Genomic DNA, 48462 nt, shown 5'->3' on the forward strand with positions numbered 1-48462 from the left:
GCGGGCGCCGCTCGTCGGTCAGCACGGCGACCCCGATCCGGTCGTCACCGACGGGGGTCACGTAGGCCTCGCTGCCGGCTGCCCAGTGCACCTCCACCATCGAGGTCCAGGGGGCGACGTCGAGGTGGCAGCGCTGACCGTAGCGGCGGTGGCCCTCGACCGGCGCGTCCAGGCCGAGCAGCCGGCGAACGGGGGAGTGCAGGCCGTCCGCGGCGATCAGGTGCCGGGTCGGCTCGCCGTCGACGAGGAGGTGGTCGCCCCGGTCCTCGACGGTGCGGACGGCGCGGGTGTCGGTCGGGACCCCCGCCCGCTCGACGGCGCTCGACAGCGCCGCGTGCAACGTCGTACGACGGACCCCGCGGCCGGGCCCGTGGCGGAACGTCGCCTCGGCCTGGCGGCGGCCGTCGAGGTAACGGATGCCGGTGATCGGGTGCCCCTCCAGGGGGACGTCGAGATCGGCGAGGGCGGCGACCGCACCCGGCATGAGGCCCTCTCCGCAGGCCTTGTCGATCACGCCGGGGCGAGGCTCGAGGACCCCGACGTCCAGGCCTGCGCGGGCGGCGTAGAGGGCGGTGGCGAGGCCCACGGGACCCCCGCCGGCCACCAGGAGGTCACGCACGGCCCGAGGCCCGGGGCAGGGTGGCGAGGGCGGCGTCCTCGGCGCGGATCCGCACGGCCAGCAGCGCGGCGTTGGCGACGGTGAAGACCCCGGCGGTGATCCACGAGGCGTGCATCAGCGGCAGGGCCACCCCCTCCAGGACGACGGCGACGTAGTTGGGGTGACGCAGGAAGCGGTAGGGCCCGCCGGTCACCGGGGCGAGGTCGGGGACCACGATCACGCGGGTGTTCCACCGCCGCCCCAGGGTCGTGATGCACCACCAGCGCAGCACCTGGGCACCCACGGCCAGCACCAACATCGACCAGGCCAGGAGCGGAGCGACGTCCGGGCGGCGCACCCAGGCTTCCACGAGCATCGCGACCAGGAACCCGGAGTGGAGCACCACCATGAACGGGTAGTGCCCCTGGCCGGTCTCACGGCCGCCGCGCTCCAGGCTCCAGGCGGCGTTGCGCTTGCTCACGACCAGCTCGGCCAGTCGCTCCAGGCCGACCAGGCCGACGACGACGGTGAAGGCGAGCAGCGTCGTCACGCCGGGACCCCGACGGTGCCCCCGGCGGTCGATGTCGCGCGGACCAGGACCAGCTCGGAGCAGAACCCGGGACCCATCGCCAGGACGATGCCGTGGCTGCCAGGCTCCGGTGGCCGGTCCCGCAACGTGTCCTCCAGGACGTGGAGGACCGAGGCCGAGGAGAGGTTGCCGATGCGGGCCAGGGAGTCCCAGGTGAGCTGGACGGCCTCGCGCGGGACCTCCAGGGCCTCCTCGAGGGCCTCGATCACCTTCGGTCCGCCCGGGTGGCACACCCACCAGCCGATGTCGGCCCGGGTGAGGTCGTGGTCGGCGAGGAAGGTGTCGACGTCCTCGCGGATGTAGCGACCCACGATCATGGGGACGTTGGCGTCGAGGACGATGCGGAGGCCACCGTCGGTGACGTCGAAGCCCATCGTGCGCTCGGAGTCGGGGTAGAGGCGGCTGCGGGTGGCGAGCACCTCGGCGGGTCCGCCGCGCTCCGTGCCGCCGCGGGCGACGACGGCCGCAGCGCCGTCGCCGAAGAGACCGCTCGAGACCAGGTTGGGCACCGACACGTCGTCGCGCTGCACCGTGAGCGAGCACAGCTCGACACACACCAGGACCGCGACCTCGTCGGGATGGCCGACCAGGTAGTCGTGCAGGCGGGCGATGCCCGCTGCTCCGGCCACGCAGCCCAGTCCCACGAGCGGGACCCGCTTGACGTCGGGCCGCAGACCGACGACGGAGGCGATGCGCGCGTCCAGGCTGGGGATCGCCAGTCCTGTGACGGTGGCGACGACGACCACGTCGACGTCGGACGGGGTGAGGTCAGCGGCCTTGAGCGCGTCGATGAGTGCCCGGGAGCCGAGCTCGACGGCGTGCTCCAGGAAGTGGTCGTTGGCCTGGCCGAACCCCTCGAGGGCGCCGTAGGCCTCCAGCGGCAGGACCAGGCTGCGTTGGCGGACCCCGGCGTTGGCGTGCAGCCGTCGGAGCAACCGCTCGTCGACGCTGCGCTTCGCGATCACCTCGACGAACGCCTCGGTGATCTCCTGCTGGGCATAGGTGTGCTCAGGCAGTGCGCCCCTGACCGCGAGGATCTCCATGCGTGCGGCTCCTTCGTCGGGGTGGGGGGGTGCCCTCGTCACGGTACCCATCAGGGCAGCAGACGCACGGCTCTGCCGTAGGCCGGGTGGTTCAGCCCGGTCTCGGGGCAGGGACCCAGCGGTCGAGCATCGCGCCGACGTCGCGCGGGTGCACCGGCTTGGAGAGGTAGTCGTCCATCCCGGCCTCGAGGCAGCGCTGTCGCTCGCCCTCGGTCACGCTCGCGGTCATGGCGATCACCGGGGTGCGTCGGGTCGTGCCCTCGCGACGACGGATCTCGCGGGTGGCGTCGTAGCCGTCCATCTCCGGCATCTGGCAGTCCATGAGCACGGCTCCGAATGCGGACCGCCCCAGCGCATCAAGCGCCTCGAGCCCGTTGCCGGCGACGTCGGTGCTGTAGCCGAGCGACTCGAGGATCCCCACCGCGACGAGCTGGTTGGTGAAGCTGTCCTCGACCACGAGCACGTGGCCCCGTGAGCCGGGAGCCGGACGGACCCTGGTCTGGGGGGCGGCCGGGCGGGGGGCATTGGTGGCGCTCAGCACCTCCTCCAACGCGGCGGCCAGCCGCACGAGGTGCACCGGCTTGGTCAGCCGGGCGCCGATCCCGACGCGCTGCCCCTCCTCGGCGGTGACGTCCGAGCCGGAGGTCAGCAACACCATGCCGGGGGCGGCAGAAGGACGTGCGGAGACGAGCGCGGCCAGCTCCAGGCCGCCCATCTCGGGCATGCACAGGTCCAGCACCACGGCGTCGTACGCCGTGCCCGCAGCCAGCGCCTCGTCCAGGCGCCGCAGCGCCGAGGCGCCGTCCTCGACGGCGTCGGTGAGCATCCCCCAGGCGCCGAGCTGGTCGCTGAGGATCAGCCGGTTGGTCTGGTTGTCGTCGACGATCAGCACCCGCTGGCCGGCCAGCTCCGTCGCGGGCGGACTGCTGGCGACGGCCTCGTGCGCCAGGGCGAGAGGCAGGGTGAACCAGAAGGTGCTGCCCTCCCCGGGGACGCTGTCGACGCCGATGGCGCCGCCCATCGCGGTCACGAGCTGGCGTGAGATCGCCAACCCCAGCCCGGTCCCGCCGTACTTGCGGGTGGTGGAGGAGTCCGCCTGGGAGAACGGGTCGAAGAGCTGGTGCTGGTCCGCCGGGTCGATGCCGACGCCTGTGTCGGTCACCTCGAAGCGCACGACCACGCCACCGTCCGTGCTGTCGTCGAGCTGGGCGCGGATGACGACCTCTCCGGACGCGGTGAACTTCACGGCGTTGGAGGCCAGGTTGAGCAGCACCTGTCGGATGCGCGACGGGTCACCGCGCAGGCCGGGGGGGAGCTCCGGCGAGGAGTAGGCGAGGAGCTCGAGGTCCTTCGCGCGAGCCGGCTCGGCCACCAGCTCGGCTGCCTCCTCGACCACCTGCACGAGGTCGAAGTCGAGCGTCTCGAGCTGCAGCTTGCCGGCCTCGACCTTGGAGAAGTCGAGGATGTCGTTGATCAGGCTCAGCAGCGCCTCGCCCGCACCCCGTACGCCCTCGGCGTACTGCCGCTGGCGCTCGTCGAGCTCCGTCGTGAGGAGCAGACCGGTGAGGCCGATGACGCCGTTCATGGGGGTGCGGATCTCGTGGCTCATGGTCGCGAGGAACGCCGACTTGGCGCGCGACCCGGCGAGCGCCGCGTCCCGGGAGACCTCCAGCTCGCTCTCGACGAGCTTGCGTGCGGAGATGTCGGCCAGCGCCACCGCGATGCCGAGGACGTCGGGATCGGCGGTCAGGTCGACGAGCCTCGCGCTGATCCAGCGCTCGGCACCCGATGCGGGGTGCACCCGCAGCTCGGCCGTCACCGGCCGTCCGGGCCTGCGCTGGGCCTCCCGGAAGACGTCGTCGAGGACCCTGAGGTCGGCAGGGTCGATCAGCTCGGTCCAGTGCAGGTCGTCGGGCACGGAGGCGAGGCCGATCAGCCGGGCCAGGTGCGGTGAGTGGCGGACGACCGCACCGTCGGCGTCCACGACCAGCACGGCGTCGGAGCTGTTGTCGGTCAGCCGCTCGTAGAGGCGGCGGTTGCGGCGGACCAGGGCGCGTGCCTGTCGCTCGGAACCGAGCAGCCGGGACGTGCGCACGAACGCCAGCGCCAGCAGCAGCACCGTGCCCGTCGCGAGCAGGGCCGGGCTGCCACCGTCGCCGCGCGCGGCACTGAGCACCTCGAGCGCCGGGGGGACGAGCAGGGGCACGATCGCGATGCCGAGCCGCCACTGGTCCCGGCCGGGCTCCTGCTCCTCCTCGTCGACGGGCGCGACGACGATGGTCGGCCGTCGGAACGCCGCCAGCGCCATCAGCAGGCCGCCCACCATCCAACCGACGTCGAGCACGGCGGAGACCAGGCCCTCGACCGGGAGGAGCAGGTAGCCGAGGTCGGAGGCCAACCAGCACGCCGCACCGACGGCGAAGGACAACCCGATCGCCGATCGCGACCGCGGCGTCAGGAGAGCACGGACGACCAGGGCCAGCAGCACCGCGTCGGCGACAGGGTAGGCCGCCCACACGACGCGGGTCGCGGCAGACACGGAGGTGTCGGCGACGATCGCGATGATCGACACGCTCCAGAAGACCAGCACGCTGACGACGACGATGGTGAGCGCATCGATGATCGCGTCCCCGTCGACGTGCCGGTCGCCGGTGCGGGTCCGGACCAGGGTGATGACGAAGAGCGCGGCACCCAGGCCGGCATAGCTCGCGAGGTAGGGGATGTCGGCGATCGAGACGTCGGGCTCCGTGCCGGACCAGGTGATGGCCAACCAGACCAGGTCGCCGATCGCCGACAGCGTCAGGCCGGTGGCGATCAGTGACGGGACGAGACGCTCGGCGCGGGGCGCTCGCCAGGCACCGAGCCAGGCGAGCCCGCTCGCTGCCCAGATCGCGAGCAGGTAGGTGCCGTCGCCCACCACGCCCGTGGGGACCGCGAGGTGGACGGCGACGACCAGCGCCGTCAGTGCCGCTGCCAGGGCCAGGCGTGGGTCCACCTGGAGCACCTTCACGACCGACTCGACTGCCATGTCCACCTATCGCTGCCTGGGTGCAGGGAAGGACCGCCGCCGCCGCGGGACCCCAGGAGGAATCTTGCCATGTCCGTCGGTCCGTCACGCGCGACACCGGAAGCGATGACAGGCGATCCACAGGTTCACGCTCGGCCCTGCTCAGGTCCCCCCATCAGGATCGGCTCATGACCACGACCCCAACCAGCCCGTCAGAGGACGTGCTGGCCGTACATCTCACCGAGCGGGTCGGAGATCAGCTCGATGCGCGCACCGTCGGGGTCACGGAAGTAGACCGAGACACCGCTGTGGACCTCGTGGTCGACCCCGGCCGCGGTGAGGCGGGCGACGAGCTCGTCCCAGCGGGCCGGCTCCACGGAGATGGCCAGGTGGTGCAGGCCCCCGAGCACCTCGGCGTAGGGACCGACCTCGAGCCCGGGGAAGTCGAAGAACGCCAGCAGGTTGTCGTTGCCGATGTCGAAGAAGAAGTGCGACGACCCCGGGTAGTCGCGGTTGTCGATCAGCTCGGTGAGCGGGAAGCCCAGCACGTCCTGGTAGAACCGCACCGTCGTCTCGACGTCACGGCTGATCAGTGCCGTGTGGTGCAGCCCGCGCGCAGTCGAGGCGGGCCGCGACTCCGCCGGTCGCAGGTGGGCCGTGCGGATGCGGTCGCGGGCCGCCTCGATCGCGGCGAGGTCGGGGGTGCTCTCGGTCATGGGGGTCCTCGGCTCGTGGGTGACGCGGGAAGTGACGGGGGAGGGGATCAGGCGGCGAGCGTGGCGTGCATCTCCCACACCAGGATCTCCGATGCCTCGGCCGCGGTGACGCGTTGGCCACCCGTGGCCGTGAGCCGTACGGCGTCTCCCGCGCCCAGCGCTCCGGCACCCTCGAGCGACACCGCACCGCGGCCGACGAACAGGTGGAGGAACGGCGACTCGGGCAGCTGCACGCCCTGGCCCGGCTCGAGTCGGGCGACGTGCAGGGCGGCGTACTTGTTGCGGATGCGGATCGCGGAAGCGCCCTCGTGCTTGGCCATCCCCGAGGCGACGGGCACCAGCGAGCCGCTCATCAGCTCGTGGTCGATCTCGAGCTGCTCGTAGCCGGGCACGATGCCACTCTCGTCGGGCACGACCCACATCTGCACGAAGTGCACCGGGTCGGTGTGTGTGTCGCCCCCGAGGCGCCAGGAGTCGTTCTTCTCCGAGTGCAGGATGCCGCGGCCGGCGCTCATGCGCTGGGCCAGGCCGGGGTAGATGATGCCGTGGTGGCCCGCCGAGTCCTGGTGGACCAGCGAGCCCTGCATCACCCACGTGACGATCTCCATGTCGCGGTGGGGGTGGGTGTCGAAACCGGTGCCGGCAGCGACGATGTCGTCGTTGTTGACCAGCAGCAGCCCGTGGTGGGTGTTGGCGGGGTCGTGATGCTGGCCGAAGGAGAAGGAGTGCTTCGAGTCGAGCCAGCCGTAGGTGGACGTGGCGCGGTCCTCGCTGCGGCGGACGTCGACCTGGGGGTTCCGCTCGATGGTCATGCTGGTCTCCTCACCTCGCGTGGGCCACCCGATCGGGCCATCCGTTGGGGGACGTGTCACGTTGATGATCGTGCCAACTTACGTGACATGTCAACTATTCCCGGTAGGATGGGGTCATGACCACCCAGACGGCCACACGATGGCTCAGTGACACCGAGCAGCAGACCTGGCGCCGGTGGCTGGCGCTCAACGCCCAGCTCCCGGCACTCCTGCACCGCGAGCTCCAGCGCGACTCGGAGCTCTCGTTGCCGGACTTCGACGTGCTGGTGCAGCTGACCGACGACGACCGTGGTCGCGTGCGGATCGCCCAGCTCGCCGAAGCACTGCAGTGGGAGCGTAGTCGCCTCTCGCACCACGTGACACGCATGGCGCGTCGGGGCCTGGTCGAGAAGGAGGACTGCCTCGACGACGGTCGGGGGTCGTTCGTCGTCCTCACCTCGGCCGGTAGGGCTGCCATCGAGCGCGCCGCGCCCGCCCACGTGCGCACGGTGCGCCGCGCCTTCTTCGACGCCCTGTCCGACGAGGACGTCGTGCTGCTGGGCGAGATGACCGAGAAGGTGCTGGCCCAGCTGCGCTCGTGACGAAGCGCCGGCCTCACGCCGAGGTCGGGGTGGTGAAGAAGAAGGTCGTCAGCGTGTAGCCCGCGTGGTCGAGCAGCGTGGCCAGGGCGGCGTCGGACGGCGGCTGCGTGACCACCGAGACGCGTGCGCCGCGCCGGGCCGCGGACTGCTCCACCCGGGTCAGCGCGTCGGGCGAGGTCACCGATGTCACCAGCAGCACCGGACCGCCCGGGTCGTAGACAGGGGGAGCCGGGACGAGCTGGCCCGCGGCGCCCTCGACCGAGATCGACTTGTCCTCGGAGACGACGTTGAGCCCGGTGAAGGGCTCGAGGTCACGGTGCCACCAGATCTCGGCCGGTTCCAGGCCGAGGTCGAGGGCTGCGTCGAGCCGCTCGCTCTCGAAGCCCGGCACCACGAAGCGGAGCGGCCCGAAGGCGCTCGCGTGGCGCAGCAGCGCTACGCCCTCGCTCGCCCACTGCTCGGCGGGCTCAACGACCATGTCGTCGACGAGCAGGTAGGGCCCGGGGTTCATCGCGACCAGGTAGCCGTGATCACTGCGCACGCTCAACGTGGCGGCGTCGTCGATCAGGTGCGACAGGAAGGCCCGGTGCCTCTCGGTCGCGTCGGCGGCCGCGCGCCAGAAGCGCGGGGCATGCCCCTCGAGCCGGTCCCGCCTCACGCGCGTCAGCCCGACCGCCCAGTCGAGGTCGGCCTGGGTCAGGGGACGTACGTCGGGAGCCGTCACGCGTCGACGACGAGGTCCTCGTCGGACCAGAACGCGCGCATGCTGGTGATCAGGCCGTCGCCGTCGAACGTCATGACCTCGAGGGGTGCCATCTTGAACTTCATGCCACCAGTGTCGGTCACGACCTCGAAGTGGAAGGCAGCGTGTCCCGCACAGACACGCAACGTCACGAGGTTCGTCGTCATCGCGAGACCGTCCAGGCCGGCGTAGAAGCCGCCGATCGCCTCGCGTCCCCGCAGCACCTCGCTCCCGACCGGGTCCTCGAGCGTCGCGTCGGGGGCGTAGAGCGCCACGATCTCGGTCGACGTGCCGTCTGCCACCAGGTCGAGGTAGCGCTGGACCGTCGAGCGGATGTCTGCGTTGGGGGCGACCATGGGGCAGTTCTATAACACGTTCTAGTTGGCTGTCACCCTCAGGCCAGGTCCGGGTGCGCCCGACCCGCGACCAGCGGCAGGTCGACGTACGTCCGGACCCCGGTGGGGGCGGCCACGACATAGGGGATGGAGTTGACGCAGTGCATCGCGGTCACCACGATCCCGGGGTTGCGCACGAGGCCCTCAGCGAGAGTGTCGGGCTGCCAGCCCTTGATCGTGACGAAGGTGTCGGGGTCGCCTCTCACCTCGACCTCGAAGCGCTCGCCCTCGGCACCGAAGTCCCAGGCAGGCTCGAGGTGCTGCTCACCCATCAGCCAGTTCACCGCAACGCGTACGACGACCTGGTCGCGCACGACGCCTTCCCAGACGAAGCGCTGGCCGGCGACCCGGCCCGGCTCGATGACGCCGATGGGGGAGTCGATCGGGGCGGTCGCCACGGCGAGGTCGAGGGTCGAGCGGATCTCGGCGTCGGCGGAGAAGCCGAGCACGTCGAGGCACATCTGCACCGAGCGCGCGAAGCCGGCCGACAACAGCTCCAGCATCGGTCCGGACCGCGCCTCCTCGGGGGTGCCGCCGAAGCACATGACGTGTCGCACGACGTCGGGGGCGTTGTAGGAGCGGATGTCGGAGAACTCCTCACCGCGCACGTAGGTGACGGCCGAGGACAGCGAGGAGAACATCAGCGGGTGCAGGTCGGGCACGCCGCCGGGGTTGACCCCGGTGCCGTGAAGGCTGACGCCGCCCTCGTCACAGGCTGCCTCCAGGAAGGTGCGTTGCCGCTCCCCGGGATAGATCCAGCCGACCGGGGTGACGACGTTCTTGCCCGAGCGCAGCAGCCGGATGACTTCCTTGGGGTCACCGACCAACGGCGTGTAGACGACGCAGTCGGCGTCCATGGCGAGGACCTCGTCGACGTCGTTGGTCGCGAGGACCCCGATCGGCTCTCGCCCGATGATCTCGCCCACGTCGACGCCGTTCTTCGCCTCGGAGTGGACGTAGCAACCCACGAGCTCGAGGTCGGGGTGCAGCAGGACGCCTTCGACGGCGGCCCGACCGACACCCCCGGTGGCCCACTGGATGACGCGAAGGGGCACGGGGATCTCCTAGAGCGAGGGGGATGTACGAGCGGAGCGAGTACTCCCCACGGACTGCCGAAGTCAGCTCACGTCATGACTCCCACGGGGGTGGGCGTGAAGCCCGGGAAGACCGTAGCGGTGGAGGAGCCGAAACGGGTCGAAACGATCTCGGCGAGCACGCTGCGGTAGTCGGTGGTGACGAGCAGGTCGGCGTCGTCGTCGAGCGTGAGACCGGGCCAGCGGCCGTGGAAGGCGCCGCCCCTGACTCCGCTGCCGGCGACGAACATGACGTTGCCGTAGCCATGGTCCAGCCCGTAGTTGTCGTTCTCGACCGTGCGCCGTCCGAACTCGCTGAGCACGAGCAGCGTGACCTTGGACTGCTGCGAGCCGAGGTCGTCCATGAACGCCGCGACCGACGTGGCGAGGTCGTCGGCGTTATGGAGCATCTGTCCCCACTCCAGCGTGCCGAGCCCGCTGTGCATGTCCCAGTCGCCCTGGTCGACGGTCAGCACCTGGACGCCGACGTCGCCGCGCACGACCCGGGCCACCGTGGCCAGCGCGCGACCGAGGTCGCTGTTGGGGTAGCGATCCTCGTTGTCGGCCGCGGCCTGGACGGGCCGGAAGTCGGTGATGGCCGAGAACGTCGAGCGCATAGCCTTGCCCAGGGGACCCGGGTGGGTGTCCCACAAGGTGTGCAGCGATCGCTTCCGGCCGTCCTGGGAGACCCACTCGTCGTCACCGGGGATGCGCACGTCGTCGACCGACCCGGCCGACATCACCGGCTCGTCCCCAAAGAGCGCGCCCGGAATGACACCGCCCCCGACGTTGAAGCCCTGGAGCGGCGAGCCGCCGGCGTCGGTGCCGATGAGCCGGTTGAGCCAGCCCTGGCGGACCGTCGAGCCCGGGTTGGCGTCCTCGACCTCCTCCATGGCGGCGAAGTGCGAGCGGTTCGGTGCGGGCAGTCCCGTCGCGTGGACGGCGGCGAGGCGGCCGGACTCCCACAGCGGCAGCAGGGGCGCGAGGCTCGGGTGCAGGCCGAACATCGCGTCCTTGGCCAGAAGCCGCTCGGCGGGGATCGCGAGGCGCGGCCGGGCCTGGTAGTAGACGGGGTCGCCGTGCGGGACGACCAGCGACAGCCCGTCGGCGGCCCCGCGCAGCGAGAGCACCACGAGGACGGAGTCGGCGCTGGCTGCGCTGGCCGGCGAGGCCGTGACGACCGCAGAGCCGACCGCGGTCGTCGTGCCGGCCAGGGCCAGAGCGCCGACGAAGAGGCCGCGTCGCGACACCGAGCGGAACTCGCCGCAGCACGCGTCGTCAGGGCCCGAGGAGGAGGAGCGGGCGACGGTAGCGGGCATCGGGGTCACCGGGTGAGGAACATCGGGGAGTCGAGCAGGGTGGTGACCAGGCGCGGCATGTTCCACTTCACGACTCCGTGCTCGCGGGTGATGTGTTCGCCGGGCCGGACGTCGAGGTGCTCGCAGCAGGCCTGGAGCAGCGCCGAGGTGGACCGGCGGCCCAGCAGCTGTTGCGAGAGGTGGTCGACCAGGACGTCGAACCGGACCGAGGGCTGGGGCAACCACTGGCCGGGGGAGCGGTAGGTGATGCCGATCTCGGGCCACCAGCCGCCGCTCAGGACGAAGTGCAGCTCCATCGAGGCGATCAGCCGTGAGGGGGAGGACCAGGACTCGTTGTCGTTCGGTTGGCCATCCGGCCGAGGCCAGGCGAGCGGCATGGCGCCGAGGCTCGAGGCCTGCCACAGCATCACGTTGGCGGCGTGCTCCTCACCCGCGTCACCCTCGGGCGGACGCGAGACGAAGATCTTGAGGGCCCGGAAGGTCGACATCAGGTCCTCGCAGGGGTCCTTGACCTTGGCGCCGGCTGCGGAGGCGAAGGCCGGGTGGGCCACCAGGGCCCGCAGGACCGGCTTGATGGCGGTCCCGTTGTCCAGGTAGACCTTCGCGAGGTGGTCGACCAGGGCCTGCGGCGCGTCGTCGCGGACGAACTTGCGCACCAGCTTGCGGGCGATGCGCTGTGCCGTGGCGGGGTGCCGCGCCAGGTAGGTCAGGTAGCGGCGGGTCAGGTCACGACCGTCGGCGAGGGGGTTGGCGTCGCTGAACCCCATCACCGTGACCGGGCCGGTCCAGTGGGCGTCGGGGGAGTAGGACGGCTCCCAGGTGTCCCACAGGTCCACCAGCCAGCCGGTGAGGATGCGAGCCGAGGACTTCACGTCCGTCTCGGCGTAGGTGCCGCGCCCGACCGTGTGCAGCTCGAGCAGCTCCCGACCGAGGTTCTCGTTGGGGTGCTTCTTGGTGGACACGGCCTGGTCCAGGTAGATCAGCATGGCCGGGTGCGTGATCGCTGCGTGGAGGAGATCCTCGAAGCTGCCCAGCGCGTGACGGCGGATCGTCTCGCCGTAGGACACCCGGTGGGTGAACGGCCCGTCACCGTTGACCGGGACATTGAGGTGGTTCTCCCAGAACTCCGTCATCAGCTCGAGCACCTGGCGCTGCGAGCTCACCCGACGCAGCAGCAGCCAGCGCTGGTAGTCGGCCATGACCTCCCAGCCGCCCTCGACCCCGGTCACCTGGCGCCTCCACAGGTCTAGGGGGGTCCGCGACAGTCCCGACCACCACGACCGCAGGCCGTCGACGTCGGTGTCGGTGTCGGTGATCTTGGCCGGGTCGAGCTGCTTCTCGAACCAAGCGCTGCCGCCTCCGTCTTGTCGGACCGATGCGGCGAGCGAGGGGGTGATGCCGTAGGAGAAGCGGCTGACCAGGTGGCGACTCCCCGACGAGAGCAGGGGGGCGCCGCGGTAGCGGGCCGGGACGAAGGCCGCGTGCGCGGTGCCCGGTGCGACCACGGCGCCGGCGACCGCTACGCCACCGACGGCGCCGGCGCGGGCAAGCACGGCGCGGCGCGACGACGTGGCGGGAACGGGTGGCATCTAGGCTCCTGGGCGGCGGCGGCGGCGGCTGCGGCTGCGCGACCGAGGCGCGAAGCGGCCAGGCTAGGAGCGCCCTGGGACCCATGGTCAGAACGGACGACAAGATGGCCCGTTGTGACTAGGAACTATGGCCGATCACCCCGCACCGAAGCGGAGTCCGAGCCGGAGTTCGCTACCATTGCGCGTTCATCGCTCCCTGACGACAAGGACCCCGGGCTCCGCCCATGGACGGCTCTCAAAGTACGACGCTCTCCATCTCCGGAGAGCAGCCATGACCCCCTATCTCCTGCTCGCACTGGCGCTCCTGCTGGTCGCCATGTGCGGCATCTTCGTCGCCGCCGAGTTCGCCTTCGTCACGGTCGACCGTGGTCAGGTCGAGCGTGCCGCGGCCGCTGGTGACGTCAAGGCCCAGGGCGTCCTTGCCGGCCTCAAGACCCTCTCGACCCAGCTGTCCGGTGCCCAGGTGGGCATCACGGTCACCAACCTCGGCATCGGCTTCCTCGCCGAGCCGGCCATCTCCGACCTCGTCGAGGGACCCCTGGCCGCGGTCGGGGTCCCCGACGGTGCGGTGGGCCCGATCGCGATCGGCCTCGGCCTCACGATCGGCACCGTGCTCACGATGCTCTTCGGCGAGCTGGTGCCCAAGAACCTCGCGATCGCCCTGCCCATGGCCACGGCCCGCTGGAGCCAGGGACCCATGCGGTTCTGGACCGCGGTCAACCGCGGGCCCATCCGGGTGCTCAACGGCTCGGCCAACGCCATCGTGCGCAGGCTCGGCATGGAGCCCCAGGAGGAGCTCCGCTCCGCGCGCAGCTCGGCTGAGCTCGCCTCGCTGATCCAGCGCTCCGCCGACGTCGGCACCCTCGACGCCGACACCGCCGAGCTGATGGAGCGCTCCGTCGGGTTCGGCTCGCGCACGGCGGGCGAGATCATGACGCCGCGCGTGCGCACCCGCAGCCTCGAGAGCAACGACCGCGCCAGCGCGGTCATCGAGCTCACCCGCCAGACCGGTCACTCACGGTTCCCTGTCCTCGACTCCGAGGACGTTGTCGTCGGCACCGTCCACGTCAAACACGCTGTCGCCCTTCCGGTGCACGAGCGCTCGACCACCAAGGTCAAGCACCTCATGGTCAAGCCGATCGTGGTCCCGGACTCGTTGCGCCTCGACCCGCTCATGGCCCTGCTCCGCAAGGACGGCTTCCAGCTGGCCGTCGTCCTCGACGAGTACGGCGGCCACGCGGGCATCGTGACCCTGGAGGACGTGATCGAGGAGATCGTCGGTGACATCGCCGACGAGCACGACCGGCTCGGAGCTCGGGCGCGACAGCGGCGCGACGGCGCGTGGTCGCTGTCCGGGCTCCTGCGACCCGACGAGGTGGAGGACCTGACCGGGATCGCCCTGCCCGAGGACGAGGACTACGACACCATCGCCGGCCTGGTGCTCAAGGTGATCGGACGGGTGCCTGACGTGGGTGACATCGCCGAGGTCCCGGTGCCCGACCGGACCGACCCCGACGAGCCGCGCGAACAGCTGGCCGTCCTCACCGTCGAGCACATGGACGGCCTCCGCATCGACCGCCTTGCCCTGCGCCTGCACGAGGGAGACGACCCCGACGAGTCCGACGAGGCCCCCGCGTGAGTGACCTGACCGCCCTGCTCGTAGCAGTCCTGCTGCTCGCCGCCAACGCGTTCTTCGTCGGAGCCGAGTTCGCGATCATCTCCGCGCGGCGCACCCAGATAGAGCCACGCGCCCAGGCGGGCTCGCGGATGGCGAAGACCACGCTGCGCGCCATGGAGGACGTCTCGCTCATGATGGCGGGCGCCCAACTCGGCATCACCATCTGCTCGCTGGGCCTGGGTGCCATCGGGGAACCAGCCATCGCGCACCTCCTCGAGCCCGGCTTCGCGGCCCTGGGCGTGCCCGAGGCGTTCCTGCACCCGGTCGCCTTCGTGCTCGCCCTGCTGATCGTGGTGTTCCTCCACGTGGTCCTCGGCGAGATGGTCCCCAAGAACATCGCCCTCGCCGGACCCGAGCGCTCGGCCATCCTGCTCGGTCCGCCGCTCGTCGGGGTCGTGACGATCCTGCGTCCGATCATCGGGACCCTCAACGCCATCGCCAACGCGACCCTGCGGCTGCTCAAGGTCGAGCCCAAGGACGAGATCAGCTCGACGTTCACGCGCGAGGAGGTCGCCGCCCTCGTCGAGGAGTCACGCGGTGAGGGCCTGCTCGCCGACGACGAGTACGACCGCCTCGCCGGCGCCCTGGGCTTCACGGAGAAGACGGTCGCAGCCGTCCTGATGCGACCCGACACGCTGGCGACCATCATGCGCGGCTCCAGCCCTGCCGACGTCGAGGCGCTGTGCGCGGCGACCGGCTTCAGCCGCTTCCCCGTCGCCAGCGAGGATGGCGAGCTGATGGGCTACCTGCACATCAAGGACGTGCTCGAGCCGGATGAGGTACGCCGCCTCCAACCGATCGAGGACAAGTGGATCCGGCCCTTCGCCCCGGTCACGACGGGTGACCAGCTCCACGACGCTCTCGAGACCCTCCAGCGACGGGGCGCCCACATGGCGCGGGTCGTCGACCTGGAGGGCGTCACCCTCGGGTTGGCCACCCTCGAAGACGTGATCGAGGAGCTCGTCGGCGAGATCCGCGACGGTGCGCACCACGAGGAGACGGTCTGACCCGCCGCCGGACCCCTGCCACCACCTCCGCGGTCTGAGGGGTGGCGGCAGATAGGCTGACGCCGCAGCATCCGAGCACCCCCTCACCATCGGCGAGAAGCAGGCAGCAGTGGAGGAACCAGTGACGCGCCACGACCGCGTCTGGACCCTGCCCAACCTGCTCAGCGCCCTCCGGCTCGCCGGGGTCCCCGTGTTCCTGTGGCTGGTCCTGGGTCCCGAGGAGGACGGCTGGGCCCTCGCCCTGCTGATGGTCTCCGGCTTCACCGACTTCCTCGACGGCTGGCTGGCGCGCAAGCTGAACCAGCAGTCCACGGTCGGTCAGATCCTCGACCCGGTCGCGGACCGGCTCTACATCCTGGCCGTGGTGGTCGGTCTGGCGCTGCGCGACATCATCCCGTGGTGGATGGCCATCTCGCTGCCGCTGCGCGACGCGCTCATGTGGGGCCTGGTGCCGTTGCTGCGCACCCGCGGCTACAGCGCCCTGCCGGTGCACTTCCTGGGCAAGGCTGCGACGTTCAACCTCCTCTACGCCTTCCCGCTCCTGCTGCTCGGCGACGGTGAGGGCGTGATCGCCGTGCTCGCGCAGGTCTTCGGCTGGGCGTTCGCGTTCTGGGGCATCGGCCTCTACTGGTGGGCGGGGATCCTCTATGCCTGGCAGGTGCGCAAGCTCCTGATGACCACCGATCGCCGCACGGCGGTGCAGGATGCCTGATCCCCAAGAGCCGCGCCCCGGCCTGCCTCCGCGGGTGACGCTCCCGTTGCTCGACCTGATCCAGCAGCAGGCGCTCGATGAGGACTACCTGGTCGCGGCGGAGCGTCGGGCCGCGCGGGCACCGGACACGGAGCCCCGGGACGGGGACAGCCCGCAGCGCCACCCCCGCCGGATCGCGGCCGTCGTGGTGGCCGTCTTCGGCATCATGGCCTCCACCGCAGCCGTCCAGACCCAGCAGAACGCCTCGGTCGACGACGAGGGCCGGGCCAGCCTGGTGGCGCGCATCGACGCGGAGAGCGACCGTCTCTCCGGGCTCCAGGAGCGCATCGCCGCGCTGCGCAGCGGCAACGCCGCCCGTGAGACCCGGGCCCAGGCCATCGCGGCGGACGAGGCGTCACTGACGCCCCGCCTGCGTCGGCTGCGGGTCCGTGCAGGCTTCGTGGCCGTCCGGGGCGAGGGCATCAGCGTCGTCGTCGACGATGCAGCGTCCGGCAACGCGGACGGGGTGGTGCGTGACGAGGACCTGGCGCTGCTCGCCGACGGGCTCTGGACGGCCGGCGCCGAGGCGATGTCGATCAACGGGCAGCGGTTGACGGCCCTGAGCTCGATCCGCACCTCCGGCCTGGCGATCGAGGTCAACGCCGTCGGCATCGCCCCGCCGTACTCGGTCCTCGCGATCGGCGACCGGGGGACGCTCCAGGCCGACTTCTTCGAGACCAGCAGCGGGTTGGCCTTCAACGACCTGTCCGCCCGCTTCGGCTTCGAGTTCGACCTGCAGAATGAGGACGAGGTCGTGCTGCCCGCCGGCCCCGCGCGATTCCTGTTCCTCAGGTCCGCCGTGGAAGGCAGCGGTGCCGACCAGAACCCGCCCAAGACCGAGGAGATGGACAGATGATCGCCGTGCTCGGCCTCGCGCTGGGAGTGCTCCTCGGAGTGTTCCTCAAGCCCGACGTGCCGCTCGGGCTCGAGCCCTACCTCCCGATCGCCGTGGTGGCGGCGCTCGACGCGGTCTTCGGCGGCATGCGCGCCTACCTCGACGGGATCTTCGACGACAAGGTCTTCGTCGTCTCATTCGTCAGCAACGTCGTCATCGCGGCGGGCATCGTCTACGTCGGCGACAAGCTGGGCGTCGGCGGCCAGCTCTCGACGGGCGTGATCGTGGTCCTGGGGATCCGGATCTTCTCCAACGTCGCCGCCATCCGGAGGCACCTGTTCCATGCCTGACGAGAAGCCCCCCTCCGGACGCGAGCGGCTGCTGCGCGCGCTCTTCCAGCCCTCGCGGCGACAAGTCGTCGTCGCGGTGCTGCTCGCGCTCGTCGGCTTCGCCGCGGTCACCCAGGTCCGCAGCACCCAGGTCGACGACACCTACTCCGCGCTGCGTGAGCAGGACCTCATCGACGTGCTCAACGGGCTCGCCGGCACGACGCAGCGCGCCGAGTCGGAGATCACCCAGCTTCAGCGCACCCGCGACGACCTGCAGTCCGCCACGAGCCGGCGCCAGGCCGCGCTCGAGCAGGCGCAGAGCGAGGTCGACACCCTCAACATCCTGGCCGGGTTGGTGCCGGTCACCGGCCCCGGCATCCGGATCACCATCACCGAGGTCGACGGCACGGTCGAGGTCGCCTCGCTGATCGACACCGTGCAGGAGCTGCGCACCGACGGCGCCGAGGCGATGCAGCTCAACGGCCAGGTGCGCATCATCGCGCAGAGCTCCTTCACCGACGACGTGGGCGGAATCTCCGTCGACGGGGTCGCGCTCGAGTCGCCATACGTCATCGACGTCATCGGCGGCCCCGAGGTGCTCGCCGGGGGGATGACGTTCCCGCTGGGTCCCCGGGCCAAGCTCGAGGCCGACGGCGCGGCGCTCGAGGTGCAGCAGCTCACGTCGCTCGACATCGAGGCCGTGCGCTCGCCGGTCCAGCCTGAGTTCGCCGTGCCCGACTCAGGCCAGTGAGGCCCGGGGCAGTAGCCTGCACGCGATCCCGCACCAGGCCACGGCCCGGTGCTCCGAGCGGAGGAGACCACCTTGTATCCCGATGACCTGAAATACACCGTCGAGCACGAGTGGCTGCGCACACCGGGCGAGCACGAGGGATCGGTCCGCGTCGGCATCACCGACTACGCCCAGGACGCCCTCGGCGACATCGTCTACGTCTCCCTGCCCGAGGTGGGCGACACTCTCGAGGCCGGCAGCACCTGCGGGGAGCTCGAGTCGACGAAGTCGGTCAGCGACGTCTATGCGCCGGTCTCCGGGGAGGTCGTGGCGCGCAACGAGTCCCTCGACGCCACGCCCGAGCTGGTCAACAACGATCCTTACGGCGGTGGATGGCTCTTCGAGATCGTCCCGTCCGACGCCACCCAGCTCGACGACCTGCTCGAGGCCGACGGCTACGTCGCCTCGCTCGAGGGCTGACTACTCATCGGGTCGTGAACCTGGCCACGCTGCTGATAGGTTCGGAGCAACCGTCAACCTCCACCCTGCCTTGAGGGTTGCGAGGGCCTGACGGGTCGAGGGAAGATCCGACCGGAGGATGATTCGATGCCGTTCTGCACCGCATGTGGCAGGCAGAACCCGGACGACGCGCGCTTCTGTGCCCAGTGCGGCACCAAGCTGGTCAGCGTCGAGGCTCCCGCCACTGGCGCGGTCGAGCCGATCGGGGAGTCCACCGCCACCATCCAGATCGGCACCCCCGGCGGGGAACGGGTCGAGACCTCGGACCGTCAGCTCAACCCGGTGGACGCGGCGGCCGTGGACGCGCTGCCCACCGGACACGCCCTGCTGGTGGTCCAGAAGGGCCCGGGCTCCGGCAGCCGCTTCCTGGTGGACGGCGACGTCACCAACGCCGGCCGTCACCCCGACAGCGAGATCTTCCTCGACGACGTGACCGTGTCGCGTCGACACGCGGTGTTCAACCGCGATGGCGACTCGTTCACGGTGAGCGACGTCGGCAGCCTCAACGGCACCTACGTCAACCGCGACCGCATCGAGAAGGTCCAGCTCAACGACAGCGACGAGGTCCAGATCGGCAAGTACCGCCTGGTCTTCTTCTCGGGTCACGAGAGCCACTGACCGTGGCGAGCTCGCCGTTGCCGGAGAGCGCCGCCGGAGGATCTCGGGCGCGCATGAACATCGGTCAGGTCCTCGACCTGCTGCGCCCCGACTTCCCCGGGATCACGATCCCCAAGATCCGCTTCCTGGAGGACAAGGGGCTGATCAAGCCGGAGCGCACACCCGCGGGCTACCGCAAGTTCGCCCACGAGGACGTCGAGCGGTTGCGCTACGTCCTGCGCATGCAGCGCGACCACTACCTGCCGCTGAAGGTCATCGGTGAGCACCTGGACGCGATCGACCGGGGCCTGGAGCCGCCGCCGATCGACGCCGTCGTCCCGACGGTGCCCCAGGTCGCTCTCGCGGCTGACGGGCTGCCCAGCGCGGACTCGTTCGCACGGCACGACAACCTGCGCCTCTCCCGGCGCGAGCTGATCAAGATCGCGGAGATCTCCGAGGAGCTGCTGGTCCAGCTCGAGCAGTTCGGCCTGATCACACCCCGGGCCGGGACCGGCCACTACGACACCGACGCGCTCGTCATCGCGCAGACCGCCCGCGAGCTCGCGGACTTCGGCTTCGAGCCGCGGCACCTGCGCGCCTTCAAGACGTCCGCCGACCGCGAGGTCGGGCTCGTGGAGCAGGTCATCGCCCCGCTCAAGCGGGGTCGCGATGCCTCCGCAAGGGCCCGGGCCGACGACGTGGTCTCGGAGATCGCGGCCCTGTCGGTCCGGCTGCACGCGACGCTCGTCAAGGCCGGCCTGCGATCTCGCTGAGACTGGGTGCCCGCGCACCCCGGCCTGCTCAACCGGGCTTCCGCGGCGGAGTAGCCTGAGCCTCATGCGCGAAGTTGACGTCATGGGAGTCAGGGTCGAGATGCCCTCGAACCAGCCGATCGTGCTGCTGCGCGAGATCACGGGGGAGCGCTACCTCCCGATCTGGATCGGGGCCGTCGAGGCCACCGCGATCGCCTTCGCCCAGCAGGGGGTGATCCCGCCGCGGCCACTGACCCACGACCTGTTGAAGGACGTCCTCGAGGCGACCGGCAACGAGCTCACCGAGGTGCGCATCACCGACGTCAAGGACGGGGTCTTCTACGCGACCCTGGTCTTTGAGTCCGGGGCAGAGGTCAGCGCCCGTCCCTCCGACTCCATCGCGCTGGCCCTGCGCACCGGGACCAAGATCCTGTGTGCCGAGTCGGTGCTCGACGAGGCAGGCCTCGCCGTGCCGGTCGAGCAGGAGGACGAGGTCGAGAAGTTCCGCGAGTTCCTCGACCAGGTCACCCCCGAGGACTTCGAGGCCCCCACCGAGCAGTGAGGTCGCGGGCCTGACCCTCAACTTGAGGTTGAGGGTTGCGACACGCCGCGGGAGTCTTTGACCGCCCCGGTCATCGGCCGTACCTTGAAGTGTCTCTGTTGTAACTCCACGCTTGTGGTTGCGGCCTTCCGGCCACCGCCGTCCTTTCCCGGAGCTACGTTCAACGGAGTAGACCCACGGAGGACCGTGTGAACGAGCAGAAGCCCGAGACCGGCGTCAGCGCCGCAGCAGTAAAGGCCGTCGAGACCGCTGAGGAGCAGGGACTGCTTTTCAGCGACGACGTCTCCCCGTTGCCCAGCGACCTCGGCTACCGCGGTCCCACCGCCTGCAACGCAGCCGGCATCACCTACCGCCAGCTCGACTACTGGGCCCGCACGGGCCTGATCGAGCCCACCGTGCGCGGTGCGCGCGGGTCCGGTTCGCAGCGGCTCTACTCCTTCCGCGACATCTTGATCCTTAAGATCATCAAGCGACTGCTCGACGCGGGCATCTCGTTGCAGCAGATCCGCATCGCCGTCTCCCACCTGCGTGAACGCGGCACCGACGACCTCACCCACGTCACGCTGATGTCGGACGGCGCCTCGGTCTATGAGTGCACCAGCAACGACGAGGTCATCGATCTGCTCCAAGGCGGTCAGGGCGTCTTCGGGATCGCCATCGGCGGTGTCTGGCGCGAGATCGAGGGCACCCTTGCCGAGCTGCCCAGCGAGCGCGCCTCCGACGACGCGGCCAGCATCGCCGCCAAGGACGAGCTCGCGGCTCGTCGTGCGGCCCGCCAGACCGGCTGACCGCAGCCCTCCTGCTCTTGCTCCGGCCGGGTCGTCACCCTTGCGGTGGCGGCCCGGTCGTCACGTCGGGGGATCTGCGGATCGGTCACCAACAGCAACCACCCGGTGGTTGGTAGGGTGGCCTCGCTGACTGATCCCGCACGGGAGAGTCTTCGCTCGGCGACCAGAGACGGTCCGTCGGGAACGAAGCGCCGAAGGGGCAATTCCTCCCCGGAACCTCTCAGGCGCCCGGACCGTGCGGAGCAGGCAACTCTGGAGGGCCAACGACGCCCCGACAGAGGGGGAGGGCGATGGTTCCATCGACCTCGACCCCGCAGGAGTGCCCGTGTCAGACCACCCCAGCCTCACCGAACTGGACGGCGCGTCGCCGTTCGTCGAACGGCACATCGGGCTGCGCCCGGCGGACGAGCAGACGATGCTCGAGCGCCTCGGCTTCAGCGCCTTGTCAGAGCTGATGGACGCCGCCGTGCCCGGTGGCATCCGGTCCGGGGTCGAGCTGGAGCTCCCCACCGCGCTGACCGAGCAGGCGACGGCCAAGGCGCTGCGCACCCTCGCGGCCGCCAACCGCCCGGGGGAAGCCATGATCGGCCTGGGCTACCACGCCACCATCACCCCGCCCGTCGTACGCCGCAACGTGCTCGAGGACCCCAGCTGGTACACCGCCTACACGCCTTACCAGCCGGAGATCTCCCAGGGCCGCCTCGAGGCGCTCATCAACTTCCAGACCGTCATCGGCGACCTCACCGGACTGCCCACGGCCAACGCCTCCCTGCTCGACGAGAGCACGGCGGCAGCCGAGGCGATGACGCTCGTACGACGAGGCAACCGCAAGGCCGCGGGTCCCTTCGTCGTCGATGCCGACGCGCTGCCGCAGACGATCGACGTCGTGCGCACCCGGGCCGGGGGCATGGGTATCGAGGTGGTGGTCACCGACCTGACCCAGGGCCTGCCAGACGGGGAGCTGTCGGGGGTCCTCGTGCAGTATCCCGGGGCGTCTGGACGCATCTTCGACCCACGGCCGGTGATCGAGGCCGCCCACGAGCGCAACGCCCTGGCCGTCGTTGCCGCCGACCTGCTCGCGCTGACGCTGCTCGAGTCGCCCGGAGCCCTCGGGGCCGACGTCGTGGTCGGGTCCTCGCAGCGCTTCGGTGTGCCGCTGTTCTACGGGGGGCCGCACGCCGGCTTCATGGCCGTCGCCTCCGGTCTCGAGCGGCACCTGCCCGGTCGACTGGTCGGCGTCTCGGTCGACGCCGAGGGACGGCCTGCCTACCGGCTGGCACTCCAGACGCGTGAGCAGCACATCCGCCGCGACAAGGCGACCTCCAACATCTGCACCGCGCAGGTGCTCCTCGCCGTCGTCGCGTCGATGTACGCCGTCTACCACGGCCCCGAGGGCCTCAAGGCGATCGCGACCCGCACGCACCGCTACGCCGCCGTCCTCGCGGAGGCGCTGCGCGCGGCGGGCATCACCGTCGGCCACGAGCAGTTCTTCGACACTCTCTCGGTGACCGTGCCGGGTCGTGGCGTCGAGGTGCAGCAGGCCGCGCGTCAGATGGGCATCCAGATCCGGCTCGTCGATGCGGACACGGTCGGGATCTCGACCTCGGAGTGCACGACCGGCTCGACGATCGGGGGCCTGCTCAGGGCCTTCGGCGTCAGTGCCGACCTCGACTCCATCGACCGGGCGACCGCCGACGCGCTGCCGGACGACCTGCGCCGCGCCACGCCGTACCTCACGCACGAGGTGTTCAGCGCCCACCACAGCGAGACGCAGATGCTGCGCTACCTGCGTCGCCTCTCGGCGCGCGACTACGCGCTCGACCGCGGCATGATCCCGCTCGGCTCCTGCACGATGAAGCTCAATGCCACGACCGAGATGGAGCCGGTCTCGCTGCCCGGCTTCGCCGACCTGCACCCCTTCGTGCCGGCCGAGGATGCCCAGGGCTATCGCCAGCTCGTCGACGACCTCGAGGGCTGGCTGGCCGAGGTCACGGGCTACGACCGCGTCTCGATCCAGCCCAACGCCGGCTCGCAGGGCGAGCTCGCCGGGCTGCTCGCGATCCGCGGCTTCCACCGGGCCAACGGCCACGAGGGACGCGACGTCTGCCTGATCCCGTCGTCGGCCCACGGCACCAACGCCGCCTCGGCCGTGATGGCCGGCATGCGCGTGGTCGTGGTGAAGGCCGCCGACGACGGCACGGTCGACCTCGACGACCTGCGTGCGCAGTGTGAGCAGCACGCCCACGACCTGGCCGCGATCATGGTGACCTACCCGTCGACGCACGGCGCCTACGAGGACACGATCAGCGAGCTCTGCGACATCGTGCACGGCCACGGCGGGCAGGTCTACGTCGACGGCGCCAACCTCAACGCGCTCCTCGGCTATGCCAAGCCGGGCGAGTTCGGTGGCGACGTGTCGCACCTCAACCTGCACAAGACCTTCTGCATCCCCCACGGCGGCGGGGGGCCAGGCGTCGGTCCGGTCGCGGTGCGCGCTCACCTCGCGCCCTATCTCCCCTCGCACGCGATGCACCCCGAGGAGGCCAAACGCTCCGGCATCGGCCCGGTCAGCGGGGCGCCCTACGGCTCGGCCGGCATCCTGCCGATCTCGTGGGCCTACATCCGGCTCATGGGCGGTGCCGGCCTGACCCGGGCGACGGCCAGCGCGGTGCTCTCGGCCAACTACGTCGCGGCCCGCCTGGGCGACCACTTCCCGGTGCTCTACCGCGGCCACAGCGGCCTGGTCGCCCACGAGTGCATCCTCGACGTCCGCGGGATCACCAAGGAGACCGGTGTCAGCATCGACGACGTCGCCAAACGGCTCGTCGACTACGGCTTCCACTCGCCGACCATGTCGTTCCCGGTCGCCGGGACCCTGATGGTCGAGCCGACCGAGTCCGAGGACCTGGCCGAGATCGACCGCTTCTGTGAGGCGATGATCGCGATCAAGGGCGAGATCGACCGGGTGGCCAGCGGGGAGTGGACCCCCGAGGACTCCCCGCTGCGCGGGGCTCCCCACACCTCGCGTGCGCTCGTCGGCGAGTGGGACCGCGGCTACTCGCGCGAGCTCGCCGTCTTCCCGACGGGCGTCGACCCTGACAAGTACTGGCCGCCGGTCGGCCGCATCGACCAGGCCTACGGGGACCGCAACCTGCAGTGCTCCTGCCCGCCGCTGGAGGCCTTCGTCGAGTGAGCCCCCCTCGCACGCACGAGCGCTGGGACGCCTGTCTGGCAGCCCTGCAGGCCCACGGTCGACTGCCCTCGGTGGTCGCCGGGGTCCTGGTGGGAGGTGATCTCGTGTGGACCGGTGCGGTCGGCGGGTCGCTCGACGACCGCTACCGGATCGGGTCGATCACCAAGACGATCACGGCCGTGGCGGTGCTGCAGGCACGCGACGAGGGACTGCTGTCGCTCGATGACCCGATCGGTTCGGTGATCCCGGAGACCGGATGTCGCGACGTGACCGTGCGCCAGCTCCTCGCCCACACCGGCGGCCTGCAGAGCGAGCCGGTCGGCTCGTGGTGGGAGCGCTCGCCCGGGGTCGACTTCTCGACGCTGGTCGCTGCCAACGACGACAGTGGCGCCCTGTCGGGCCCTGGCGACTTCCACTACAGCAACCTGGGCTTCGCGTTGCTCGGTGAGGCGGTCGCGCGGCTGCACGGCGCGGCGTGGTGGGACGTCGTGTCCCAGCACGTGCTGGCGCCCCTCGGCCTGCACCACACGTCGTACGACGACGCGGCGCCAGCCGCGCAGGGCTGGAGCGTCGACCACTTCGCGGGCACGCTGACCCCCGAGCCTCACCAGGACACCCGGGCGATGGCGCCGGCGGGCCAGCTGTGGAGCACCGTGGCGGACTTGTCGACCTTCGCGGTCTTCCTCGCCGATGGGCACCCCGACGTGTTGTCGCGCGAGAGCGTGGCCGAGATGGTGGAGCCGACCAGCGCGACCTACGGCCTCGGCACCTGGCTGCTCGAGGTGCCCGAGCTCCCGGGCCGGCGCCTGGTGGGCCACCCCGGCTCGATGCCCGGCTTCCAGGCCAGCCTGTTCGTCGACCGCGAGACCCGCGACGGCGTGGTGGTGCTCGCGTCGTCGACCACAGGACTCGACACCGACACGGTGCCCGGCCTGCTGCTCGGTGACCGGGAGCTCGCGCCGCTGGACCCCTGGGTGCCCACCGAGCAGGTGCCCGCGGGCGTGCGGGACCTGCTGGGCCTGTGGTTCTGGGGCAACAGTGCCGTCGACGTGCGCTGGCACAACGAGCAGCTCCACCTGCGCAGCCTGGCCCGACACCGGCTCACCGACGTCTTCGAGCTCGGTGAGGCCGGCATCGTGGGCACCTGGGGCTACCACCGTGGCGAGCGGCTGCGGGTGCACCGCCGACGCGACCGCACGGTCTCCCACCTGGAGTGTGCGACGTTCGTCTACACCCGCACGCCCTACGACCCTGCCGTTCCCGTGCCCGGCGGGCACCCCAGCTGAGCTCGACCGCCGAGCCTCCGATCAAGGTCACGACGACGCGACGTTGGCAGCCGTCATGACCATGTGCGGGACGGTGTCGTCAATGGTCGCGAAGCCGGGATTGTCACGGCACCTTGGTAGGCTGACAAGGTTGTCTAGACCTGTCGAACCCGATCTGAGGTTGTCCCTGTGCTCCGACCGCCGCTCGATCCAGGACAGAACATCGCCTTGCCGAAGATCCGTCCGCGCACCCTGCGAACCCGCTCCGCGCTGGTCGCACTGGTCGCGCTGGCCATGTTGATAGGCGCCCCGCCGGCCGGGGCCGACGACTCCGTCCCGCAGGAGCCTGCGCCGACCGACACCGCCTCGAGCGGCTCACCCGAGCCGTCACCGACGCCGACGACCGAGCCGACGCCCGAGGCGATGCCGACCGAGCCGTCACCGACGCCCGAGGCCGCGCCCGAGTCGACCCCTGGGGCGACGCCGACGCCGGAGCCGACGACCGAGGACCCCGCGCCCGTGCCCGTGCTGGTCGACACCCAGCAGCCGCCGACCCCGGTGGCGGTCCTCCCGCGCCGGTGTGTCGGCGCCGAGGTCATGCCCGATCACGCCCGAGCCTGCCGCGTCCTCGCCTTCGATCGACGACGCCCGACGGTCGTCGTGTGGGGCGACAGTCACTCGTGGCAGCAGACGCCCGCGATCATTGCCGCGGCCAGGGCCGCTCGGCTCAACCTCGTGACCTTCCAGCTCGGCGCCTGTCCGCCGATGCTGCTGACCGCCAACGAGGCCAGCGGTGAGTGCTCCGAGATCGGACGTCTCGCGATGCGCTTCATCAAGGCGAAGGTCGCCGACCGCCGCAAGGTGATCGTGGTGCTCGGCGGCTACTGGCGTCTCTACCGCGACCTCAGCGCCCGCCCCGACCCGGCGCTCTTCTCGTTGTCGCAACAGGCGCGCCTGTGGTCGCTGGCAGGTGACCGGGTGTTCCGGAGCCTCGATCGGATGCCGGTCCGCACGGTGGGCATCGGCCAGCAGCCGACACTCGGCTACGGCACGGCCAAGCCGACCGCCGACCTGCCCCGCGCGGCGGTCATGCCTGACGAAGCCTCGGAGCGGGCCTGGCTGCGCAAGCGTGTCGATCGTCGCGTCGAGCCGTCGTCCGTGCTGTGCGGCCCTGCCACGTGTCGAACGACGGTGGGCGGGCGCTCGACGTACCTGGACGCCTTGCACATCAACCCTGCGGTGTCCGGCATCTTCACGCCGCTCTACCGGGCCGCGTTCCGTCCTTGAGGGACGCCCGGTCGTCCGACACCTGGCCCTACATCGCCTGGGACACGCTCGACATGTTGAAGTCGGGCACGCGCAGCGCCGGCATCGCGGTGCGCGAGAAGTAGTCGTCGCCCCACTCGCGGCTGAAGCTCGGCACCGTCGCTGACGCGTGCGAGAACCGGCGCAGCAGGTCGATCGGGCTCTCGTTGAAGCGGAAGTTGTTGACCGACCCGGTGATCTCGCCGTCCTCGACGAGGTAGACGCCGTCGCGGGTCAGTCCGGTGAGCAGCAGCGACTGCGGGTCGACCTCACGGATGTACCACAGGCAGGTCAGCAGCAGGCCTCGGTCGGTGCCGGCGACCAGGTCCTCGATCGTCCCCGTGCCGAACTCGACCTCGAGCACCAGGTTGTCGATGGCCGGGGTGACCGGCTGCTGGGTCATCGTGGCGGAGTGGCGGGTCTGGAGGAGCGAGGCGAGCTCGCCGTCGCGGATCCAGTCGGTGCGCTCCAGCGGCAGGCCGTTGTCGAACACCGAGGACTCGTTGCCTGACGCGCTCGCGAGGGCGAACGGCGCGCACTGCAGCCCGTCGTACGTCGGGTCGGAGTAGAGGTGGACACCGGGCGAGGTGATCTGCTGACCGATCCGCGTCCCGGCGCCGCGCTGGCTGTAGACCGACTGACCTTCCCAGGCGACCCGCGCGCCGGCGTACCAGTAGGCGTCGATCATCAGGTCGGCCACGGCGGTCGGCGGCAGGATCGTGTCGTAGCGTCCTGCCGGGAGGTCGACGCGGCGGGCGCCCCACCCGAGCCGCTGGGCCACGGTCGCCTCCATGGCCAGGGCATCGACGTCCGCGAAGTCCCGCGTCGCGCCACCGACCCAGGCGCTCTCGCGCAGGTCGGCGGTCTTGCCGGTGCAGGCATAGTGACCCGTGGGCTGGACATGTCGGAGACGCAGTCCCGTGGTCGAGCCGAGGTAGGTGGTCGCGACTTCGTGGTTGACGAAGCCGTAGAGCACGCGATCGGCCGAGGAGGACCGGCCGAATGCCTCACCGAGGGCGGGTGCGAAGGAGTCGTAGACGTGGATGTCGGTGGGCACGGCCTGCTCGTCCCAGTCGGGGGACACACGGTCGCGGACCAGGTCGGCGGCGTCCTCGGCCGGCGAGGAGAGCCGGGCCGCGGCATCCGCCGCCTCGACCAGCGCGGTGACCTGGGCCTGGGTCTGGGCAGTCCCGCTGACCGAACCTGTCGCCACCCCGTCGGTGGAGCCGATGAACGAGACCACGGTGACCGAGACGCCGTGCATCACACCGTTGGTGGTCAGCGTGTTGTTGGCCCAGCGCAGGTTGGCGCTGGTGTGGTCGCGCACGATGACGACACAGTCGTCGGCCGTCGACACGGCAACGCCCTGGTCGACGAGGGACTGGGGCGTGGTCGGGATCGTCATCAGTGGCCTGCCTCGTCAAGGGTGTTGAGGATGCGGACGCCCCGGAACAGCGAGGTCGGACAGCCGTGGCTCACCGACGCGACCTGCCCGGGTTGGGCCTTCCCACAGTTGAAGGCGCCCCCGAGCTCCCAGGTCTGCGGCCCGCCCACGGCCTCCATCGATCCCCAGAAATCGGTCGTGGTCGCCTGGTAGGCCGCGTCGCGCACCTGGCCGACGAGCTCGCCGTCCTGGATCTTGTAGAACCGCTGGCCGGTGAACTGGAAGTTGAAGCGCTGCATGTCGATGCTCCACGACTTGTCGCCCACGACGTAGAGCCCGCGGTCGACACGACCGATCAGCTCCTCGGTCGACGGCCCGTCGGCAGCTGGCTGGAGCGAGACGTTGGCCATCCGCTGGATCGGGATGTGCCCGGGGGAGTCGGCGTAGGCACAGCCGTTGGACCGACCATCCGGGTGGCCGGGCCCGGCCAGCTCGGGCTTCATGTGGCCCATCGACCGGTCGAGCTGGTAGCCCACGAGGACCCCGTCGCGCACGATGTCCCAGGACTGGGTCGCCACACCCTCGTCGTCGAAGCCGATCGTCGCCAGCCCGTGCTCGATGGTGCGGTCACCGGTGACGTGCATGACAGGGGCGCCGTACTGCAGCGTGCCGAGCTGGTCGTAGGTCGCGAACGACGTGCCGGCGTAGTTGGCCTCGTAGCCCAGCGCCCGGTCGAGCTCAGTGGCGTGCCCGATCGACTCGTGGATGGTCAGCCACAGGTTGGAGGGGTGGATGACCAGGTCGTAGTCGCCGGCCTCGACGCTCGGCGCCTTGAGCTTCTCGGCGAGCAGCTCGGGCACCTGCTCGATCTCGGCGTCCCAGTCGTGGCTGCCGTCGGAGAGGTACTCCCAACCCTTGCCGACCGGCGGCGCGATCGAGGACATCGAGTCGAACGTGTCCGCCCCGGCGCCCATGGCCTCGAAGCCGGGTTGGAGGCGCACCCGCTGCTGCGTGGTGCGGGTGCCGTGCAGGTCGACGTAGTACTTGTTCTCCTGCACCTGCAGGGCGTACGCCGACGCGTGGTCGACCGCCGCACCCGTGCGGAGCCGCTCGGTCCAGTCGACGAGCAGCGCGGCCTTCTCGGCGACGGGCACCTCGAGGGGGTTGGTGACGTAGGAGGAGACCCAGGTGACGTCGTCGTAGACCGGCTCGGCCGCGAGCTCCACAGGGGTGCTGGTCATCGCCGCGGCGACGACGGCGACGGAGACGGCCGTGTCGGCCACCCGGACCGCCTCCTCGGGCGTGAGCGTTATCCCGGCTGCGAAGCCCCAGGCACCACGGTGGATCACCCGGACGGCGAAGCCGAGGTCCTCGGTGTCACTGGCGCTCTGGAGCACACCGTCGCGGACCGCCACCCGCTGGTAGCGGACGCGCTCGAAGCGGAAGTCCGCATGGGAGACTCCGAGCTCGCGAGCTCGGGTCAGGGCCGCGTCGCCGAGGGCACGATAGGGGAGCGAGGTGAAGGTCGGATCGAGCTCGGATGCGCCCGGGAGTGCACTCATGGACCGAACCTATCCGATGGACGCCGCCCCTCGGCGACGCGCACGCACGGCCCAGACATGAGCCGTGATCGTGAAGGGAGCAGGCCCCAGCAGGGCGAGGCAGTGGTCGCGCAGCGCGGCCCGGCGAGCCTCGTCCAGGCCCGCGACGTGGGTGCCCAACGGACCGATCCCGAAGGTGTAGGGCGGCCACCAGTCGTCCGCGTCGTCGAAGGTGACCTCGACGCGGAGGTCCGCGGAGAGCACCTCCTGCAAGCCCGCCGCCGCAGCGAGCTCCTCCAGGTGGCCCGCCCGGGCGCCCGGCAGCCCGGCCTCGTCGATCGTCGCCGGGTCGAGCTCGCGAGCCGCGTCCCAGCAGAGGCTCAGGGGGCTCCGACCACCGTCGTGGTCCCAGACGCACGCGGCGACGACCCCGTCCGGCCGGGTCACGCGCGCCATCTCGCGCAGACCGGCCACGGGATCGCTCATGAAGTGCACGACCAGCTGCGCCACGGTCGCGTCGAAGCAGGCGTCGGCGAAGGGCAGGGCCTCGGCCGAGGCCGACCGGACGTCCACCCCCGGGAGCCGCTCGGCGAGACCCGCGACGAACGGGGGTGACGGGTCGACGGCCGAGACCGACTCCTCGCCGAGGCGTCGGACCAGCTCGACCGTGAGGGCGCCCGGTCCGCTGCCGACGTCCAGCACCCGCTGGCCGGGCCGGACGCCGACGAAGTCCGCGAACGCCGGCCCCAGGGGCACGGAGAACCGCCCCATGAACCGGGCGTAGGCGTCCGGGGGCACGACGAAGGACATGGGCCGAACCTAGACCTCACGCTCCGGGTTGGACAGGGCGATGTCCCGCCTCAGCGACGCAACGCCACCGTGGACCCCTGACGCGACTTGGTGACGACCAGCTGGGTGGGGATCCGGTCGCGGAGCTCGGCCACGTGGCTGACGACACCGACGACGCGGCCACCGTCGCGCAAGGCGTCGAGGGTGTCCATGACGTCGTCGAGGGTGTCGGCATCCAGCGAGCCGAAGCCCTCGTCGACGAAGAGCGTGTCGAGCGCGGCGCCGCCCACCTCGTGGGTGATCACGTCGGCCAGGCCGAGCGCCAGGGCCAGGGAGACCACGAAGGTCTCCCCGCCCGACAACGTCGAGGGGTCACGGGTCTCGCCCGACCAGTCGTCACGGACCAGGAGGCTCAGGCCACCGCGGGTCTCACCGGCGCCGCGGTCACCGGTGTGGACCAGGGAGTAGCGCTGGTCGCTCATCGTGGCGAGGCGCTGGTTGGCTGAGGCGACGACCTGGCCCAGCCGGTAGGCCAGGACGTAGGCGGAGAGTCGCATCTTGAGCCGGTTGTCCGGCGCCTTTCCCTCGACGAAGGCCGCCAGGCGCACCGTCACCTCGAGGTCCTCGCGCAGGGGCGCCCAGGTCGCCAGCGCAGCGTCGAGCTGGGCCCGGAGGGTCGCCAGCCGGGCCACTCGGCCGCCGATCTGCTCGACCCGGCCGCGGGTGCGCGCCAGGGCAGCCAGTGCGTCGGCGTGGGCCTCGACCAGCGGCGGCAGATCGGGCGGGGACAGGGCGGCGAGCTCGTCGGCGCCGGGTGCCCGGAGGACCTCACGCACCGCGGCGAGCCGCTGCTCGTGGGTGCGCACGGTGCGGGTCAGTCGCTCGGCCTCAGCCTCCGGCAGGACCGCAGCGGCGGCGACCTCGGGGGAGTCGAACCCCGCGCTGGCGCTGGCGCTCTCGAGCACCCCCCGCGCCTCGTCGTAGGACGAGTGGGCGTTGGCGAGCGCGTCCAGCGAGCGCAGGGCGGCCCGCCCGGAGACGAGCCGTGCCTCGTGGAGCCCCAGCAGGCTGTCGAGGTCGGGACAGTCGGTGCCGCCGAGGGCCCGGTCGAGGGTGGCGCGCAGCTCGGTGCACTCGGCGGTCAGACCCTCGATCCGGGCAGTGGCCTCGGCGGAGCGTCGGTCCAGCTCGCGCAGCTGCTCGTCGTGCTCGGCGGGGTCGGTGGGCCTGCTCGTCGGGGCGCGGCCCGCGCGGCTCGCGGTGATCGGAGCCAGGTCGGCCTCGACGAGGGCGCGCTGCGCGTGGAGCTCGTCGAGGGTGGTCTCGCCGATGGCCTCGATGAGGCGGTCGCGGGCGACGACGAGGTCACGGACCTCGAGGTCGCGGAGGTGCTCGGTCGCCTTCGCGTCGTCGACGGCGCGGAGCGCGGCCTTCTCGGCAGCGGCGTCCGGGGCATCGGCAGCCGGCCGGGCCTTGTGGGGGTGATCGGCCGAGCCGCACACCGGGCAGCAGGCCCCGACCGCCAGGGCCAGGGCGATCTCCCCGGCCATCGAGTCCAGGCGGGCCTCGCGCAGCGCGAGCAGCGACTCATGGAGGGTCAGCGCGCTCTCGCGGGCGGTGTGCCAGGCGGTGCGGGCGACGTCGATGCGGTGGGACAGCGACCCGAGCTCACGCAGCAGCCGCACCTGGTCGTCGATCCCGGCCAGGCGGGAGAGCAGACGCAGCTCGTGGCTCTCGCGGACGACCTGCGCCTGGCGCTGGTGCCATCCGCCCAGCTCGGTCGTTGCCTCGGCGAGGCGTCCGGCGGCGGGGCGCAGCGAGCGCACGCGGGCCGCCTCCTCGAGCGAGGACTCCACCAGCGCGGCGACCTCGCCGCGGTCGCTCACCTCGAGGAGGGCCACGTCGGCCGAGAGGCGGTCCCGGTGGTCGCGAGCCTGGGCGCACAACCGGAGCAGCGGTGCGACCCCGGAGGCGCGCTGGGCGAGGGTGGCCCGAGCGCCGGCCTCCGCGACCTGGGCAGACGACGCGACGAGCCGGTCGTGCTCGGCCCGGGCCTTGCGATGGCCCTCGACCCGCTGATGGACCGCTCGCGCCTCGTCGAGGGACGCGCGCAGTGCCCCCTCGGTGGTGTCGGCCTCTGCGGCCGCCGCCTGATGGTCGTGGAGAGAACGCGTGGCGTCGTCATGGAGCACGACGGCCCAGGCGTCGAGCAGACCCTCGGCTGCCGGCAGGGTGAGCTCGCGGATGTCCCAGTCGCCCGGGAGCGGCGTCCCGGCCGTCTCGCTGATGCGGCTCACCAGGTCGGCGACCTGCTGGTGGGCCTCGTCACCGGCCCGCCGCAGCCGGACGCGGCGATCACGCAGCCAACGCTCCACGTCGGCGAAGCGGCCGGTGCGGAAGAGCTGCTGGAGGACCGCGTGCCGGTCCTCGGAGCGAGAACGCAGGAAGGTCTGGAAGCGGCCCTGCGGCAGCATCGCGACCTGGGTGAACTGGGTGACCGTCATGCCGACGAGGTGGCTGACCAGGTGCCCGGTCTCGTCGAGCCGGCTGGAGAGGTGGCGCCACTCGCCGTCCACCCGCTCGGTGAGGGTGACCGATGACTGCTGCGTGGTGGTCCCCTCGCCGCGCAGCTTGGGTCGCTCCCACAGGGGCGAGCGCTCGATGCGGAACCGGCGGGCCCCCAGGGTCGCCTCGAGCACGACCCGCGGGGCCACACCTGGCGCCGCCTGGTCCGAGCGCAGCCGCTTGGCGGTGTTGCGGTCGCCCGGGACGTCGCCGTAGAGAGCGAAGCAGACGGCGTCGAGCACGCTGGTCTTGCCGGCCCCCGTGGCTCCGGAGAGCAGGAAGAGCCCGGCGTCGGACAGCTCGTCGAAGTCGACCGAGACGGTGTCGGCGAACGGGCCGAACGCCGTGATCGCGAGGTGGTGCAGCCGCATCAGTCCACCTCCTCGGAGCGTTCGTCGTCGAGGTCGGAGGCCTCGCGGTCCGAGCGGAACGTGTCGACGTCGCTGTCCTCGCAGCAGGCGTCGATCGCGCGGTGGAGAAGGACCGTCTCGGACTCCTCCGGCGGGCCGCCGCGCATGTCGGTCATGAAGTCCAGGGCGATGTCGCGGTCGGAACGCGCGTGGGTCTGCGAGGCCGGCAGCGAGCCGAGACGGGACATCGGAGCCGCGAAGCGCAGGACCAACGTGTGCGGGAAGCGCTGACGCAGCCGGTCCATCGCCCGACCGGGACGCGCTGAGTCGGTCAGCGTGACCTCCACGAACGACTGCTCGTGGCGGCACAGGCCCGGGTCGGCGAGCAGCGTCTCGAGGTCGCCCGCGAGGCGCGCGACCGGGCGCGGCACGGGTGCCTCCAGGAAGTGCGCCCCCGCGAAGCCACCCCCGTCGAGCTCGACGAGCCAGGAGCCCTTGAGATGGTCGGCCTCGGAGAAGGAGTAGGCCAGCGGCGAGCCGCTGTAGCGGACCCGGTCGGCGAGGGTCTGGCGGCCGTGGAGGTGGCCGAGCGCGGTGTAGTCGACACCGTCAAAGACCGACGTGGGCACCATCGAGACGCCGCCGACGGAGATGTCACGCTCGGAGTCGCTGGGCTGGGCGCCGGTGACGAAGGCGTGTGCCAGCACCACCGACCGCACGCCGCCCCTTGCGGAGAGGTCACGCCGGACCCGACGCATCGCCTCGCCCAGCGCGGCCTCGTGGGAGCGCCCGGGCAGGGACCACGGCTCCACGAGCGCGGAGGGGTCGAGGTAGGGAACGCCGTAGACGGCCACCTGGCCGTGCTCGTCGTCCAGGACGACCGGGGTGCCCACACCCGAGGCATCGGTGCGGATGTGGACGCCCGCGGCGTCGATCAAGCGGGAGCTGAAGCCCAGGCGGCGCGCGGAGTCGTGGTTGCCGCTGGTCAGCACGACCGAGGCGCGCGAGGCCGCGAGGCGCACGAGCGCGTCGTCGGCCAGGAGGACCGCGTCGACCGGCGGCAGGGCACGGTCGTAGACGTCACCGGAGACGACCACGAGGTCCACACGCTCGGACTCGACGACCTCCAGCAGGTGGTCGAGGTAGGTGGCTTGGTGCGCGAGCATCCCCTCGCGGTGGAAGGACCGGCCGAGGTGCCAGTCAGAGGTGTGGAGGATGCGCACGTGACGAACCTAGGCGCGACCGCCGACAGGGTGGTGCACCCACGCCGGGGGCCCTGGCCGGGGTGGGGTTCCTCACCCGCTGTAGCGCACCGTGCGGCCCTCGGAGGTGAAGCCGTAGAGGGTCAGCCCGGCCTCACGGGCCAGGTCGACCGACAGGCTCGTCGGGGCTCCGACCGCGGCGAGAGCACCGACTCCCGACGCGATCGCCTTCTGCACCAGCTCGAAGCCGGCCCGTCCGCTGACGACCAGGCACGCCTCGGCGGCCGACGCCCCTGCGAGCAGCCGCGCACCGGTCACCTTGTCGACGGCGTTGTGCCGACCGACGTCCTCCCGCACCACGAGGGCAGCCCCGGTTGAGGTGAAGAGCCCCGCCGCGTGCACCCCTCCGGTCCGGTCGAAGACCTGCTGCTGGATGCGCAGCGCCTCCGGCAGCCGTCGTACGACGGAGGGCTCGGGCAGCGGACCGGCCCACCGCTCGCCGGCGGTCACCGTGAGGGCAGCGGCGACACTGTCCTTGCCGCAGACGCCGCACGCGGACGACCCGGTCGACTGGGTCTCGTGGCGCTGGCCGGGGTCGTGCAGCGGCGGGGAGGAGAGGGTCACCGTGACGACGTTGAACTCCTGCTCCGGCTCGAGGTCGACGTCGGTGCAGTAGGCGACGCCGGAGATGTGGTCGTCGCCGACGAGGCTCTCGTGGCGCAGCCACCCCGCGGCCAGCTCGAAGTCGTGGCCGGGCGTGCGCATGGTGACCCAGACGCGGCGGGCCGGGGAGCCGGGCCAGGCCAGGCGGATCTCGAGCGGCTCCTCGGTCGCGAGGCGGTCCTCGCGCCGACGGACGCCGTCGTCGGTGATCTCCTCGACCCGGGTGCGGACCGACGGGCCAGGTCGGCGTGGGCGCTCGCTCATGCCTGCGGGTAGGCGGTGCGGACGGCCAGTCGACGCTCCAGCTCGTCGGCCTGGTCGACGAGACGTCGGCGCAGCGACGGGTCGAGGCCCGGCTGCGCGACCACGGCGCGGGTGCGAGCAACCGTGTCCTCGCTGAGCGCGCCGATCGGGAAGAACGCCTCGGCTGCCTCGGCGAGCACCCAGCCGCTGCGCGCACTGACGGTCGCGGGCAGCTCGTCGAAATAGCGGGCGACGTAGGGCGCGGTCAGCTCGTCCTGGCCGCCGCGCCACATCCCCAGCCCCGCGGCGACGAGCTCGTAGTTGGCGACGTCGACCTCCCCGGTGAAGCGCGCCCAGGCGAACTCCTTCGCCTCGGCGGTCGGCAGCGAGGCGCGCGCGCGGGTGTGCTCGACGCGCGAGACACCTGTCGGCTCCTCGGCCAGCGCCGCGTCGAGCTCGGCCGCGTCGGTCGCACCCAGTGCGGCCAGCCGGACGAGGATCCGCCAGCGGAGGTCGACGTCGCGCTCGAGACCGGCCGGCAGGTCCCCGGTGAGCCACGCCCGCAGCTCGTCGGGCGACGTGCTCGCCGTGATCGCCGTGCGGAAGGCGGCGAGCTGGAGCTCGGAGCCGGCGTCGGCGGCGTGGAGCCGGGCGAGGGCGGCGACGTGGATGCGTCCGAGTGCGTCGGCACCGGCGAGCGGGACGACGGTGGAGAAGACCCAGGGCAGCGTGTGGCGCGCGGTGAACTCGGTGTCCTCGATCGGCAGCCGCGCCTCGAGCAGGTCGATGACATCGGTGGGGTCGATCGCGGCCTGGTGGAAGGCGCTGCGCACGGCGTTCCAGGTGGAGGCGAGCAGGGCGCTGTCGGTGATCGACGGCAGCAGCGTCTTGAGGCCCTGCACGGTCGTCGTGTCGGGCAGGAAGACGCCCCAGCTGTCCTCGTAGGGGTCGATGACCACGGGAGCGTCACCGACGGACACCGGTGTCTCCGGTCCCGCGAGCGTGACCTCGGTGGAGCTCCACGTGCCCCCGCCTGCCGTCGCGATCCGCAGCCGGTGCGAGCGGTCGGCAGGGTGGTCGGCGGGCGGCGTACGACGGAGCACTCCGGCCGCGCGGTCCAGCGTCACCGTGTCGGGGCCGGCCGTGCGCAGCCAGCTCGACGTGAAGCCCGACAGGTCGCCCGCGCCCGCCTTCTCCCAGCTGGTGAAGAGGTCGTGCATCGTGGCGTTGCCGAAGCGGTGCGTCGTGAGGTGGTCGATGACGCCGGCGAAGAACACCTCGTCGCCGAGCCGGGCGTTGAGCTGCTTGAGGATGCTCGAGCCCTTGGCGTAGGAGATGCCGTCGAAGTCCTGGAGCGCGGCGGTCGCGTCAACGGCGCCGTTGCCGGCCACCGGGTGGGTGCTGGGTCGCTGGTCGGCGTTGAGTCCCCACTGGCGGCGGGCGTAGGCCTGGTGCACCCACGCGTCGTCGTACTCGGTGACGTCGGCGGTGACGCGGTTCCCCATGTACTCGGCGAAGGACTCGTTGAGCCACAGGTCGTCCCACCACGCCGGCGTGACGATGTTGCCGAACCACTGGTGCGCCATCTCGTGGGCGACCGTGGTGGCGCGGTTGACGCGGGCGCCTCGGGTGACACGGGAGCTGAAGACGAGGGGGTCCCGGAAGGTTACGCAGCCGGGGTTCTCCATGGCTCCGGCGTTGAACTCCGGCACGAAGGCCTGGTGGTAGTCACCGAACGGGTAGCGGATCGAGAAGAGTCGGTGGAACTCGTCGAAGCACTGCCGGGTCATCGTGAAGAGCTCGTCGGCGTCCTTCTCCAGGTCGCCGGCGATGCTGGCGCGGGCGCTCAGCCCGAGCGGGATCCCGTCGTGCTCGTCGCGGATCAGGTGGTAGGGCCCGGCGACCAGGGTGACGAAGTACGTCGACAGCGGCTGCGTCGTCGCCAGCTCCCACACGCCCGGCTCGGGGTTGGTGGCCGCCCCGTTGCCGAGGACCACCCAGTCCACGGGTGCGCGCACGTGGAAGGTATAGGGCGCCTTGAGGTCGGGCTGGTCGAAGCAAGCGAAGATGCTGGGCGCCGCGTCCATGAACGACATCCCGTAGACGTAGTGCTTCCCGTCGGCGGGGTCGACGCTGCGGTGCAGGCCCTCGCCGTCGTTGCGGAAGCGCATCACGGCGTCGACCACGAGCTCGTGCTCGCCCGGCGTGGTGTCCAGTGGCAAGCGTCCCCGATCGAGCAGGTCCCGGTCGACCGGTCGTCCGTCGAGGGTGATCGAGGAGACGCTCACCGGCTTGAGGTCGACGAACGTCGGACCACCTTCGCTGGTGAAGCGCACCGTCGTCACCGACTCGAAGGTCGCATCGTCGGAGGCGAGGTCGAGGCGCACGTCGTAGGACGTCACGCGGAGGAGGCGGTGGCGCTCCTGGGCCTCGGTGTGCTGCAGGCTCTGGCTGTGGCTCGTCACCACGCCACCCTAGATGTGGGCCGTTCTGGCGGTTCTGCCGCCACCGGGGCAACCAACCGCGATGCTGGTGCGTCGTAGAGCACACATGGGACGTCAGACCGCGTCCCCATCTCGGGAGGAAGGCACCACCATGCCGCTCATCACTCATCACTGTCGGGGCCACCGCCGCGCGCTGTCCCTCGCGGCCCTCGCCACGACGACGGGGATGCTCGTCGGCATCACCGCGACCGGACCCGCCACGTCGGCCGAGCCCACAGGCGACTGCACCGCCGTATTCCCGCTGGCCGAGGTGGCAGCCGGTCAGGCCGTCGAGGGACTGACCGTCGACTCCGGGGTCACCCCGGAGCCCTTCACAGGTGAGGTCCTGGGCGTGCTCGAGGGCGGCATCGCCCCCGGTCTCGACATGATCATCATGGACCTCGACTCCCCGGCCATCCAGGCCGCCGGCGGCATCTGGCAGGGCATGTCAGGCTCGCCGGTCTACGCCGACGACGGGCGCCTCATCGGTGCGGTCGCCTACGGTCTGGCCTACGGCTCGTCCCCGGTCGCCGGCATCACGCCGTTCGAGGACATGGACGACTACCTCGACGCAGCCGCCCGTCCGGGCCGCATCAAGGTCGGCACGGCGATGTCCCAGCGCATCGCGCGCGAGTCCGACGTGTCCGCGGCCCAGGCCGCGCAGGGCTTCCGACAGCTGCCGATGCCGCTCGGCGTCTCGGGCGTGAGCTCCTCGCGTCTCGACAGCGCCACCGGGCGGCCCTACCTCTCGAGCAACGCCTACGCCGTCGGCAGGGCCACCGGCGCCGCCGCCCCGACTGCCGCCGACATCGTGGCCGGCGGCAACATCGCCTCGTCCCTGGCCTACGGCGACATCACCGCTGCCGGGGTCGGCACGGCGACCAGCGTCTGCGACGGCCGCGTCGTCGGCTTCGGCCACCCGATGCAGTTCAGCGGTCCCGCGACCATGAGCATGCATCCGGCCGACGCCATCTACGTCCAGGAGGACCCGCTCGGAGCGCCGTTCAAGGTCGCCAACATCGCCGCCCCCGTCGGCACGATCACCGACGACCGCCTCACCGGCATCACCGGCACCTACGGCCCGCTGCCCGAAGGGATGACGGTCACCTCGACCCTCACCAAGGGTGACAAGTCCCGCGTCGGCGTCACCGACATCACCGTCCCGCTGGCCAACGCCGAGCTGACCTTCTACCAGCTGATCTCCAACCACGACCGCGTCATCGACGGGATCACCGGCGGCACGGAGACCCAGAGCTGGACCGTCATCGGCACCGACGCCGACGGCACGCCGTTCACGCTCGAGCACTCCGACCGGTTCACCTCGATCCGCGACATCACCTACGAGTCCAGCTTCGACCTGCCCGACGTGCTCTACGGGCTGAGCCAGCTCGACGGGGTGACGGTCACCAGCGCCACTGCCGAGGGAAGCGTCACGGACAGCAAGTCGACGTACTCGCTCGGGGCCATCCAGCAGTACCGCCAGGGTGCGTGGGTGACGCTGAGCCGCCAGGAGCCCGCGCTGGCGGTCGCCGGCAGGAAGCTCCTCCTGCGCCAGGTGCTCAACGGCCCGACCGGTCAACGCACCGTGCCGGTCTCCTTCACCATCCCGACCCGCGCGGCCGGGCAGAAGGGCTCGATCTCGATGGTCGGCGGCAACTTCCTCTACAGCGAGGCCGCCTACCAGAACTCGCTCGCCAAGATCCTCAAGGGCGTGCGTGAGCAGGTCCGCAACGACGAGGTGCAGGCCGACCTGAGCATCTTCGGCCGCAAGGTCCAGATCGAGAGGAGCCAGGTCCTCGGGCCGGTCGACATGGTCGTCAACGGCAACCGCAGGGTGCGCGTGGTCGTTCGCTGAGCAGTCCCCTCCGGGGGATACGTCGGACCCGCCGCGGGTCGGGAGCACGCTCCCGACCCGCGGCGTCGTCACGAGGCTTATCGTTGACCGCATGGTCCTCCTCGACGCTGCCGTTGATGCTGCCGCTGCCGCTGCCGCTGGCGCTGGCGACAAGGTGGCGCTGCTCCAGTTGATCCGTGACTCGGTGATCGGCGAGGACCACCTGATGGAGACGCCCTACGGGCGTCGCCGCGTGACCTACGCCGACTACACGGCCTCAGGGCGGGCGCTGAGCTTCATCGAGGACTTCATCCGTGAGCAGGTGCTGCCCTCCTACGCCAACACCCACACCGAGTCGAGCGGCACCGGCCTGCAGACGACACGGCTGCGGGAGGACGCGCGCGAGATCATCCGGCGCGCGGTCGGCGGCGAGGACTCGGTGGTGATCTTCGCCGGCTCGGGGTGCACCGGAGCGATCGCCAAGCTGATCGGTGTCCTCGGCCTGCGGATCCCGTCGGTCCTCGACGACACCCACCACCTGTCCGACCACATCTCTCCCTCGGAGCGGCCGGTCGTCTTCCTCGGTCCCTATGAGCACCACTCCAACGAGATCCCGTGGCGTGAGTCGATCGCCGACGTGGTGGTCATCCGCCAGGACGCCGACGGGGGAGTGGACGCCGAGGACCTGCAGGAGCAGCTGGAGAAGCACGCCGACCGCCCGCTCAAGATCGGCTCCTTCTCGGCCGCCTCCAACGTGACCGGGATCCTCTCGGACACGGCCGGGATCTCGACGCTCCTGCACCAGCACGGGGCACTGAGCTTCTGGGACTTCGCCGCCGCGGCGCCCTACATCGACATCGACATGGAGGCCGTCGACCCGGCCCGCCCGCTGTCCTACAAGGACGCGATCTTCCTGTCACCGCACAAGTTCATCGGTGGTCCCTCGACGCCCGGTGTCCTGGTCGCCCGTCGTGAGCTCTTCGCCAACCGGGTGCCCGACGTGCCCGGCGGCGGGACCGTCCTCTACGTCAACGACGACGACCACCGCTACTTCGCCGACCCCACCCACCGCGAGGAGGGCGGAACCCCGGCGATCATCGAGTCGATCCGCGCCGGCCTGGTCTTCCAGCTCAAGGAGGCGGTGGGGGTCCCGACGATCCGGATCCAGGAGGAACGGCACCTCTCCCGGGCGATCGGCGCTTGGAAGGACGACCCGTCGATCGAGGTGCTCGGCAACCTCGACGCCGAGCGGCTCTCGATCGTCTCCTTCATCCTGCGCTCGCCGTCAGGGCGCTACCTGCACCACAACTACGTCGTCGCGCTGCTCAACGACCTCTTCGGCATCCAGTCGCGCGGCGGCTGCTCCTGCGCCGGTCCTTACGGCCACCGACTGCTGGGCATCGACCTCGAGCGCTCCCACGAGTTCGAGCGGGAGATCTCCGGCGGCTGCGAGGGCATCAAGCCCGGCTGGGTGCGGGTCAACTTCAACTACTTCGTGGCCGACGAGGTCGCCGACTACGTCGTCGAAGCCGTGCGCCTGGTCGCGCGCGACGGGTGGAAGCTGCTGGGCGACTACACCTTCGACACCACCACCGGCCTGTGGCGCCACCGAGACGGCCTGGTCACGCCGCCGCTCTCGCTCCACGACGTGTCCTACGCCGGTGGCCGCGTCTCGATGCCCACCAACAGCGCCACCGGGGGAGTCGAGCTGCTCGCCGACCACCTCCGCGACGGCGCGGCCCTGCTCCACGCCGCCGTCGGCCCCGCCCTCGCCGGCCACCCCGGCAACGTCAGCCCCGACTTCGAGCACCTGCGGTGGTTCGACCTGCCGGCCGTGTGCCTGGCGCTCTGAAGGGCCGCCTGCTCCTCGGGCACGCGGACCACCTCAGAGTCGGACCAGCATCTTTCCGGTGTTGCCGCCGGAGTAGAGGCCGCGGAACGCCTCGACCATCTGGTCGAGGCCCTCGAAGTAGGTCTCGCGGTAGGTGAGGTCACCGGCGGCGAGCCAATCACCTGCCTCGCGGTAGAACTGCGAGGTCAGGTCGGCGTGGTCGCTGACGATGAAGCCGCGCATGGTGATCCGCTTGGAGACCAGCATCATCAGGTTGCGCGGGCCGGGCTCGGGGGCGTCGGCGTTGTAGCCGGCGATCGCGCCGCACAGCGCGATCCGCCCGAAGTCGGCCATGTGGAAGATCGCGCCCTCGAGGTGCTCGCCGCCCACGTTGTCGAAGTAGGCGTCGACCGGCCCGTGCTCCTTGAGCTGCCGCGCGACCGGCCCGTCGTGGTAGTCGAAGGCCGCGTCGAAGCCCAGCTCGTCGACCAGCCACGAGACCTTCTCCGGCGAGCCCGCCGAGCCGATCACCCGACCGGCACCGAGCTGCCGCGCGACCTGGCCGGCGACCGAGCCGACGGCACCGGCCGCGCCGGAGATGAAGACCGTGTCACCCTCGCGGAGCTCCGCGATGCGCTTGAGCCCGACGTACGCCGTGAGGCCGGGCATGCCGAGCACGCCGAGGTAGGCGCTGGCCGGGACCCGGGAGACGTCGAGCTTGCGTGCGACGGCCGCCGGCAGCACCGCGCGCTCGCGCCAGCCGGCCATCGTGAGCACGGTGTCACCGACGGCGAGCTGGTCTGATCGCGACTCCTCGACGATGCCGACGGCGCCGCCGTCCATGGGTGAGCCGAGCTGGAAGGGCGGCACGTAGGACTTCACGTCGTTCATGCGCCCGCGCATGTAGGGGTCGACCGACAAGACGGTGTTGCGGACGAGCACGTCGCCGTCGGCAAGGTCGGGGAGGTCCACGGAGACGGTCTCGAAGTGCTCCGGACCGGGGAGTCCGACGGGGCGGGTGGACAGGTGGATCTCACGGGTCGTAGCCATGTCATCGATCCTGCCAGGCGGCACCGAGCCCTGCGGGGAGCCCCCGACCGACCGCTCGGGAGGTGGCCGAGATCACCCTGTCCCTGATGCAGGAGTCGGCCCCCGACAGCACTACTCTGTAAGAGTCGCTCAAGCGGCACTACTGGTTACACCAAACGTGACTCCCAGCAGGGGGTCGAGAGGATGAGCACCCATGCCGACGCAGTTGCACCTGGCCCAAGGAATCGTCAACGGACGGGTCCACGCAGACAGGGACCATGCGCAGCTCCGAGACGTGGAGCTCGCAGCCGCAGCCGCACGGGCGACCCGTGGCGGTCGCCTCAGGTGGGTCCCGCGCCCGCGCTGATCTCGCGACGTGGGAGGGCCCCGGTCTGGCAGTCTGTGCGCCATGACCGACCCGTTGCCAAGCCCCGGACCCGACACCTGGCGGGGGATCGACCTCACCCGCATCGGTGAGGGTCGCTACAAGGCCACCAACCAGCGCGGCGGGATCGTCCCGATCGGCAGCGGTCAGGATCCGGACTTCACGCCCGTGGAGCTCCTGCTGGCGGCGCTCGCCGGGTGCGCCGGCGTCACCGTCGACGAGCTGACCAGCCGTCGCTCGCAGCCGTTGTCCTTCGACGTGACGGCCGAGGGGCACAAGGTCAGGGACGACGGCGGAAGCCACCTGGTCGGGCTCAAGGTCACCTTCGACGTGACCTTCCCCGAGGGGGCGGACGGCGACAAGGCGCGGGTGTTCCTCCCGCGTGCCGTCCAGCAGACGCACGACCGGATCTGCACGGTGTCGAGGACCGTCACGCTCGGTGAGCCGGTGGACTACGCCATCGCCGAGGATCGAGCCTGATGGCAGGCTCCCCGCGGGTCCCTCCGTGGACCCGGGTGCCGCGCCAGGACGGGCGGCGATTCGTCGTGACCGGCGCCAACAGCGGGATCGGCCTCGCGACCGCTCGCGCCCTCGCGGAGGCGGGAGCCCATGTGGTGCTCGCCGTCCGGAGCCGCGACAAGGGCGAGGCTGCCGCCGCGACGATCCAGGGCGACGTGGAGGTCCGCGCGCTCGACGTCGCCGACCTGTCCTCCGTGCGCGCGTTCGCCGACGGCACCGGCGCGGTCGACGTGCTGGTCAACAACGCCGGGATCCTCGGTGTCCCGTTCGGCCTCAGCGTCGACGGGATCGAGCTCCACCTCGCCACCAACCACGTGGGGCACTTCGCCCTGACCAACCTCCTGCTGCCGCGTCTCACCGATCGCGTCGTCGTCGTCAGCTCCCAGTCGCACCGCTCCGGCGTCCTGGAGCTCGACGACCTGGACTGGTCGCGGCGCGGCTACTCGGCGTACGCCGCCTATGCGCAGTCCAAGCTCGCCAACATGCTCTTCCTCGCCGAGCTGCAACGCCGCCTCACCGCCACCGGCAGCACGCTGCGCGTGACGGGCGCCCACCCCGGATCCACCGCGACCGCCATCACCGCCAATACCGGCAACGGGTTCAAGACCTGGATCGGGTCATGGGGCCACGGCCTCGTCGGCATGAGGCCGTGGCAGGGCGCCCTGCCCACGCTCTACGCCGCGACGATGGACGTGCCCGGCAACACCTACCTAGGACCCCACCGGTTCCGGGAGATGAGCGGGTGGCCGGTGAGCGTCGGCCGGAGCCGAAGTGCCAGCGACCCCGACCTCGCCCGGGCGTGCTGGGAAGAGTCGGAGTCGCTGAGTGGGGTGCGCTTCCCGCTCTAGGGAAGGTTGACGATCAGTCGACGCTGACACTCTCGATCGTGACCGGCGTGGCCGGGGGACCGTCCTCGCCGCCGCCGTCGACACCGTCGGCCGCCAGGTCGGCGACGACCTGCACACCCTCGGGGTCGATGGTGCCGAAGACCGTGTAGTCGGCCGAGAGCTGCGTGTCGACGTAGACCATGAAGAACTGGGAGCCGTTGGTGTCGGGACCCGCGTTGGCCATGGCCAGGGTGCCGGCCGGGTAGGTCTCCTCACCGGTGAGCTCGTCGCCGAAGCTGTAGCCCGGTCCGCCGCCGCCAGTGCCGGACGGGTCGCCGCACTGCAGGACCCCGAAGACCGGGTTGGTGGTGAGGCGGTGGCACGGGGTGCCGTCGAAGTAACCCTGGCCGGCCAGCGACGTGAACGAGTTGACCGTGCACGGCGCGGCAGCGGCGTCCAGGGTGGCGGTGACCTCGCCGGCCGACGCCGTGATCGTGACCGGCACGTCGCCGTCGTCGGCCGCGGAATCGGGCGGCAGGTCGGCGTCCTTGGCCGCACCCCCCTCCTCGGTGTAGGTGCAGGGCACCGCGTTGCTGTTGTCGACCGGCGGGCTGTCGGCGGCGGTCTCGTCCTCGCCGCCGCAGGCGGTCAGTCCGGCGGCGAGCACCAGGGCTGCGATCAGGGTCAGGGGTCGTTTCGACATGCGCCCGATGGTAGGGGAGCCCCGTTCACCCCTGACGCCTAGGCTCGCCCCATGCAACTCGGAGTCCACTACGCCAACTTCACCCACCCCGACTGGGCGGAGCGGCTCGAGGAGCGCCTGACGGCAACCGCACGCGTTGCCGACCAAGGGGGTGCGGCGTGGTTCACGGTGATGGACCACTGGTTCCAAATGGAAGATCTCGGCGGACCCGCGGAGCCGATGCTGGAGGGCTACACCACGTTGGGCTACCTGGCTGCCGTCACCGACCAGGTGCGGCTCAGCCTGCTGGTCACCGGCGTCACCTACCGCCACCCCGGGCTGCTGGCCAAGACCGTCACGACCGTCGACCGGCTCTCGGGCGGGCGGGCCATGCTCGGCATCGGTGCTGCGTGGTACGACCGCGAGCACGCGGGACTCGGCGTCCCGTTCCCCTCCACCAGCGGGCGCTTCGAGCGCCTCGAGGAGACGCTCCAGGTCTGCCGCCAGATGTGGAGCGACGACAACGGCGCGTTCGAGGGCACCCACTACCAGCTGGCGGAGACCGTCTGCGTCCCGCCGCCGGTCCAGCAGCCCGGGCCGAGGATCCTGGTCGGGGGAGCGGGGGAGCGCAAGACCCTGCGGCTCGTCGCCCAGTACGCCGACGCCTGCAACATCTTCGGTCAGGGCCCCGATGTCATGGCCCACAAGCTGGACGTCCTGCGTCGCCACTGCGACGACCTGGGCCGCGACTACGACGCGATCGAGAAGTCGATGGTCCTCGACGCCGACCCCACCGGTGACACCGACGCGTTCCTCGCCGACATGGAGGCCTACGCCGCCCTCGGCATCGAGCTGGTCACGCTGATGCCGCAGGGCGACGACCCGGTCGCGTGGACCACCGAGGTCTGCGAGCGGGTGCTCCCGCGACTCCAGCAGCTGTGAGCGGCTCCGACGACCGCCAGCCGGTCGCCCACAGTCACGATGTCATCCCGCTGCGTGAGGCCGCCAAGGCGTGGTTCCTCATCTCGCTGCAGACCTTCGGGGGGCCGGCGGGCCAGATCGCGGTCATGCAACGCACGTTGGTCGACGAGCGTCGGTGGATCGGGCAGCAGCGCTTCCTCTTCGCCCTCTCCTACTGCACGCTCCTCCCGGGACCCGAGGCCCAGCAGCTCGCGACCTACATCGGCTGGCTCCTCAACGGCGTCAAGGGAGCGCTCGTGGCGGGCATCCTGTTCGTGCTCCCGGGCGTCGTGGCCCTCTTGGCGCTGTCGGCGATCTACGTCGGCTACGGCGACACGACGTTCGTGGAGTCGGTGTTCCTCGGTCTCGCGCCCGCGGTGATCGCGATCGTGCTCCAAGCCGTGATCCGCGTCGGCGGCAAGGGCCTCGGCCATCCCGGGCTCGTGGGCCTGGCCGTCGCGGCGTTCGTCGCGCTCACCTTCTTCGCGGTCCCGTTCCCCGTCGTGGTGCTGGCCGGCGCCGTCGGTGGCTGGCTGCTCGGGAGGGCCGTCCCGACGCTGGCGAGGCCACGGCCCGCTGCGGAGGATGACGGACCACCACCCCTGGTCAGCGACGACGCCCTGCACACCGAGCGCCCCTCGGGACGTCGGGCCGGGCTCATCCTCGGCGTGGGCCTCACGCTGTGGGCGGCGCCCGTTGTGCTCGCGGCGGTCCTCGCGGGGCGCACCAGCATCTTCGTCGACCAGGGCGTCTTCTTCTCGGGCGCTGCCGTGGTCACCTTCGGCGGCGCCTACGCGGTGCTCGCCTACGTCGCCCAGCAGGCGGTCGAGACCTACGGCTGGCTCGCCCCGGGGGAGATGGTCCGGGGACTCGCCCTCGCCGAGACGACCCCAGGACCGCTGATCATGGTCGTCCAGTTCGTCGCCTTCGTCGGCGCCTACCGCGACCCCGGCAGCCTGGACCCCTGGGCGGCAGCCGTCCTCGCCGCCCTGCTCACCACCTGGGTGACCTTCGTGCCCTGCTTCCTCTTCATCCTCCTCGGCGCCCCCTACGTCGAGCGGCTGCGGGGCAACCGGAGCCTGGCGACCGCCCTGAGCGGCATCACGGCTGCCGTCGTCGGCGTGATCGGCAGCCTGGCGGTGTTCTTCGCCGTGCACACGTTGTTCGACGAGACCCGCCGGCTGACCTCCGGGCCGCTCGACCTCGACGTGCCGGTGCTCGACTCGCTGCAGGCGTCGGCCGTGGTCATCACCGCGCTCGGCTGTCTGCTGATCTTCCGGCTGCGGTGGAGCGTGCTGCGCACGCTCGGCGTGTGCACGCTGGCCGGCGTCGCCTGGGGCCTCGCCACCACGCTGCTCTGAGCCTCTCTCCAGGCAGACCAGAGCGGCCCGGCCTTGTGAGAAGGCCTGTCACGGGTAGTGGACAGCCTGTCCTTCCGTACGCAGCATCCGCTCCGGCGCGGAGGTCAACCGGCCCTCGGTGTGGTCTGACCGATGAATTTTCCGCGCCGTGTTGGGCCGTACGCCGAATCTCGACTTACGGGAGGCTGACGCCGTGCGGAAACTGACCTGTGGCATGAACCTGCGCCTGGACGGCTGATCGAGTTCGCCCGCCGCTGGCGGGACATGCCGATGGTGGTGTTCTCCTCGACGACCAGCGCGGTCGACTGGAACGCCCGCCTAGATGAGTAAGCCCAAGGGCATTGGACGGCGTGGAGGCTATTTTTAGTGGTGAAGGGTGTCCAGAGTCGGCGTTGTCTACCCAACGTGAACCCTGGAGGCCCTCGTGGACGCCGATCTGGACACCCTCGCCACCGCACTCTATGTGACCACCGACGACTTGCTCCTCGCTCATCCTGAGCGTGTCCCGGCCCGCCCGAAGGTCGGGATCCCACCGAGGACCAGCGACGCCGAGATGCTCACCCTGGCCGTGATGCAGGCCCTGCTGGGCTACACCAGCGAGACCCGGTTCCTGCGCTATGCCCGCAAGAACCTGCTGGGCATGTTTCCGAACCTGCCGCTGCAGTCGGGCTACAACAAGCGGCTGCGCAAGCTCGCAACCACGATGACCTGGCTGATCAGCGAGCTCGGGCGCCAGACCAGCATCGCCAACGACGACGTGTGGGTTGTCGACTCCACCCCGGTCGAGTGTGCAAGGTCGCGGGAGACCGTGAAGCGCTCCGACCTGGCCGGCTGGGCCGAGTACGGCTACTGCGCCTCCCACAGCCGCTTCTTCTGGGGCCTTCGGCTGCACCTGGTCTGCACCCTGCAGGGCCTGCCCGTGGGCTGGGCCCTGACCGGCGCCAAGGCCGACGAACGTGAGGTCCTCAACGCGATCCTCGACGCCACACCACACCTGGGCGCCGGGACCCGGCAGATCGTGATCGCCGACAAGGCCTAC

At 71.1% G+C, this 48462-nt stretch carries 42 protein-coding genes and 1 riboswitch (1 of these 43 only partly in view); of the genes, 22 read left to right on the forward strand and 20 right to left on the reverse strand.

Features of this window, described 5'->3' with window-relative positions; all coding sequences use genetic code 11:
* The 6 genes from BM204_RS13435 to BM204_RS13460 form a co-directional block, all read right to left on the reverse strand.
* Positions 1 to 619 carry the 5' portion of an NAD(P)/FAD-dependent oxidoreductase gene (locus BM204_RS13435; RefSeq protein WP_091114214.1) on the reverse strand. The gene continues 404 nt to the left of window position 1, outside the view, so only the first 619 of its 1023 coding nucleotides appear in the window; the start codon lies at positions 617 to 619; its stop codon lies beyond the left edge, outside the window.
* Entirely contained in the window at positions 612 to 1148 is a 537-nt protein-coding gene (locus BM204_RS13440) for an isoprenylcysteine carboxyl methyltransferase family protein (protein ID WP_091114215.1), read from the reverse strand. The genes BM204_RS13435 and BM204_RS13440 overlap by 8 nt, the downstream gene beginning before the upstream one ends.
* Positions 1145 to 2230: a type III polyketide synthase gene (locus BM204_RS13445; protein WP_091114217.1), complete on the reverse strand. Its 1086-nt coding sequence runs from the start codon at positions 2228 to 2230 to the stop codon at positions 1145 to 1147. Before BM204_RS13445 ends, BM204_RS13440 begins: the two co-directional genes overlap by 4 nt.
* A 91-nt stretch (positions 2231 to 2321) precedes the next feature.
* Positions 2322 to 5258: a PAS domain-containing hybrid sensor histidine kinase/response regulator gene (locus tag BM204_RS13450; RefSeq protein ID WP_091114218.1), complete on the reverse strand. Its 2937-nt coding sequence runs from the start codon at positions 5256 to 5258 to the stop codon at positions 2322 to 2324.
* 191 nt (positions 5259 to 5449) lie between these two features.
* Positions 5450 to 5953: a VOC family protein gene (locus BM204_RS13455; RefSeq protein WP_091114219.1), complete on the reverse strand. Its 504-nt coding sequence runs from the start codon at positions 5951 to 5953 to the stop codon at positions 5450 to 5452.
* Positions 5954 to 6000: 47 nt separating this feature from the next.
* On the reverse strand, positions 6001 to 6765 hold the full coding sequence (locus tag BM204_RS13460; RefSeq protein WP_091114221.1) for a pirin family protein: 765 nt from the start codon (positions 6763 to 6765) through the stop codon (positions 6001 to 6003).
* 116 nt (positions 6766 to 6881) lie between these two features.
* On the opposite strand from BM204_RS13460, the gene BM204_RS13465 reads away from it, so the two are divergent.
* Entirely contained in the window at positions 6882 to 7346 is a 465-nt protein-coding gene (locus tag BM204_RS13465; RefSeq protein ID WP_091114226.1) for a MarR family winged helix-turn-helix transcriptional regulator, read from the forward strand.
* A 13-nt stretch (positions 7347 to 7359) separates the two neighbouring features.
* On the opposite strand, the gene BM204_RS13470 is transcribed toward BM204_RS13465, so the two are convergent.
* The 5 genes from BM204_RS13470 to BM204_RS13490 form a co-directional block, all read right to left on the reverse strand.
* Complete coding sequence (locus tag BM204_RS13470; RefSeq protein ID WP_091114228.1) at positions 7360 to 8070, reverse strand: hypothetical protein; 711 nt, start codon at positions 8068 to 8070, stop codon at positions 7360 to 7362.
* Entirely contained in the window at positions 8067 to 8444 is a 378-nt protein-coding gene (locus BM204_RS13475) for a nuclear transport factor 2 family protein (protein WP_091114231.1), read from the reverse strand. Before BM204_RS13475 ends, BM204_RS13470 begins: the two co-directional genes overlap by 4 nt.
* 38 nt (positions 8445 to 8482) lie before the next feature.
* Complete coding sequence (locus BM204_RS13480; protein WP_170259147.1) at positions 8483 to 9538, reverse strand: NAD(P)H-dependent amine dehydrogenase family protein; 1056 nt, start codon at positions 9536 to 9538, stop codon at positions 8483 to 8485.
* A 68-nt stretch (positions 9539 to 9606) separates the two neighbouring features.
* The gene (locus BM204_RS13485) at positions 9607 to 10875 is read right to left on the reverse strand and encodes a DUF1501 domain-containing protein (RefSeq protein ID WP_143099772.1); all 1269 of its coding nucleotides are present in this window, start codon (positions 10873 to 10875) and stop codon (positions 9607 to 9609) included.
* Positions 10876 to 10880: 5 nt separating this feature from the next.
* A complete protein-coding gene (locus BM204_RS13490) occupies positions 10881 to 12464 on the reverse strand; it encodes a DUF1800 domain-containing protein (protein WP_091114236.1) in 1584 nt (527 codons plus the stop codon).
* Positions 12465 to 12735: 271 nt separating this feature from the next.
* On the opposite strand from BM204_RS13490, the gene BM204_RS13495 reads away from it, so the two are divergent.
* The 14 genes from BM204_RS13495 to BM204_RS13560 all read left to right on the forward strand — a co-directional run bounded on the left by BM204_RS13495 (position 12736) and on the right by BM204_RS13560 (position 26757).
* On the forward strand, positions 12736 to 14103 hold the full coding sequence (locus BM204_RS13495) for a hemolysin family protein (protein ID WP_091114238.1): 1368 nt from the start codon (positions 12736 to 12738) through the stop codon (positions 14101 to 14103).
* Positions 14100 to 15149, forward strand: a complete 1050-nt coding sequence (locus tag BM204_RS13500; protein ID WP_091114239.1) for a hemolysin family protein — start codon at positions 14100 to 14102, stop codon at positions 15147 to 15149. The genes BM204_RS13495 and BM204_RS13500 overlap by 4 nt, the downstream gene beginning before the upstream one ends.
* 121 nt (positions 15150 to 15270) lie before the next feature.
* The gene (gene clsA / locus BM204_RS13505) at positions 15271 to 15861 is read left to right on the forward strand and encodes a cardiolipin synthase ClsA (protein ID WP_246166228.1); all 591 of its coding nucleotides are present in this window, start codon (positions 15271 to 15273) and stop codon (positions 15859 to 15861) included.
* Between the two features lie 34 nt (positions 15862 to 15895).
* A complete protein-coding gene (locus BM204_RS13510; RefSeq protein WP_170259146.1) occupies positions 15896 to 16756 on the forward strand; it encodes a DUF881 domain-containing protein in 861 nt (286 codons plus the stop codon).
* Positions 16753 to 17085, forward strand: a complete 333-nt coding sequence (locus BM204_RS13515) for a small basic family protein (protein WP_091022909.1) — start codon at positions 16753 to 16755, stop codon at positions 17083 to 17085. The genes BM204_RS13510 and BM204_RS13515 overlap by 4 nt, the downstream gene beginning before the upstream one ends.
* Complete coding sequence (locus tag BM204_RS13520; RefSeq protein WP_091114244.1) at positions 17078 to 17815, forward strand: DUF881 domain-containing protein; 738 nt, start codon at positions 17078 to 17080, stop codon at positions 17813 to 17815. The genes BM204_RS13515 and BM204_RS13520 overlap by 8 nt, the downstream gene beginning before the upstream one ends.
* A 72-nt stretch (positions 17816 to 17887) precedes the next feature.
* Positions 17888 to 18274 carry a glycine cleavage system protein GcvH gene (gene gcvH, locus BM204_RS13525; RefSeq protein WP_091114245.1) on the forward strand — a complete coding sequence of 129 codons (387 nt, stop codon included), beginning with the start codon at positions 17888 to 17890 and terminating at the stop codon, positions 18272 to 18274.
* A gap of 126 nt (positions 18275 to 18400) precedes the next feature.
* The gene (locus BM204_RS13530; RefSeq protein ID WP_091114247.1) at positions 18401 to 18931 is read left to right on the forward strand and encodes a double zinc ribbon and FHA domain-containing protein; all 531 of its coding nucleotides are present in this window, start codon (positions 18401 to 18403) and stop codon (positions 18929 to 18931) included.
* 53 nt (positions 18932 to 18984) lie between these two features.
* Entirely contained in the window at positions 18985 to 19683 is a 699-nt protein-coding gene (ftsR, locus tag BM204_RS13535) for a transcriptional regulator FtsR (protein ID WP_091114250.1), read from the forward strand.
* A 64-nt stretch (positions 19684 to 19747) separates the two neighbouring features.
* Positions 19748 to 20224, forward strand: a complete 477-nt coding sequence (locus BM204_RS13540; RefSeq protein WP_091114253.1) for a bifunctional nuclease family protein — start codon at positions 19748 to 19750, stop codon at positions 20222 to 20224.
* Between the two features lie 188 nt (positions 20225 to 20412).
* Positions 20413 to 21012 carry a MerR family transcriptional regulator gene (locus tag BM204_RS13545; protein ID WP_091114255.1) on the forward strand — a complete coding sequence of 200 codons (600 nt, stop codon included), beginning with the start codon at positions 20413 to 20415 and terminating at the stop codon, positions 21010 to 21012.
* 131 nt (positions 21013 to 21143) lie between these two features.
* Positions 21144 to 21258, forward strand: a riboswitch (glycine riboswitch).
* A 79-nt stretch (positions 21259 to 21337) separates the two neighbouring features.
* Positions 21338 to 24205, forward strand: coding sequence for an aminomethyl-transferring glycine dehydrogenase (gene gcvP / locus BM204_RS13550; RefSeq protein ID WP_091114257.1), 2868 nt, complete (start codon positions 21338 to 21340; stop codon positions 24203 to 24205).
* Positions 24202 to 25491, forward strand: a complete 1290-nt coding sequence (locus BM204_RS13555) for a serine hydrolase domain-containing protein (RefSeq protein ID WP_091114260.1) — start codon at positions 24202 to 24204, stop codon at positions 25489 to 25491. The genes gcvP and BM204_RS13555 overlap by 4 nt, the downstream gene beginning before the upstream one ends.
* A gap of 168 nt (positions 25492 to 25659) precedes the next feature.
* Positions 25660 to 26757 carry an SGNH hydrolase domain-containing protein gene (locus BM204_RS13560; protein WP_091114262.1) on the forward strand — a complete coding sequence of 366 codons (1098 nt, stop codon included), beginning with the start codon at positions 25660 to 25662 and terminating at the stop codon, positions 26755 to 26757.
* 28 nt (positions 26758 to 26785) lie between these two features.
* On the opposite strand, the gene BM204_RS13565 is transcribed toward BM204_RS13560, so the two are convergent.
* The 7 genes from BM204_RS13565 to pepN form a co-directional block, all read right to left on the reverse strand.
* Positions 26786 to 28180 carry a TldD/PmbA family protein gene (locus tag BM204_RS13565; RefSeq protein ID WP_091114264.1) on the reverse strand — a complete coding sequence of 465 codons (1395 nt, stop codon included), beginning with the start codon at positions 28178 to 28180 and terminating at the stop codon, positions 26786 to 26788.
* Complete coding sequence (locus tag BM204_RS13570) at positions 28180 to 29721, reverse strand: TldD/PmbA family protein (protein ID WP_091114267.1); 1542 nt, start codon at positions 29719 to 29721, stop codon at positions 28180 to 28182. Before BM204_RS13570 ends, BM204_RS13565 begins: the two co-directional genes overlap by 1 nt.
* Positions 29722 to 29730: 9 nt before the next feature.
* Positions 29731 to 30510, reverse strand: a complete 780-nt coding sequence (locus tag BM204_RS13575; protein WP_091114269.1) for a class I SAM-dependent methyltransferase — start codon at positions 30508 to 30510, stop codon at positions 29731 to 29733.
* A 50-nt stretch (positions 30511 to 30560) separates the two neighbouring features.
* Entirely contained in the window at positions 30561 to 33425 is a 2865-nt protein-coding gene (locus tag BM204_RS13580) for an AAA family ATPase (protein WP_091114271.1), read from the reverse strand.
* Positions 33425 to 34627 (reverse strand): exonuclease SbcCD subunit D, encoded by a 1203-nt coding sequence (locus tag BM204_RS13585; protein ID WP_091114274.1) that lies wholly within the window; start codon positions 34625 to 34627, stop codon positions 33425 to 33427. Before BM204_RS13585 ends, BM204_RS13580 begins: the two co-directional genes overlap by 1 nt.
* 72 nt (positions 34628 to 34699) lie before the next feature.
* The gene (locus BM204_RS13590) at positions 34700 to 35533 is read right to left on the reverse strand and encodes a formate dehydrogenase accessory sulfurtransferase FdhD (RefSeq protein WP_091114275.1); all 834 of its coding nucleotides are present in this window, start codon (positions 35531 to 35533) and stop codon (positions 34700 to 34702) included.
* Complete coding sequence (pepN, locus tag BM204_RS13595) at positions 35530 to 37977, reverse strand: aminopeptidase N (protein ID WP_091114278.1); 2448 nt, start codon at positions 37975 to 37977, stop codon at positions 35530 to 35532. The genes BM204_RS13590 and pepN overlap by 4 nt, the downstream gene beginning before the upstream one ends.
* 130 nt (positions 37978 to 38107) lie before the next feature.
* On the opposite strand from pepN, the gene BM204_RS13600 reads away from it, so the two are divergent.
* Both BM204_RS13600 and BM204_RS13605 read left to right on the forward strand, forming a co-directional pair.
* The gene (locus BM204_RS13600; protein WP_170259145.1) at positions 38108 to 39850 is read left to right on the forward strand and encodes a SpoIVB peptidase S55 domain-containing protein; all 1743 of its coding nucleotides are present in this window, start codon (positions 38108 to 38110) and stop codon (positions 39848 to 39850) included.
* A 91-nt stretch (positions 39851 to 39941) separates the two neighbouring features.
* Positions 39942 to 41681: an aminotransferase class V-fold PLP-dependent enzyme gene (locus BM204_RS13605; protein ID WP_091114282.1), complete on the forward strand. Its 1740-nt coding sequence runs from the start codon at positions 39942 to 39944 to the stop codon at positions 41679 to 41681.
* Positions 41682 to 41714: 33 nt separating this feature from the next.
* Here BM204_RS13605 and BM204_RS13610 read toward each other — a convergent pair whose 3' ends face one another.
* Positions 41715 to 42710 (reverse strand): NADP-dependent oxidoreductase, encoded by a 996-nt coding sequence (locus tag BM204_RS13610; RefSeq protein ID WP_091114285.1) that lies wholly within the window; start codon positions 42708 to 42710, stop codon positions 41715 to 41717.
* Positions 42711 to 43098: 388 nt separating this feature from the next.
* Between BM204_RS13610 and BM204_RS13615 the strand changes: the two genes are divergently transcribed.
* Positions 43099 to 43554 (forward strand): OsmC family protein, encoded by a 456-nt coding sequence (locus BM204_RS13615; protein ID WP_091114288.1) that lies wholly within the window; start codon positions 43099 to 43101, stop codon positions 43552 to 43554.
* On the forward strand, positions 43554 to 44441 hold the full coding sequence (locus tag BM204_RS13620; RefSeq protein ID WP_091114293.1) for an oxidoreductase: 888 nt from the start codon (positions 43554 to 43556) through the stop codon (positions 44439 to 44441). The genes BM204_RS13615 and BM204_RS13620 overlap by 1 nt, the downstream gene beginning before the upstream one ends.
* Positions 44442 to 44454: 13 nt before the next feature.
* Here the strand turns inward: BM204_RS13620 and BM204_RS13625 are convergent, their stop codons facing one another.
* Positions 44455 to 45123 (reverse strand): peptidylprolyl isomerase, encoded by a 669-nt coding sequence (locus tag BM204_RS13625; protein ID WP_091114294.1) that lies wholly within the window; start codon positions 45121 to 45123, stop codon positions 44455 to 44457.
* 51 nt (positions 45124 to 45174) lie between these two features.
* Between BM204_RS13625 and BM204_RS13630 the strand changes: the two genes are divergently transcribed.
* From BM204_RS13630 to BM204_RS13640, 3 genes are all read left to right on the forward strand, one after another.
* Positions 45175 to 46044: an LLM class F420-dependent oxidoreductase gene (locus tag BM204_RS13630; protein ID WP_091114297.1), complete on the forward strand. Its 870-nt coding sequence runs from the start codon at positions 45175 to 45177 to the stop codon at positions 46042 to 46044.
* Positions 46041 to 47423, forward strand: coding sequence for a chromate efflux transporter (gene chrA / locus BM204_RS13635; RefSeq protein WP_091114299.1), 1383 nt, complete (start codon positions 46041 to 46043; stop codon positions 47421 to 47423). The genes BM204_RS13630 and chrA overlap by 4 nt, the downstream gene beginning before the upstream one ends.
* A gap of 424 nt (positions 47424 to 47847) precedes the next feature.
* A partial coding sequence (locus tag BM204_RS13640; RefSeq protein WP_218153743.1) for an IS982 family transposase occupies positions 47848 to 48462 on the forward strand: 615 nt, incomplete at its 3' end.

Source organism: Nocardioides psychrotolerans (assembly GCF_900113685.1).
Classification (GTDB): domain Bacteria; phylum Actinomycetota; class Actinomycetes; order Propionibacteriales; family Nocardioidaceae; genus Nocardioides; species Nocardioides psychrotolerans.

Coding starts and splice junctions, on each gene's coding strand:
- BM204_RS13445 (WP_091114217.1), bottom strand. CDS start 2,230: ATGGAGATCCTCGCGGTCAGGGGCGCACTGCCTGAGCACACCTATGCC.
- BM204_RS13450 (WP_091114218.1), bottom strand. CDS start 5,258: ATGGCAGTCGAGTCGGTCGTGAAGGTGCTCCAGGTGGACCCACGCCTG.
- BM204_RS13455 (WP_091114219.1), bottom strand. CDS start 5,953: ATGACCGAGAGCACCCCCGACCTCGCCGCGATCGAGGCGGCCCGCGAC.
- BM204_RS13460 (WP_091114221.1), bottom strand. CDS start 6,765: ATGACCATCGAGCGGAACCCCCAGGTCGACGTCCGCCGCAGCGAGGAC.
- BM204_RS13465 (WP_091114226.1), top strand. CDS start 6,882: ATGACCACCCAGACGGCCACACGATGGCTCAGTGACACCGAGCAGCAG.
- BM204_RS13475 (WP_091114231.1), bottom strand. CDS start 8,444: ATGGTCGCCCCCAACGCAGACATCCGCTCGACGGTCCAGCGCTACCTC.
- BM204_RS13485 (WP_143099772.1), bottom strand. CDS start 10,875: ATGCCCGCTACCGTCGCCCGCTCCTCCTCCTCGGGCCCTGACGACGCG.
- BM204_RS13490 (WP_091114236.1), bottom strand. CDS start 12,464: ATGCCACCCGTTCCCGCCACGTCGTCGCGCCGCGCCGTGCTTGCCCGC.
- BM204_RS13495 (WP_091114238.1), top strand. CDS start 12,736: ATGACCCCCTATCTCCTGCTCGCACTGGCGCTCCTGCTGGTCGCCATG.
- BM204_RS13515 (WP_091022909.1), top strand. CDS start 16,753: ATGATCGCCGTGCTCGGCCTCGCGCTGGGAGTGCTCCTCGGAGTGTTC.
- BM204_RS13520 (WP_091114244.1), top strand. CDS start 17,078: ATGCCTGACGAGAAGCCCCCCTCCGGACGCGAGCGGCTGCTGCGCGCG.
- BM204_RS13530 (WP_091114247.1), top strand. CDS start 18,401: ATGCCGTTCTGCACCGCATGTGGCAGGCAGAACCCGGACGACGCGCGC.
- ftsR (WP_091114250.1), top strand. CDS start 18,985: ATGAACATCGGTCAGGTCCTCGACCTGCTGCGCCCCGACTTCCCCGGG.
- BM204_RS13540 (WP_091114253.1), top strand. CDS start 19,748: ATGCGCGAAGTTGACGTCATGGGAGTCAGGGTCGAGATGCCCTCGAAC.
- BM204_RS13565 (WP_091114264.1), bottom strand. CDS start 28,180: ATGACGATCCCGACCACGCCCCAGTCCCTCGTCGACCAGGGCGTTGCC.
- BM204_RS13570 (WP_091114267.1), bottom strand. CDS start 29,721: ATGAGTGCACTCCCGGGCGCATCCGAGCTCGATCCGACCTTCACCTCG.
- BM204_RS13575 (WP_091114269.1), bottom strand. CDS start 30,510: ATGTCCTTCGTCGTGCCCCCGGACGCCTACGCCCGGTTCATGGGGCGG.
- BM204_RS13580 (WP_091114271.1), bottom strand. CDS start 33,425: ATGCGGCTGCACCACCTCGCGATCACGGCGTTCGGCCCGTTCGCCGAC.
- BM204_RS13590 (WP_091114275.1), bottom strand. CDS start 35,533: ATGAGCGAGCGCCCACGCCGACCTGGCCCGTCGGTCCGCACCCGGGTC.
- BM204_RS13600 (WP_170259145.1), top strand. CDS start 38,108: ATGCCGCTCATCACTCATCACTGTCGGGGCCACCGCCGCGCGCTGTCC.
- BM204_RS13605 (WP_091114282.1), top strand. CDS start 39,942: ATGGTCCTCCTCGACGCTGCCGTTGATGCTGCCGCTGCCGCTGCCGCT.
- BM204_RS13610 (WP_091114285.1), bottom strand. CDS start 42,710: ATGGCTACGACCCGTGAGATCCACCTGTCCACCCGCCCCGTCGGACTC.
- BM204_RS13615 (WP_091114288.1), top strand. CDS start 43,099: ATGACCGACCCGTTGCCAAGCCCCGGACCCGACACCTGGCGGGGGATC.
- BM204_RS13620 (WP_091114293.1), top strand. CDS start 43,554: ATGGCAGGCTCCCCGCGGGTCCCTCCGTGGACCCGGGTGCCGCGCCAG.
- BM204_RS13625 (WP_091114294.1), bottom strand. CDS start 45,123: ATGTCGAAACGACCCCTGACCCTGATCGCAGCCCTGGTGCTCGCCGCC.
- BM204_RS13630 (WP_091114297.1), top strand. CDS start 45,175: ATGCAACTCGGAGTCCACTACGCCAACTTCACCCACCCCGACTGGGCG.